The 53524-nt window shown below is 67.1% G+C and carries 58 protein-coding genes, 2 pseudogenes and 1 riboswitch; of the genes and pseudogenes, 30 read left to right on the forward strand and 30 right to left on the reverse strand.

The features are described from left to right. Nucleotides 1-191 precede the first annotated feature (191 nt). The 5 genes from HWX22_RS28080 (at nucleotide 192) to HWX22_RS28100 (ending at nucleotide 4446) form a co-directional block, all read left to right on the forward strand. Nucleotides 192-1079 carry a LysR family transcriptional regulator gene (locus tag HWX22_RS28080; RefSeq protein WP_175909831.1) on the forward strand — a complete coding sequence of 296 codons (888 nt, stop codon included), beginning with the start codon at nucleotides 192-194 and terminating at the stop codon, nucleotides 1077-1079. A gap of 195 nt (nucleotides 1080-1274) precedes the next feature. After that, nucleotides 1275-1574, forward strand: coding sequence for a helix-turn-helix domain-containing protein (locus HWX22_RS28085; RefSeq protein WP_059533672.1), 300 nt, complete (start codon nucleotides 1275-1277; stop codon nucleotides 1572-1574). A 20-nt stretch (nucleotides 1575-1594) separates the two neighbouring features. Next, complete coding sequence (locus HWX22_RS28090; protein ID WP_175909833.1) at nucleotides 1595-2947, forward strand: pyridoxal-dependent decarboxylase; 1353 nt, start codon at nucleotides 1595-1597, stop codon at nucleotides 2945-2947. Nucleotides 2948-3087: 140 nt separating this feature from the next. Then, nucleotides 3088-3555 carry a cupin domain-containing protein gene (locus HWX22_RS28095; RefSeq protein WP_175909835.1) on the forward strand — a complete coding sequence of 156 codons (468 nt, stop codon included), beginning with the start codon at nucleotides 3088-3090 and terminating at the stop codon, nucleotides 3553-3555. Nucleotides 3556-3624: 69 nt separating this feature from the next. After that, the gene (locus HWX22_RS28100) at nucleotides 3625-4446 is read left to right on the forward strand and encodes an SDR family oxidoreductase (RefSeq protein WP_175909837.1); all 822 of its coding nucleotides are present in this window, start codon (nucleotides 3625-3627) and stop codon (nucleotides 4444-4446) included. A 90-nt stretch (nucleotides 4447-4536) separates the two neighbouring features. On the opposite strand, the gene surE is transcribed toward HWX22_RS28100, so the two are convergent. From surE to HWX22_RS28115, 3 genes are all read right to left on the reverse strand, one after another. Beyond that, nucleotides 4537-5316, reverse strand: a complete 780-nt coding sequence (gene surE, locus HWX22_RS28105) for a 5'/3'-nucleotidase SurE (protein ID WP_059533679.1) — start codon at nucleotides 5314-5316, stop codon at nucleotides 4537-4539. A gap of 205 nt (nucleotides 5317-5521) precedes the next feature. Beyond that, nucleotides 5522-5821 carry an AzlD family protein gene (locus HWX22_RS28110; RefSeq protein WP_175909919.1) on the reverse strand — a complete coding sequence of 100 codons (300 nt, stop codon included), beginning with the start codon at nucleotides 5819-5821 and terminating at the stop codon, nucleotides 5522-5524. Further along, nucleotides 5814-6551 carry an AzlC family ABC transporter permease gene (locus tag HWX22_RS28115; protein WP_059698770.1) on the reverse strand — a complete coding sequence of 246 codons (738 nt, stop codon included), beginning with the start codon at nucleotides 6549-6551 and terminating at the stop codon, nucleotides 5814-5816. The genes HWX22_RS28110 and HWX22_RS28115 overlap by 8 nt, the downstream gene beginning before the upstream one ends. Before the next feature lie 125 nt (nucleotides 6552-6676). On the opposite strand from HWX22_RS28115, the gene HWX22_RS28120 reads away from it, so the two are divergent. After that, entirely contained in the window at nucleotides 6677-7135 is a 459-nt protein-coding gene (locus HWX22_RS28120) for an Lrp/AsnC family transcriptional regulator (protein WP_006486309.1), read from the forward strand. A 219-nt stretch (nucleotides 7136-7354) separates the two neighbouring features. After that, nucleotides 7355-7924 (forward strand): hypothetical protein, encoded by a 570-nt coding sequence (locus tag HWX22_RS28125; RefSeq protein ID WP_175909838.1) that lies wholly within the window; start codon nucleotides 7355-7357, stop codon nucleotides 7922-7924. A gap of 247 nt (nucleotides 7925-8171) precedes the next feature. On the opposite strand, the gene HWX22_RS28130 is transcribed toward HWX22_RS28125, so the two are convergent. The 4 genes from HWX22_RS28130 to HWX22_RS28145 form a co-directional block, all read right to left on the reverse strand. After that, nucleotides 8172-8804 carry a LysE family translocator gene (locus HWX22_RS28130; RefSeq protein WP_175909840.1) on the reverse strand — a complete coding sequence of 211 codons (633 nt, stop codon included), beginning with the start codon at nucleotides 8802-8804 and terminating at the stop codon, nucleotides 8172-8174. Between the two features lie 186 nt (nucleotides 8805-8990). Then, entirely contained in the window at nucleotides 8991-9851 is an 861-nt protein-coding gene (locus HWX22_RS28135; RefSeq protein WP_175909842.1) for a hypothetical protein, read from the reverse strand. A gap of 62 nt (nucleotides 9852-9913) precedes the next feature. Then, the gene (locus HWX22_RS28140) at nucleotides 9914-10246 is read right to left on the reverse strand and encodes a DUF2322 family protein (RefSeq protein WP_059533687.1); all 333 of its coding nucleotides are present in this window, start codon (nucleotides 10244-10246) and stop codon (nucleotides 9914-9916) included. Between the two features lie 44 nt (nucleotides 10247-10290). Then, nucleotides 10291-10983 carry a flavin reductase family protein gene (locus HWX22_RS28145; protein WP_175909844.1) on the reverse strand — a complete coding sequence of 231 codons (693 nt, stop codon included), beginning with the start codon at nucleotides 10981-10983 and terminating at the stop codon, nucleotides 10291-10293. 214 nt (nucleotides 10984-11197) lie between these two features. Between HWX22_RS28145 and HWX22_RS28150 the strand changes: the two genes are divergently transcribed. Together HWX22_RS28150 and HWX22_RS28155 are read left to right on the forward strand one after the other, a co-directional pair. Beyond that, the gene (locus HWX22_RS28150; RefSeq protein WP_059533691.1) at nucleotides 11198-11524 is read left to right on the forward strand and encodes a thioredoxin family protein; all 327 of its coding nucleotides are present in this window, start codon (nucleotides 11198-11200) and stop codon (nucleotides 11522-11524) included. Between the two features lie 10 nt (nucleotides 11525-11534). Continuing rightward, nucleotides 11535-11954, forward strand: coding sequence for a secondary thiamine-phosphate synthase enzyme YjbQ (locus tag HWX22_RS28155; protein WP_059464957.1), 420 nt, complete (start codon nucleotides 11535-11537; stop codon nucleotides 11952-11954). Nucleotides 11955-12011: 57 nt separating this feature from the next. Here HWX22_RS28155 and atsR read toward each other — a convergent pair whose 3' ends face one another. From atsR to HWX22_RS28170, 3 genes are read right to left on the reverse strand one after another with little or no spacing between them, the layout of a single operon-like run. Then, nucleotides 12012-13823 (reverse strand): hybrid sensor histidine kinase/response regulator AtsR, encoded by a 1812-nt coding sequence (atsR, locus tag HWX22_RS28160; protein ID WP_175909846.1) that lies wholly within the window; start codon nucleotides 13821-13823, stop codon nucleotides 12012-12014. A gap of 9 nt (nucleotides 13824-13832) precedes the next feature. After that, a complete protein-coding gene (locus tag HWX22_RS28165; RefSeq protein ID WP_175909848.1) occupies nucleotides 13833-14333 on the reverse strand; it encodes a molybdopterin-dependent oxidoreductase in 501 nt (166 codons plus the stop codon). A gap of 47 nt (nucleotides 14334-14380) precedes the next feature. Further along, the gene (locus HWX22_RS28170) at nucleotides 14381-15259 is read right to left on the reverse strand and encodes a helix-turn-helix domain-containing protein (protein WP_059818443.1); all 879 of its coding nucleotides are present in this window, start codon (nucleotides 15257-15259) and stop codon (nucleotides 14381-14383) included. Nucleotides 15260-15595: 336 nt separating this feature from the next. On the opposite strand from HWX22_RS28170, the pseudogene HWX22_RS32395 reads away from it, so the two are divergent. Beyond that, nucleotides 15596-15805, forward strand: a pseudogene (locus HWX22_RS32395) (hypothetical protein); the annotation flags it as partial. 82 nt (nucleotides 15806-15887) lie between these two features. On the opposite strand, the gene HWX22_RS28175 reads toward HWX22_RS32395, so the two are convergent. Beyond that, a complete protein-coding gene (locus HWX22_RS28175; protein ID WP_175909850.1) occupies nucleotides 15888-16904 on the reverse strand; it encodes a 1-aminocyclopropane-1-carboxylate deaminase in 1017 nt (338 codons plus the stop codon). 191 nt (nucleotides 16905-17095) lie between these two features. Here HWX22_RS28175 and HWX22_RS28180 point away from each other — a divergent pair, with 191 nt between their 5' ends. Both HWX22_RS28180 and poxB read left to right on the forward strand, forming a co-directional pair. Further along, the gene (locus HWX22_RS28180; protein WP_175909852.1) at nucleotides 17096-17596 is read left to right on the forward strand and encodes an Lrp/AsnC ligand binding domain-containing protein; all 501 of its coding nucleotides are present in this window, start codon (nucleotides 17096-17098) and stop codon (nucleotides 17594-17596) included. 204 nt (nucleotides 17597-17800) lie between these two features. Then, nucleotides 17801-19522, forward strand: coding sequence for a ubiquinone-dependent pyruvate dehydrogenase (gene poxB / locus HWX22_RS28185; protein ID WP_175909921.1), 1722 nt, complete (start codon nucleotides 17801-17803; stop codon nucleotides 19520-19522). Nucleotides 19523-19544: 22 nt separating this feature from the next. Here the strand turns inward: poxB and HWX22_RS28190 are convergent, their stop codons facing one another. Beyond that, a complete protein-coding gene (locus HWX22_RS28190; protein WP_059818439.1) occupies nucleotides 19545-20462 on the reverse strand; it encodes a LysR family transcriptional regulator in 918 nt (305 codons plus the stop codon). A 120-nt stretch (nucleotides 20463-20582) separates the two neighbouring features. On the opposite strand from HWX22_RS28190, the gene HWX22_RS28195 reads away from it, so the two are divergent. Both HWX22_RS28195 and HWX22_RS28200 read left to right on the forward strand, forming a co-directional pair. Then, nucleotides 20583-21566, forward strand: a complete 984-nt coding sequence (locus HWX22_RS28195; protein WP_175916834.1) for an aldo/keto reductase — start codon at nucleotides 20583-20585, stop codon at nucleotides 21564-21566. Nucleotides 21567-21788: 222 nt separating this feature from the next. Beyond that, nucleotides 21789-22379 carry a methyltransferase domain-containing protein gene (locus tag HWX22_RS28200; RefSeq protein WP_059692532.1) on the forward strand — a complete coding sequence of 197 codons (591 nt, stop codon included), beginning with the start codon at nucleotides 21789-21791 and terminating at the stop codon, nucleotides 22377-22379. Between the two features lie 57 nt (nucleotides 22380-22436). On the opposite strand, the gene HWX22_RS28205 is transcribed toward HWX22_RS28200, so the two are convergent. Then, a complete protein-coding gene (locus HWX22_RS28205) occupies nucleotides 22437-23576 on the reverse strand; it encodes an acyltransferase (RefSeq protein WP_175916835.1) in 1140 nt (379 codons plus the stop codon). A 431-nt stretch (nucleotides 23577-24007) separates the two neighbouring features. Here HWX22_RS28205 and HWX22_RS28210 point away from each other — a divergent pair, with 431 nt between their 5' ends. After that, nucleotides 24008-24388, forward strand: a complete 381-nt coding sequence (locus HWX22_RS28210) for a hypothetical protein (protein WP_175916836.1) — start codon at nucleotides 24008-24010, stop codon at nucleotides 24386-24388. A 104-nt stretch (nucleotides 24389-24492) separates the two neighbouring features. Beyond that, on the forward strand, nucleotides 24493-25059 hold the full coding sequence (locus HWX22_RS28215) for a hypothetical protein (protein ID WP_059818435.1): 567 nt from the start codon (nucleotides 24493-24495) through the stop codon (nucleotides 25057-25059). A gap of 30 nt (nucleotides 25060-25089) precedes the next feature. Here HWX22_RS28215 and HWX22_RS28220 read toward each other — a convergent pair whose 3' ends face one another. Next, nucleotides 25090-25965, reverse strand: coding sequence for a LysR family transcriptional regulator (locus HWX22_RS28220; RefSeq protein WP_044848057.1), 876 nt, complete (start codon nucleotides 25963-25965; stop codon nucleotides 25090-25092). 161 nt (nucleotides 25966-26126) lie between these two features. On the opposite strand from HWX22_RS28220, the gene HWX22_RS28225 reads away from it, so the two are divergent. From HWX22_RS28225 to HWX22_RS28235, 3 genes are all read left to right on the forward strand, one after another. Continuing rightward, complete coding sequence (locus tag HWX22_RS28225) at nucleotides 26127-27446, forward strand: DUF3422 domain-containing protein (RefSeq protein ID WP_059818434.1); 1320 nt, start codon at nucleotides 26127-26129, stop codon at nucleotides 27444-27446. Nucleotides 27447-27476: 30 nt separating this feature from the next. Beyond that, nucleotides 27477-27677: a hypothetical protein gene (locus tag HWX22_RS28230; protein ID WP_175909860.1), complete on the forward strand. Its 201-nt coding sequence runs from the start codon at nucleotides 27477-27479 to the stop codon at nucleotides 27675-27677. 215 nt (nucleotides 27678-27892) lie between these two features. Beyond that, nucleotides 27893-28327, forward strand: coding sequence for a GNAT family N-acetyltransferase (locus tag HWX22_RS28235; protein WP_059818429.1), 435 nt, complete (start codon nucleotides 27893-27895; stop codon nucleotides 28325-28327). A 16-nt stretch (nucleotides 28328-28343) separates the two neighbouring features. Here HWX22_RS28235 and HWX22_RS28240 read toward each other — a convergent pair whose 3' ends face one another. Beyond that, the gene (locus tag HWX22_RS28240; RefSeq protein ID WP_059682052.1) at nucleotides 28344-29240 is read right to left on the reverse strand and encodes a LysR family transcriptional regulator; all 897 of its coding nucleotides are present in this window, start codon (nucleotides 29238-29240) and stop codon (nucleotides 28344-28346) included. Between the two features lie 122 nt (nucleotides 29241-29362). Here HWX22_RS28240 and tam point away from each other — a divergent pair, with 122 nt between their 5' ends. Next, nucleotides 29363-30148 (forward strand): trans-aconitate 2-methyltransferase, encoded by a 786-nt coding sequence (tam, locus tag HWX22_RS28245; protein ID WP_175916837.1) that lies wholly within the window; start codon nucleotides 29363-29365, stop codon nucleotides 30146-30148. A 36-nt stretch (nucleotides 30149-30184) separates the two neighbouring features. On the opposite strand, the gene HWX22_RS28250 is transcribed toward tam, so the two are convergent. Then, nucleotides 30185-30775 (reverse strand): GNAT family N-acetyltransferase, encoded by a 591-nt coding sequence (locus HWX22_RS28250; RefSeq protein WP_059818426.1) that lies wholly within the window; start codon nucleotides 30773-30775, stop codon nucleotides 30185-30187. A gap of 294 nt (nucleotides 30776-31069) precedes the next feature. Here HWX22_RS28250 and HWX22_RS32095 point away from each other — a divergent pair, with 294 nt between their 5' ends. Further along, nucleotides 31070-31360, forward strand: a complete 291-nt coding sequence (locus HWX22_RS32095; RefSeq protein ID WP_244135306.1) for a hypothetical protein — start codon at nucleotides 31070-31072, stop codon at nucleotides 31358-31360. Here the strand turns inward: HWX22_RS32095 and HWX22_RS28260 are convergent. From HWX22_RS28260 to HWX22_RS28275, 4 genes are all read right to left on the reverse strand, one after another. Continuing rightward, nucleotides 31321-33771 carry a phospholipase C, phosphocholine-specific gene (locus tag HWX22_RS28260; protein WP_175916838.1) on the reverse strand — a complete coding sequence of 817 codons (2451 nt, stop codon included), beginning with the start codon at nucleotides 33769-33771 and terminating at the stop codon, nucleotides 31321-31323. The two genes, HWX22_RS32095 and HWX22_RS28260, sit on opposite strands and share 40 nt — an antisense overlap. 104 nt (nucleotides 33772-33875) lie before the next feature. Beyond that, nucleotides 33876-34205 carry a hypothetical protein gene (locus tag HWX22_RS28265; RefSeq protein WP_244135307.1) on the reverse strand — a complete coding sequence of 110 codons (330 nt, stop codon included), beginning with the start codon at nucleotides 34203-34205 and terminating at the stop codon, nucleotides 33876-33878. Then, nucleotides 34181-34861 carry an HAD family hydrolase gene (locus HWX22_RS28270; RefSeq protein WP_175909866.1) on the reverse strand — a complete coding sequence of 227 codons (681 nt, stop codon included), beginning with the start codon at nucleotides 34859-34861 and terminating at the stop codon, nucleotides 34181-34183. The genes HWX22_RS28265 and HWX22_RS28270 overlap by 25 nt, the downstream gene beginning before the upstream one ends. A gap of 35 nt (nucleotides 34862-34896) precedes the next feature. Further along, nucleotides 34897-35841 (reverse strand): choline ABC transporter substrate-binding protein, encoded by a 945-nt coding sequence (locus HWX22_RS28275; RefSeq protein ID WP_082750626.1) that lies wholly within the window; start codon nucleotides 35839-35841, stop codon nucleotides 34897-34899. A gap of 262 nt (nucleotides 35842-36103) precedes the next feature. On the opposite strand from HWX22_RS28275, the gene HWX22_RS28280 reads away from it, so the two are divergent. The 3 genes from HWX22_RS28280 to HWX22_RS28290 are packed head-to-tail and all read left to right on the forward strand — an operon-like array spanning nucleotide 36104 to nucleotide 38026. After that, nucleotides 36104-36784, forward strand: coding sequence for an MgtC/SapB family protein (locus HWX22_RS28280; RefSeq protein ID WP_059818421.1), 681 nt, complete (start codon nucleotides 36104-36106; stop codon nucleotides 36782-36784). A gap of 43 nt (nucleotides 36785-36827) precedes the next feature. Then, nucleotides 36828-37595: a DeoR/GlpR family DNA-binding transcription regulator gene (locus HWX22_RS28285; RefSeq protein ID WP_059818420.1), complete on the forward strand. Its 768-nt coding sequence runs from the start codon at nucleotides 36828-36830 to the stop codon at nucleotides 37593-37595. A gap of 32 nt (nucleotides 37596-37627) precedes the next feature. Continuing rightward, a complete protein-coding gene (locus HWX22_RS28290) occupies nucleotides 37628-38026 on the forward strand; it encodes a winged helix-turn-helix domain-containing protein (protein WP_244135308.1) in 399 nt (132 codons plus the stop codon). A gap of 37 nt (nucleotides 38027-38063) precedes the next feature. Here the strand turns inward: HWX22_RS28290 and HWX22_RS28295 are convergent, their stop codons facing one another. Both HWX22_RS28295 and HWX22_RS28300 read right to left on the reverse strand, forming a co-directional pair. Continuing rightward, nucleotides 38064-39407 carry a DUF2325 domain-containing protein gene (locus tag HWX22_RS28295; RefSeq protein ID WP_175916839.1) on the reverse strand — a complete coding sequence of 448 codons (1344 nt, stop codon included), beginning with the start codon at nucleotides 39405-39407 and terminating at the stop codon, nucleotides 38064-38066. A gap of 110 nt (nucleotides 39408-39517) precedes the next feature. After that, nucleotides 39518-40015, reverse strand: a complete 498-nt coding sequence (locus tag HWX22_RS28300) for a hypothetical protein (RefSeq protein ID WP_175909871.1) — start codon at nucleotides 40013-40015, stop codon at nucleotides 39518-39520. Nucleotides 40016-40292: 277 nt separating this feature from the next. On the opposite strand from HWX22_RS28300, the gene HWX22_RS28305 reads away from it, so the two are divergent. Both HWX22_RS28305 and HWX22_RS28310 read left to right on the forward strand, forming a co-directional pair. Next, entirely contained in the window at nucleotides 40293-41105 is an 813-nt protein-coding gene (locus tag HWX22_RS28305) for a methyltransferase domain-containing protein (RefSeq protein WP_175909873.1), read from the forward strand. Between the two features lie 149 nt (nucleotides 41106-41254). Next, nucleotides 41255-41659: a nuclear transport factor 2 family protein gene (locus HWX22_RS28310; RefSeq protein WP_059818416.1), complete on the forward strand. Its 405-nt coding sequence runs from the start codon at nucleotides 41255-41257 to the stop codon at nucleotides 41657-41659. Between the two features lie 81 nt (nucleotides 41660-41740). Here the strand turns inward: HWX22_RS28310 and HWX22_RS28315 are convergent, their stop codons facing one another. The 3 genes from HWX22_RS28315 to HWX22_RS28325 form a co-directional block, all read right to left on the reverse strand. After that, nucleotides 41741-43222, reverse strand: coding sequence for an aldehyde dehydrogenase family protein (locus HWX22_RS28315; protein WP_175909875.1), 1482 nt, complete (start codon nucleotides 43220-43222; stop codon nucleotides 41741-41743). A 22-nt stretch (nucleotides 43223-43244) separates the two neighbouring features. Next, on the reverse strand, nucleotides 43245-44195 hold the full coding sequence (speB, locus tag HWX22_RS28320; protein ID WP_175909877.1) for an agmatinase: 951 nt from the start codon (nucleotides 44193-44195) through the stop codon (nucleotides 43245-43247). A gap of 165 nt (nucleotides 44196-44360) precedes the next feature. Continuing rightward, nucleotides 44361-45230 (reverse strand): helix-turn-helix transcriptional regulator, encoded by an 870-nt coding sequence (locus HWX22_RS28325; protein ID WP_175909879.1) that lies wholly within the window; start codon nucleotides 45228-45230, stop codon nucleotides 44361-44363. A gap of 197 nt (nucleotides 45231-45427) precedes the next feature. Here HWX22_RS28325 and HWX22_RS28330 point away from each other — a divergent pair, with 197 nt between their 5' ends. The 3 genes from HWX22_RS28330 (at nucleotide 45428) to HWX22_RS28340 (ending at nucleotide 48525) form a co-directional block, all read left to right on the forward strand. Next, nucleotides 45428-45772, forward strand: a complete 345-nt coding sequence (locus tag HWX22_RS28330; RefSeq protein WP_175909881.1) for a cupin domain-containing protein — start codon at nucleotides 45428-45430, stop codon at nucleotides 45770-45772. A 234-nt stretch (nucleotides 45773-46006) separates the two neighbouring features. Beyond that, the gene (locus HWX22_RS28335; protein WP_175909883.1) at nucleotides 46007-47467 is read left to right on the forward strand and encodes an FAD-dependent oxidoreductase; all 1461 of its coding nucleotides are present in this window, start codon (nucleotides 46007-46009) and stop codon (nucleotides 47465-47467) included. 137 nt (nucleotides 47468-47604) lie between these two features. Continuing rightward, a complete protein-coding gene (locus HWX22_RS28340) occupies nucleotides 47605-48525 on the forward strand; it encodes a LysR family transcriptional regulator (RefSeq protein ID WP_175909885.1) in 921 nt (306 codons plus the stop codon). 159 nt (nucleotides 48526-48684) lie between these two features. Here HWX22_RS28340 and HWX22_RS28345 read toward each other — a convergent pair whose 3' ends face one another. From HWX22_RS28345 to HWX22_RS28365, 5 genes and pseudogenes are all read right to left on the reverse strand, one after another. Further along, entirely contained in the window at nucleotides 48685-49053 is a 369-nt protein-coding gene (locus tag HWX22_RS28345) for a hypothetical protein (protein ID WP_059818410.1), read from the reverse strand. A 21-nt stretch (nucleotides 49054-49074) separates the two neighbouring features. Beyond that, nucleotides 49075-49245, reverse strand: a pseudogene (locus HWX22_RS28350) (winged helix-turn-helix transcriptional regulator); the annotation flags it as partial. Between the two features lie 84 nt (nucleotides 49246-49329). Further along, nucleotides 49330-50340 carry a sodium:calcium antiporter gene (locus tag HWX22_RS28355; RefSeq protein WP_175909887.1) on the reverse strand — a complete coding sequence of 337 codons (1011 nt, stop codon included), beginning with the start codon at nucleotides 50338-50340 and terminating at the stop codon, nucleotides 49330-49332. Nucleotides 50341-50431: 91 nt separating this feature from the next. Then, a riboswitch (yybP-ykoY riboswitch) is annotated at nucleotides 50432-50607 on the reverse strand. Nucleotides 50608-50722: 115 nt separating this feature from the next. Continuing rightward, nucleotides 50723-52138, reverse strand: coding sequence for a heavy metal sensor histidine kinase (locus tag HWX22_RS28360; RefSeq protein ID WP_175909889.1), 1416 nt, complete (start codon nucleotides 52136-52138; stop codon nucleotides 50723-50725). Beyond that, entirely contained in the window at nucleotides 52135-52806 is a 672-nt protein-coding gene (locus HWX22_RS28365) for a heavy metal response regulator transcription factor (protein WP_059533764.1), read from the reverse strand. Before HWX22_RS28365 ends, HWX22_RS28360 begins: the two co-directional genes overlap by 4 nt. Nucleotides 52807-53072: 266 nt before the next feature. Here HWX22_RS28365 and HWX22_RS28370 point away from each other — a divergent pair, with 266 nt between their 5' ends. Continuing rightward, entirely contained in the window at nucleotides 53073-53447 is a 375-nt protein-coding gene (locus HWX22_RS28370; protein ID WP_175909891.1) for a hypothetical protein, read from the forward strand. The last annotated feature ends 77 nt before the right edge of the window (nucleotides 53448-53524 follow it).

Genomic DNA, 53524 nt, shown 5'->3' on the forward strand with positions numbered 1-53524 from the left:
GCGAGAAATAAGGTGCATCCTCGGGGCAAACTTCTCCGAATGGGCGGCGCTTCGCTTCGGTATCCGGCCATTCCCCGCCCACATCGCCGACCACCTCGCGCGATCGCCTATTAATCAGTGTTTCCCTAGCGCTTGCGGTTGATCCGGATAATTGGGCAGGCTTCGAAAATATCCTTCGGAGGAAGCGAAGAATGCTGCTCGACAATCTGGCGCTGTTTCTGCGCATCGTGGAGAAGGGCGGGCTGGCCGCGGCCGGCCGCGAGGTCGGGCTGTCGCCGGCCACGGTTTCCGAACGGCTGGCGGCGCTCGAGAGTTACTACGGCGCGGCGCTGCTCACACGCACGACCCGCGCGATCAGCCTGACCGACGAAGGCCGCACGCTGGTCGCGGGCGCGCGGCGCCTGCTCGCCGAGGCCGACGAACTCGAAAGCCGCGTGCGGCTCGGCGCGCAGACGCTGTCGGGGCCCGTGCGGCTGAGCGCGCCGGCCGATCTCGGGCAGGCGCGCGTCGTGCCGGTGGTCGACGCGTTCCTGACCGAGCATCCCGGCGTCACGGTCGACCTGCATCTCGGCGACGGCTACGTCGATCTCGTCGGGCAGGGGCTCGATTTCGCGATCCGGCGCGGCACGCTTGCGGACAGCGCGTTGCGTAGCCGTTCGCTCGGCCGTTCGCGCCGCGTGGTGTGCGCCGCGCCCGCGTATCTCGCCGCGCACGGCACGCCGCGGCATCCGGACGAACTCGCCGCGCACGACTGCATCGTGATGCGCTTCGGCCAGGAGCTGTATGCAGGGTGGCCGTTCCGCATCGACGACGAACTGAAACGCGTGATGGTGCGCGGCCGGCGCGTGGCCAACGACGGCGCCCTTGTGCGTGCGTGGTGCGTCGCGGGGCGCGGTATCGCGCTGAAATCGCGACTCGACGTCGAGCAGGATCTGGCGTCCGGCGCGCTCGTCGAGATCCTCCGCGACTTCTCGCCGGGCGAAGTCGACCTGCAGATCGTCTATCCGGGCGGTGCGGTGCAGCCGCGGCGCGTGCGGGCGCTGATCGAAAGGTTGGCGCAGGCGCTGACCGCCGAGTGATCGCAACCAACCGGATCACATCGGCTGGCGCTCCCGCATCGGCCTCCGACGTGATGACGTCGAATGCGGCGCAGCAGCGCAGACACCGCTTCCGGCACCTTCCCGCACGCCGGCAAACGCAACGATCCCGCGCGCAACCGGTTGCCCACGTTTCGTCATTTAGCTAATATTCGAAACGTCAAACGAGGCCGAACCATGGACGACGTCACCCGCATCAGCGCACTGGCCAACGAAAGCCGTCTGGCCGTGATGCGCTGGCTCAAGCAGCCGCGCAAGCATTTCCCGCCGCAGCCGCATGGCGACTTCGACGAACTCGGCGTGTGCTGCACGTACATCACCGAGAAGCTCGGCATCGCGCCGGCGACGACCACGCGCCACATGCGCATCCTCGCGGATGCCGGGCTCGTGCAGGCGACGCGCGTCGGCAAGTTCACGTACTACAAGCGGATCGACGATGCGCTGCATCGGTTGGGCCGCGATCTCCTGCAACTCTGATCTTCACAGAGGCAAACGACATGGATGAACTCGCCCTGCTGGCCGACGCCGACCGGCGCGCGCACGCGTATCTCGCAGCAGCCGGCGAACGGCGCGCGTATCCCGATGCGGCCGCGCTCGCCGGTCTTGCGGCCTTCGACGAACCGCTGCCCGATACGGGCCGCCCGGCCGACGACGTGCTGCGCCTGCTCGACGAGCGCGGCACGCCCGCGACCGTCGCATCGAACGGCCCGAACTACTTCGGCTTCGTGATCGGCGCGACGCTGCCGGCCGCGGCGGCGGCCGAGCGGCTGATGCTTGCGTGGGACCAGTGCGCGTCGTCGTTTGCGAATTCGCCGGTGGCCGCGACGATCGAGCGGCAGGCCGCGCGCTGGGTCGTCGACGTGCTCGGGCTGCCGGAGGGCAGCGCGGTCGGCTTCGGCACGAGCGCGACGGCCTGCACGCTGGTCGCGCTGGTCGCCGCGCGGCGTGCGCTGCTCGCGCGCAAGGGCTGGGACGTCGACGAAGCGGGCCTGATCGGCGCACCCGAGGTGAAGGTCGTGCTCTCCGAGCTCGCGCACATCACGGTGAAGAAGGCGCTGCGCGTGCTCGGCTTCGGGATGAAGCGCCTGATCGTCGCGCCGGTCGATCCGCACGGCCGCATCGATCCCGCGCAATTGCCGCCGCTCGACGACATGACGATCCTCTGCGTGCAGGCCGGCGAAGTGAACACCGGCGAATTCGATCCGTTCGCGGCGCTGGTTCCGCGCGCGAAGGCCGCCGGCGCGTGGGTGCACGTGGACGGCGCGTTCGGGCTGTGGGCGCGCGCGTCGTCGAAGCGCGCGCTGACCGACGGCATTGACGGCGCGGACAGCTGGACCAACGACGGCCACAAGTGGCTCAACACGCCGTACGACGGCGCGATGGTGATCTGCCGCGACGCGGCCGCGCTCGCGACCGCGATGAACAGCGATGCCGTCTACCTGAGCGGCGCGCAGGACGCGCAGAAGAATCTCAACCTCGAATTCTCGCGGCGGGCGCGCGGCATTCCGGTGTGGGCCGCGCTGCGCGCGCTCGGCCGCGCCGGCGTGGCGACGCTGGTCGAGCGGCATTGCGCGCAGGCCCAGCGTGTCGCCGACGGCCTGCGCGCGGCCGGCTACGACGTGCTGAACCGCGTCGTGCTGAACCAGGTGCTCGTGCGCGCCGGCACCGACGACGAGACGATCGCGATCCTTCAGGCCGCGCAGGATTCGGGCGACGTCTGGTTCGGGCAGACCGTGTGGCAGGGGCGGCCGGCGTTCCGGATCAGCGTGTCGTCGTGGCGCACGGAGGACGAACACATCGATCGCCTCGTCGCCCTGCTGACGAAGCTGCGCGGCGTGCACGTGGGCTGAGCGACGTCTCCACGGCGCGGTGGACGAGGATCGTGCCGGTGATCTCGTCCGCATGAAAATGTCGGACAATAGCGCGGCATGCACGCCGCGCCCGCCCGGGCGGCGCGTTCAACCGCTGCATTGACGCCGACGAGATCCCCATGTCCACGACACCTCCCCGGGAACTGCTGAAAGCCGCCGACATCGCGAAAATGGAACCGACCCGCGCGGTGCATTCGCTCAATCCCAACGCCGTTCGCCTCAAACGGCAGCTCAGCGACCTGACCGGCCTCACGCAGATCGGCGCACACCTGCTCACGCTGATGCCCGGCCACGAATCGGCCGAGTATCACCGCCACCTGTACGAGGAAGAATGCGTGTACGTGCTGTCCGGCACCGGCACGGTCACGATCGGCGAACGCACGTACGAAATCGGGCCGGGCGACTTTCTCGGCTTCCCGCGCGGCGGCGATGCACACACGTTGCAGAACACCGGCGACGGGCCGCTGGAACTGTTCGTCCTCGGCCAGCGCCTCGAACACGACGTCTGCGAATACCCCAGAGTCGGCAAGCGGCTTCACATCGCCGGCGAGCTCGAGGATTTCGTCGATCTGCCGAAACGGCCGTAGACGGCACGCATCCGCATCGGCCGTCGTCATGCTTATGATGCGGGAACGCCACTGACAGGATTCCACGCCATGGACGCGCCGCATCCGCCGATGAATGCCCCGGTCTCCGAAACGGAACCTGAAACCGAAACCGTCACCGAGCCGCGCGCGTCGCGCGTGCAGCGGCCCGTCGCGCTCGTCACCGGATCGACGTCGGGAATCGGCGCGGCCATCGCGCGACGGCTGGCGGCGGACGGTTACGCGGTGATCCTGCATTCGCGCAGTTCCGTCGAAACGGGTCGCGCGATGGCGCGCGAACTCGGCGCGGCCTACGTGCAGGCCGATCTCGCCGACGATGCGCAGCGCGTGCGGCTGATCCGCGACGCGGTGGCGGTGCACGGCCGCCTCGACGTGCTGGTCAACAACGCGGGCGTCAGCCGTGTGATTCCGCACGACGATCTCGCCGCCGCGACGCCCGACGTGTGGCGCGAGATGCACGAGATCAACGTGATCGCGCCGTTCCGGCTCGTCGCCGAAGCGCAGCCCGCGCTGCTCGAAGCGGCGTCGAGCGGGCGCGCCGGTTGCGTGATCAACGTCAGCTCGCATGCGGGCGTGCGGCCGAAGGGCGCGTCGATTCCGTATGCGGCGGCGAAGGCCGCGCTCAATCACACGACGCGCTTGCTGGCGCGCACGCTCGCGCCGGCGATTCGCGTCAATGCGGTGGCGCCGGGGCTCGTCGATACGCCGCTGACCGCCGACTGGACCGACGCGCAGCAGCTCTGGCGCGAGCGCGCGCCGATGCGCCGCGCGGCGACGCCGGACGACGTCGCGCAGACGGTCGCGATGCTCGTCGCGTCCGATTACGTGACGGGCGAGATCGTGATGCTCGACGGGGGATTGAACCTGACGTGACCGCGGACGGGTGATGCGGGCGGCGGGGCGGCGTTGTGCTGGGGCGATGCGCGCCGACGGCGAAGCCGCCGGCCGGTATCACCCCCGAGGTCAGCCGAGGTTCGACCGCAGCCGCGCGAGCGCGTGGTCGTGCGTGCGTTCGAACTTCAGCGGCGTGACGGCGATGTAGCCTTCGCCGAGCGCGACCGTCTCCGAATCCGCATCGTCGTCGCGCGGTGCGCGCGCCAGTTTCAGCCAGTGGTATTCGATGTCGCGCGGATCGCGCCCCGACACGATTTCGACGCCCTGCAACGTGCCGGCACCCTGGTTCGTCACCTTCAAGCCGCGCACGTCGTCGGCCGGCCGCGCCGGGAAATTCACGTTGAGGCACGCGTCGCTGTCCCAGCCGGCCGCGACCAGCCGGCGAATCACGTCCGGCGCATGCGTGAGCGCCGTGGTCCACGGCACCGCGTTGCGGTCGCTGAACGCCTGGCTCAGCGCGATCGCCGGCACGCCGACCAGCATGCTCGTCATCGCGGCGCCGACGGTGCCCGAGAACACCGTTTCGGTGCCGAGGTTCGCGCCGCGATTCACGCCGGACAGCACGACATCGGGCCGTGCGTCCTTCATCAGGTGGCTGACCGCGATCGCGACGCAATCGCCCGGCGTGCCGCGCACGGCGAAGCGGCGCTCGCCCTTGCGATGCACGCGCAGCGGTTCGTGCAGGCTCAGCGAATGCGACGTGCCGCTCTGGTCTTCCGCCGGGGCGACGATCCAGACTTCGCGCGCCAGTTGCGTGGCGACCTGTTCGAGCACTTCAAGGCCGGGGGCGTCGAATCCGTCGTCGTTGGTGAGCAGGACGCGGTCGAACAGCGGGCGGGTTTCTTGCATCGGGACGATCCTCGCAGGCAGGCAATCAGGGGAAGGCATCGCGGGTATAGCCGCAAGGCTAACACCCCGTCGTGACGCGTGCCGGGTGTCGCGTCACGCAGAGCCGAAGCCGCTCCCGGCGCGCGGATGCGAAAACGGGCGCATGGCGCGCCCGTCTTCCGCTTCGATGTGTCGCCCGCGCGGCGCTCGGAACCGCGTTACCCGATTACCCGAGCAAATACCGCAGCAGGCCGGCCGACACGACGCCGACGATGACGGTCGGCAGGATCGACAGGCGGGTCGCCGCGATCAGCGTGACGGCGAGCGCGAGCAGATCGGCCGGGCGCGTCGACACGAAGGCCGGCGCGATCACCGAGATCAGCACGCAACCGGGCACGTTCTCCATCACCGACGCCATCCGCGGGCTCAGCGTGCGGTTGCGCAGCAGCACGTAGCCGAGCACGCGCGACAGGTAGGTCGTCGACGCCATCAGCATGATGGTCGCGACCGTCGCGAAATCAGGCAGCATCGCGCGGCTCCCACAGCAGCGCGGCGATCAGCCCCGCGCACGCGCCGGCCGGGACGTACCACGCGCCGGGCACGGCCAGATGCGTGCCGGCCGCGACGACGAGGCTCACGAACCACGGACGGCTCGCGCGCATGCCTTTCCACATCCCACGCAGCAGCACCAGAAACACGGCCGTGAACGCCATGTCGAAGCCGTACTGCTCGACGTTGCCGATCGTCGGGCCGACCGCCGCGCCGAGCGTCGTCATCGAGATCCACGTCAGGTACAGCCCGGCGCACACGCCCGCGTAATACGGGACGCTGATGTGCGTGGCCGAGCGCGAGCGTGCGTCGGCAAGCGACATCGCCCAGCTTTCGTCGCACATGAAGAACAGCGCGGCGAATGCGCGGCGGCGCGGCAGGCGCCGGATGTACGGCGCGAACGCCGCGCCCATCAGGATGTGACGCGAATTCACGAGGAATGACATCGCGACGATCAGCGCGATGTGCGGCGGCGACGTCCACAGATGGATCGCCGCGAATTCGGAGCCGCCGCCGAAATTCAGGCCCGTCATCATCGGGACCTCGAACAGGCTCAGCCCTTTTTGCGCGGCCTGCGCGCCGAGCACCAGCGCGAACGGCACGAAACCCAGCATGACGGGCAGCGCCGCGCGCAATCCGCGGCCCATCTCGGCGACATAGGCGGGCCTGTCGCGAAGCCCGGACGACGTTGAAACGCTACTGCTCATTACTCCTCCTTCGGGGAGGAGGATTGTCTGCTTTTTTGACTCGAATCGGGTTGCGTTGCGGATCGATATTCACGAGAATTTGGCATCGAGTGAGTAATTCGCGATTTTTTTGGAATTTGATGCCAATGAAGCTTGACGCTATCGACCGGCGGATCCTGAGCGCGCTGCAACGCGACGGCCGCATGCAGAACGTGGAACTCGCGCACGAGGTCGGGCTGTCGCCGTCGCCGTGCCTGCGGCGCGTGCGGCTGCTCGAGGAAGCGGGCGTGATCGAGAAATACGTGGCCGTGCTGAACCCGGCGAAGGTCGGCAAGGGGCTGACGATCTTCACGCGCGTGTGGCTGAAGGGGCAGGACGCCGAATCCGTGAACCGCTTCGCCGAGGCCGTCCAGCAGATGCCGGAAGTGGTCGAATGCCACCTGATGGCCGGCGACTGCGATTTCCTGCTGCGCGTGGTGGCCGCCGACATCGACGACTACCGGCGCTTCCAGATGGAATACCTGACGCGCATCCCGGGCGTGCTGAGCGTGAAGACCGACATTCCGATGCAGAAGGTCAAGCTCACGTCGGCGCTGCCGACGTAACGCGGCACGGGCGCGTGACGACGATTCGGCGAATCGTCACCGGCCGGTGACATTTGGCCGATACACTGGGAGGACGAGCCGCTTCGCCACGCACCGGGCGCATCACGGTGCGACTTCGATGCGCAAGCAACTAACGGTCAGCCGCAAAGGGATCGGCGAACGCGCGCGCTGCGCGCGATGCGATCCGCCGGGCGGTGCGTCCATCTTGTCGAGCCATTCATGCAGCCATTCAACAATCCGTGGAATTCGCTGGAAATCGTCAAGCTCGTGCTCGGTGTGCTGACACCGTTGTCGGTCGCGTGTCTCGGCTGGCTCGTCGCGCGCCGATTGAAGCGGCTCGAGCTCGTGCAATGGACCAACCAGCGGCTGATCGAGAAGCGCCTCACGCTGTATGACACGGTCGCGCCGCAGCTCAATGCGCTGCTGTGCTTCTACACGTGGATCGGCTACTGGAAGGACATCTCGCCGGACGACGTGATCCGCGCGAAGCGCGAACTCGACCGCACGTTTCACATCTACCGTTACCTGTTCGACGACGACGTGTACGACGCGTATCACACGTTCATCCACGCGTTGTTCGAGATGCATACGGGACCGGGGCGCGACGCGCGGATCCGTGCGCTGATCCAGTCGCCGGACGGCGACCGCAGCGTGCACGGCACGTATGAGTGGAAGGCCGCGTGGTCCGAGCGGTTCTCGACCGCGAACGTGACGGACAAGGCCGATGTGGTGCGGCACTACACGCGGCTGATGGAGCGGCTGCGCGTGGCGCTCGGCGCGAATCGCTGACGATTGCGCGCGCCGCGCGCCGGTACCGGAATTCGCTACCGGGCGGCGCGGATTGGTCCCCTCATGCACGCGGCCATGTCCACTCGCGTGAGGTTCGCATGTTGATCGACACGGTTTTCAGCCGCTTATGGTGCGCCGGCCGGGGATACGGCGGCGCCGTCTTCCAGGCATCGCATCGAGTGACACGAATTTCTCGCGCGTCAGTCGATCGTATTCGGTACGGACTTCGGAGTCGGCCGGTTCGCGATCAATTCCGTCCCGCCACCGCCAGCCGGGCGGCCAATCCCACGAACACCGTTCCGAGCAGATACCGCGGCAGCTTCGACGGCTGGCGTCGCGCGCCGATGCGCTGACCCAACCGGCTCGCGGACAGAATCACCGCGCCGTTGACGACGAGTCCGATTGCATTGAGCACCGTCGCGAGAACGAGGATCTGCACGGCGATCGAGCCATGCTCGGGACGCACGAATTGCGGGAACAGCGCGAGGACGAACAGCGCCATCTTCGGATTCAGCAGGTTCGTCATCACGCCCTGGCGGAAGATCGCGGCGGTCGAATGGCGGCGAGGCGACGCGGCCGGCGACAGCGCGGTCGCATCCGAACGGAATGTCTTCCATGCGAGGTAAAGCAGATACGCGGCGCCGGCGAATCGCACGGCGTCGTACGCCAGCGGCACCGCGACGAAGAGCTGAGACAGCCCGAGCGCGGCTGCGAGCGCATGACAGTAGGTGCCGACCTGAATGCCCGCGAGCGTGGCGAACCCCGCGCGGCGGCCCTGGCTCACGCTGCGCGATGCAATCAGCAGCATGTCGGGGCCGGGTGTGGCGGTCAGCGCGAGACACGCGCCGGAGAACAGCGCGAGCGTGGAGAGGTCGATCATGGAAGTCCCCTTGTGCTGGAGATGCCCGAAAGGGAGGTCAGTTTAGGAGCGCACGTGGAGCGGGTCAATCGACCGGACGGCCGATCGTCAACGTATTTGTTCCATCTTCCGCGCGACGACAAACGCATGCCATGCGAGCAAGCGCGAGGAATCACGCGCACTCGTCGACGCGCCGCACCGCGCCGATCACTGTTTCCGGCAAGCCACCTGATAATCGATCACGGTATTCGCCGACGGCGTGTCCGGCTCGCCGCCGGCCGTCGTCACACCGAGCACGCCGGCCGCGCTCCGATACCGCAGCGCGCAATACCCCATGCCGGTGCCGGAGCACGCTTCGGCTTCGATGATCCCGTGCTTCGCGAGCGTGGCCGCGCCGTCCGCCGAGTCCGGCTTCTCGCGCGGACGCAGCGGCTGCCAGCCACGCGAGATCAGGATCTTGCGCGCCGTATCGAGCGGCTTGCCGTACACGTTGGGCACGACTGCACGGCCGTGGCAGTACGTGCGCTCGGCGGCGACCGCCGCCAGCCGCAAGCCGCCATGCTCTTCGCGCAGCTCGCCGACGGGCGCCGACGGGCCGTCGCCGCCCCAGACCAGCAGCGCGCCGCTTTCCAGCGACTCGGCCGAGCCGAGCTGCCAGCCGGCCGCGCGTGCCGTATAGCCGAGCGCGACGAGCGTCGTGCCGTCGAAGACGCCGATGTTTGCGTTGCGCGCGTAACAGATCGCGCTCGTCCCCGGCTTGAAACCGCTCGCAAACGTGACGACCGTATAGCGGCCGAGCGGCGCTTCCGACGTCACGATCCAGCCGAGCTTCGCGACATCGCGGCCGGCCGCGGTTGCGGTCTTCGCACGATATCGCGCACAGAATGCGTCGAGCGTGCCGTTCTCCGGCGAGCGCGGCAGCGCGCCGAGCGGAACCAGGGACGCGCCGGCGATATCGGAAGCCGTGTGCAGCGTCTCGGCGGACGCCGTGCCGCCGAGCGCGACGCACGCGAGGGCGACGCTCGATGCGACGCGGCGGGTGAACGGCCGGACAGTCATGCGACGCATGTGGATGGTCTCCGGGAAAGGACGGGCATCGCCCGTTTGCGTGCGTGCCCGTCGCCGGGCATTCAGGCCTTCGCGACCACGTCGATCCGCAGCGCGTCGCCGCCGTCGACGATCGCCAGCAGACGATCGACGTTCGGGTGTGCGCCCGGGCGGTTACGCGCGTCCGCGGTGTGCTCCGCGAACACGGCGAGGCCGTGCTCGGCGGCCTTCGCGTCGAGCGTGCCGAATGCCTGCTTCAGATAGTTGTACACCGCGAGCGAACCCTGCTTGCCCGGCTGGTTCTCGATGCTGGCGACCACGTCGCCGTTCGCGCCGACGAGATCGATGCGCGCGACACCGTCGATGGCCGGCAGTTGCGCGAGGTTGTCCTTGAATACTTGGGTCGGTTGAATCACTGAAACACTCCGTCGGTTCGGTCATGGGTCGATCGGCCCGTATCTTATCCGATCGACATGCCCGCTTCGCGCGCGCGGTCGATGTCGGGGCTGCGATAGGCGCGCTCCGGAATCTCGGCGAGCCTTGACGCATGCACCTGATGCGGCGCGAGGCCATAGAACTTCTGAAAACTCATGATCAGCGGCGACCATTTGTCCGGATCGATGCGGTCCGGATGACCGTCCATCAGCAGGTCGGGATGTACGTGAACGCGCTGGATGCGCACCTCGAACACGCGGATGTGGCCGCGCAGGTCGGGCGCTTCGTCGCCGATGCCGTGCGTGGCGGCGACCACCGCTTCCAGATGCACCGGGCATTCGAGCGCGCGCGGCGGGGCGATGGTCTGCGAGGGCGTCTCGGTGAGCCCGGCGGTGCCGAACTTGTCCGGTTCGTACACGTAGCCGCGCGCCTGCTTCGACTCGGGTACCGGATGCGTGCCCGTCGTGCGCGCGATGCGGTCGACCGCCTGCGCCTGCGCCGCCGACGGCAGGTTCAGCACGCATTCGCCGGTGCGCATCAGGTTGTGCGTGGTCTGCGAGCTGGCGGCGAGCCCGAGCATGCCGCGCCAGCCGAGCCAGAACGCGGACGACATCGGCGCAAGATTGGCCGTGCCGTCCGGATTCAGCGTGCTGATCAGCACGACGGGCGTGCCGAAATAGAGGATGTTGGGTTCGGTGACGCGATGCGGGGCATTCATGGTCTTTCCTTCGTTGACGGGATCAGTTCGCATGCTGATCGCGTCGCCGCCGCGCGGCGCTCCGATTCTTGTCGTGTCATTCGCGGGGCGGGGCGTGGCGCGGCCGCCGTCGGCATCGCGCGTGCTTTTCCGCTACAGTGGGAAATCGAAGGTCGCATGTGCCGCCCACGCCGGCGCGCGGCGGCCACGTTCCGCAATTGCACACGAGGGACCGATGGACATCGAGCAACGCTACACCGCCAACGCGCCGACGCGCGCGGAAGTCGACGCACTGGCCGGTGCGACCGTCATCGAATTCGGCACGAACTGGTGCGGAATCTGCGCGGGTGCGCAGCCCGCGATCGTCGCGTCGTTTTCCGCGCATCCGGCCGTGAGGCACCTGAAGATCGAGGATGGCCCGGGTCGGCCGCTCGGCCGTTCGTTCGGCGTGAAGCTGTGGCCGACGCTGGTATTCCTGCGCGACGGGGTCGAAGTCGCGCGCGTCGTGCGCCCCGCCGACGCCGGGCAGATCGAGGCCGACGGCTTTGCCGCGCTCGCCTGAGGCCGTCGTCATGCAACAGGCCATCACGCATATCGGCGTCGACGCGCGCGGCAGCGGCCTCGTCGAGTTCACGCCGCAAGTGCGCGCATTCGTCGACCAGCAGGCAATCCGCACCGGGCTGCTGACCGTGTTCTGCCGCCATACGTCCGCGTCGCTGCTGATCCAGGAGAACGCGGATCCGTCCGTGCAGCGCGACCTCGAACGCTACTTCGCGACGCTCGCGCCCGAGGACGACACGCGCTACGAGCACGACACCGAAGGCCCCGACGACATGCCTGCGCATCTGCGCACGGCGCTCACGCAAGTGCAGCTGTCGATCCCGATCGAGCACGGACGCATGGTGCTCGGCACGTGGCAGGGCATCTATCTGTTCGAGCATCGTCGCGCCGCGCATCGGCGCGACATCGTGCTGCATTTGATCGGCGAGTAAGCGGGAAACGCGCTGCGGGCGGCCGGAACGCCCGCCCGTCACGCATCGCGACCGTGCTCAGCCGAGCAGCTTCTCGACGAGCGCGCCGAGTTCGCGCAGGTGAACGGGTTTCGGCAGGAATTCGTCGAACACCCGCTGGTTCTCGCGCAGCGCGGCCGATTCGTACGCGCTGACACCGAGGATCGACGGAAACTTTCCGTCGTCGTCCGGCTGCGCGACCATCCGGATGCGGTGCGCGACTTCGAAGCCACTCAGGTCCGGCAGTTCGAGATCGACCACGACGAGGTCGTAATGCGTGTCGCCGAAACGGGCGACGCCTTCCTGCCCGGTGCCGCACAGGTCGACGTCGAGGCCGAGCGCCGACAGCATCGCGCCGAGCGTTTCGCGCGCGTTGTCGTTGTCGTCGACGACGAGCGCGCGGCGGTTGCGATGCGCGGCGACGGCCGGCCACGCGGGCGCGTCGCCGGTCGTTTCGCCGGCATCCGGCATCTCGGCCGGCAGCGTCACGACGAACTCGCTGCCTTCGCCGACGACGCTGCGCACGTCGACGTGGCCGCGCAGCGTCGTCACGATCTCGCGCACGACCGCGAGCCCCATGCCGATTCCGTCCACATGCAGGCCGACCGCGTCGTTCGCGCGGTAGAACGGCTCGAAGATCTTCGGCAGATGCTGCTTCGCGATACCGGCGCCCGTGTCCCGCACCGCGAGTTTCAGTTGCCGGCCGGCCGGCGCGTCGACGAGCATGATCGATACGTCGATCGATCCGTCGACGGTGTATTTCACCGAATTCTCGATCAGGTTCGACAGCACCTGACGCAACAGCTTGCGATCGGAGCGGATCGCGAGGTCGTGAGGCTCGACGCGCTGTGCGACGGCGATCCGCTTTGTCGCGATCTTCTCGCGCAGCGGATCGAGCACCTCGGCGAGCAGCGACGCCATGCCGACCGTTTCGGTTTCGGCGAGGCGCTTGGTCGAGCGCAGCTTGATGTAATCGGTCAGGTCCTTGACCAGCGCTTCGAGCGACGACGCGGAATTCTGCAGCCGCCGGATCGTCTTCAGGTTGGCGTCGGACTGCGGCCGCGCGAGCAGGATCTCGATCGAGCCGCAGATCGCCTGCAGCGGCGTGCGCAGTTCATGGCTGACCATCCCGAGGAACGCGTTCTTCGCCTCGATCATCTCGAACGCGCGATCGGATGCCTTGCGCTCCGCATCGAGCGCCGCGTCCTGTCGTTCGAGCAGGTCGTCGCGCGTGCGCATCGTGTAGAACAGCAGCAGGAACAGCGCGCACAGGATCACGCCGAGGATGATGCCGAGCGACAGGATCGCCCGCTGCTTTTCCTTCAGCTGATGGAATGTGAAGTCGCGCTGCGCCATCTCGATCGCGCGGAAGTAGTTCGCGAGGCCGTTGACCTTCGGCCAGTATGCGTTGACGTCGTCGATCACGCGCGGCGCATTCTTTGGCGCGTTGCGCAGCAGCGGCACGTCGTGCTTCAGGCGCGCCATGAATGCGCCGAGCACCGCGATTTCGGCGCGCGCGCGCGGGATGCGCAGCCAGTATTCGGACACTTCGGACGGCCGCTGCAGGAATCCGAACGATACCGACAGGCTGTCGAGCTGCATCTGCACGTGGTCGAAGTCGTCGTCCACGTGCGTCGAGTAGAGGATCAGCTGGCGGTCGAAGCGCGTGTAGGCGTTCCGGTATTGCGCGGCTGTCCAGAACACGCCTTCGCGCGGCCCTTCGAGCACGCCCTCGTTGACCGAGGTCGCGAGCAGGTCCCACAGCAGGAATGCCCACGCGGCGAATCCCAGGATCCACAACGATCCCAGGATGAGGATGATCTTTCTGTTCTTCCACCGCCCGCGCATCATGTCCCGCGCTTACTTCACGGTCAGGCCGATGATCTGCCATGCGAACTTGGCTTCGCCGAGCGGCGTCTTCAGCTCGTCGGGATACTGGTCGCGCGGATACATGATCCACAGCGGGCCGTAGTTGTCGTTGCCGAGCACCTTGCCGTTCATCGTGCGCGCGAGGATCACGCCGTACTTGTCGGCATCCGACACGGGGATCGTGAACGTATATTCGTCGATGCAGCGGAACTCGATCTGCGTGCCGTGCGCGTCGACGGTTTTCAGCACGTCGGACAGTCGCGGGCCGGTGAAGGTCGCTTTCGGCGTCCAGCTCGTCGACGTGACGATCGTGTGCTGCGGCAGCGCCATCAGCGCCTGCTCGGTAAAGACGAACGTCGTCTTGCCGGGCTGGTTGCTGCGGCCGATCTTGCCGTCGACGGTGAACGTGAACGACGCGGCCCAGCTCGCGGCGGCCATGCCGAGCAGGCAGGCCGTGACCAGGCTCTTGATCCAGATGGTCGAAATTCGCATGTGTTTCCCCTTGATCGTGTTCGTGTGGTGGAGTTCTTGTCGTGGTCTCAGCTCGCGGCGGCGGCCGTGGCGGCCGGCAGCGCGATCTTCAGTTCGCGCGCGACTTCGGCGAACAGGATCGGCAGGCGCACCGGCTTTTCCTCGCAGCGCGCGTTGTAGTGCGACACGATGTGCGCGATTTCGTCCTCGCTCGCTTCGCCGGTGGAGATCTTGCCGGTCAGCAGGAAGATCGGCGCGCCGCCGTTCTCGCTCGAACGGATACCGCGCACGAGCTCGGCGGCCGTCTGGTCGCCGAGCATCCAGTCGAGGATGTAGCCGTCGAAATCCTCGACTTCCAGCGCCTTGCGGAACGACGCGCCGTCATGGTACGGAATCGCGTTCACGCCTTTTTCGATGAAGTATTCGCAGACGGTTTCGGCGACGTCCCGCGAATCGTCGACGACCGCGATCCGCGCCGCGTACACGGTCGGCTGGCTCGAGCGCAGTTCGATGACGTCGACCGGATAGAGGCGGCCTTCGCGCGCGTGCTGGCGCTCGGTGACGATCCATTCGCCCTGCCACTGCAACGCGACGAAGTCCGTTTCGGTCTGGCTGCTGGCCTTCGCCGAGATCGCCGCGCGGCAGCGGAAACGGCGCGACTCGATCACGAGCGTCGCGTCGATCATCTCCGCGGCGGCCGGCTGCGTGCCCTTGTCGTCGAGCAGGATCGCGGGCGGCACGCCGAAGTGCGTCGCGATGTCCTGCAACTGCGACAGGTTCCACGGGATCAGGCCTTTCATCTTGCGGGTGACGACCGAGAAACTGAGGCCCAGCACGTTCGCGATCGTCGTGTTGTGACTGCGCGGCGGGACGCCGTTGCGCGTCAGCAGATCGCGCACCTTGGTGGCGGTGATGAGGTCGGCGTTGGCCTGCTCGCTATTGGGCATCTCGAAGGGGTCTCCTAGTTTGAGCGACGAAGAGCATATTCAAAAGTGACGCGATGCGCAAACTTTGAAATCGCGAATCACCTTGACATGCCATTTTTCTCCATTATTATTGCTCACCACGTCACTATTGTTTGTTGCGTCATGTTTGGAAGCCGGTGTCGACAACGGTCGGCCCAGCGAAAAGCGGCAACCAGTGCGTGACTGAACGATTCGAAGAGAGCCTGAGAGAGCCTTGGACTGCGTGTCGGCGTGGGTGAATTGTATTCGCCCCGCCGCGCGCAAGCCGGGTACGTGCTCGCGACAAGATGGCGCGAAGCAGTGCGGTGCAAATGGAACGTGGGAGAAGAAACGACGGTTCGTCGTTTGCTGGCGCCGGGGCTGTTGCTGTTGGCCGCATGCGCGTGATGCGTCCGTCACCGGCAACATGGTGCGGATCTGCAATGACACCGGGTGTTCCGATCGCCCTGACGATCAGGTTTCCTATCAAAAAAGGCGATTCCGACGACCGCGAGGGATCCGCGCATCGTTTCGTTGAAGCGGCCGTCGAAGGTCGCCCGCGACCTCCGCCTTGCGTTGTTTCGGCGGCGCCGACGTCGCGCATGCGTCGCCGGTCTGCCGCAACACGAGATCAACCTTCCCGAAAAATCCCGCTATACGCGCTCAACGCCGGCACCCCGCCGAGGTGCGCGTACAGCACCTTCGACCCCGGCTCGAATTCCCCGCGCCGCACCTTGTCGATCATCCCGTGCATCGATTTGCCTTCATAGACGGGATCGGTCAGCACGCCTTCCAGTCGCGCACACAGACGAATCGCCTCCAGCGTGCCGTCGTTCGGCAGTCCGTATTCGGGCCCGGCATAGCGCGTGTCGAGCACCACGTCCTGCTCGTCGATATCGCGCCCCAGCCCGACCAGCTCGGCCGTGTGCCGGGCGATGCGCGTGATCTGTTCGTGTGTGCGCTCGGGCGTTGCCGACGCGTCGATGCCGATCACGCGGTCCGCACGTCCGTCGGCCGCGAAGCCGACGACCATCCCCGCCTGCGTGCTGCCCGTCACCGAGCAGACCACGACATAATCGAACTTGAAGCCGAGTTGCGCTTCCTGCTCGCGTACTTCTTCCGCGAAGCCGACGAACCCGAGCCCGCCGAGCGGATGCTCGGAACACCCGGCAGGAATCGGATATGGCTTGCCGCCCGCCTGCCGCACGCTTTCCATCGCTTCTTCCCAGCTGCGGCGAATGCCGATGTCGAAGCCGTCGGCGACGAGCCGCACGTCGGCGCCCATCATCCGTGACAGCTGGATGTTCCCGACGCGGTCGTACACCGGATCTTCGTAGTTGACCCAGTGCTCCTGCACGAGCACGCACTTCATCCCGAGATGCGCGGCGACAGCCGCGACCTGGCGGGTCTGGTTCGACTGCAAGCCGCCGATCGACACGAGCGTGTCGGCGCCTTGCGCGAGCGCGTCGGGGACGAGGTATTCGAGCTTGCGCGTCTTGTTGCCGCCGAAAGCGAGGCCGCTGTTGCAGTCCTCGCGCTTCGCATACAGCTCGACCTTGCCGCCGAGGTGCGCGCTCAGGCGCTTGAGCGGCTGGATCGGTGTCGGGCCGAACGTGAGCGGATAACGGGGGAAACGTTGCAGGTTCATCGGCAAGCTCCGAAAGGCGGTGGGCGGGAATTCGAATCGGTCGGGTGCGGCCGGCACGCCGTGTCCCGATGGAAAAATGATAGGCAGGACCCCGCGAAATGAGCTTGCGAAATAAATAATGGAAACCTACGTTATCGATGAGATGAGCATCAAATAGATAATTTTGGTTCGCAAAAGTGACAGGAGACGCAATGAAATTAGATCGCGGCAGCGCATTGCCGGCCGATACGCCGCCGGTGCTCGACCGCATCGACCGCGCGATCCTGCGGCAGTTGCAGCAGGACGCGTCGATCTCGAACGTGAGCCTCGCCGCGAAGGTGAAGCTGAGCGCGCCGGCGTGCCTGCGGCGCGTCGAGCGGTTGAAGGAGATGGGGTTGATTCGCGGCATCGTGGCGCTGCTCGACCCGAAGCCACTGGGTGCCGGGATGCTGGTGGTGATCGGCTTCGTGCTCGATCGTTCGACGCCGGAGGCGTTCGCCGAGTTCGAGAAGGCCGCGCAGAAGGTGTCGGGGTGTGTCGAATGTCACGTGGTGACCGGCGAATTCGACTACTTCATGCTGGTGCGCACGCGCGACAACGAGAGCTTCAACCGCTTGCACGCGGAACAGCTGCTGTACCTGCCCGGTGTGCGGCAGGTGCGCTCGTTCATGGTACTGAAGGAAATTCTGTCGACGCATGCGCTGCCGGTGTAGCGCATCGCGATGTGGTCGGCCGCGCACGCTGCGTTGAACGGCATGCGTCAACCGAAGAGGAGCGCACCTGGCCGCGTCGCCGCGCATGACGCCCGCGTCGTCACGACGCCGCGCGGCACGATCGCGTATGCTCGTCCCGTCAGCGGCGACGGCGGCTGCCGTGGCCGAATATCGTGTGACGACCGATCAACGAGCGAGGGCATGATGGCTAGACAGACGATGGCGGAATACCTGGCGAAGACGCTGGCGGCAGCGGGCATCGAGCGCATCTGGGGCGTGACGGGCGACAGCCTGAACGGGCTGTCGTTCAGCCTGAGCCAGATCGGTTCGATCCGCTGGATGCATACGCGGCACGAGGAAAGTGCGGCGTTCGCGGCCGGCGCGGATGCCGCGTCGACCGGACGGCTCGCGGTCTGCGCGGGCAGCTGCGGCCCCGGCAACCTGCACCTGATCAACGGCCTCTACGATTGCCACCGCAATCACCAGCCGGTGCTCGCGATCGCCGCACACATTCCATCGACCGAGATCGGCCTCGGCTATTTCCAGGAAACCCATCCGCAGGAACTGTTCCGCGAGTGCAGTCATTTCGCGGAACTCGTGACCAACGCATCGCAGTTCCCCCGCGTGCTCGCGCGCGCGATGCGCACCGCGATCGAGGAACGCGGCGTCGCGGTGATCGTACTGCCGGGCGACATCGCGCTCGGCGACGGCCCGGACGAGTTGCCGGCGTGGAGCGACTCGGCACCGCCGTCGATCCTGCCGGCCGACGCCGATCTCGACCGGCTCGCGGCGCTGCTCGATGCGTCGGACGCGGTCACGCTGCTGTGCGGCAGCGGCACGCAGGGCGCGCACGACGAGGTGGTCGCGCTGGCTGACACGCTCGGCGCGCCGGTCGTGCATGCGCTGCGCGGCAAGCAGTTCGTCGAATGGGGCAACCCGTTCGACGTCGGCATGACGGGGTTGATCGGCTTCAGCTCGGGCTATCACGCGATGGAGTCGTGCGACACGCTGCTGATGCTCGGCACGGACTTCCCGTACCGGCCGTTCTATCCGACGCATGCGAAGATCGTGCAGATCGACTGGAAGGGCTCGCAGTTGGGCCATCGCGCGCCGCTCGCGCTCGGGCTCGTCGGCACCGTGAAGGAAACGATCGCGGCGCTGCTGCCGCGCCTCACGCGCAAGACGCAGCGGCGCTTCCTCGAGAATGCGCTGAAGCATTATGCGGCCGCGCGCAAGGGGCTCGACGATCTCGCCGTGGCCGAGCCGCCGGGCCGCGCGATTCATCCGCAATACCTGACGAAAGTCGTCGACGACGTCGCGGCCGACGACGCGATCTTCACGGCCGACGTCGGCACGCCGACGCTGTGGGCCGCGCGCTACCTGACGATGAACGGCAAGCGCCAACTGCACGGCTCGTTCAACCACGGCTCGATGGCGAACGCGATGCCGCAGGCGCTCGGTGCGCAGGGCGCGCATCCGGGCCGGCAGGTCGTGTCGCTGTCGGGCGACGGCGGGCTGTCGATGCTGCTCGGCGATCTCTTGACCGCGCGCCAGCTCAACCTGCCGATCAAGATCGTCGTCTACAACAACAGCCTGCTCGGCTTCGTGTCGATGGAGCTGAAGGCGGCCGGCTATCTCGACACGAACGTCGACCTGAGCCCGACCGACTTCGCGGCGATCGCGAAGGGCGCGGGGATCTTCAGCGTGCGTGTCGAGCATTCGGAGAACGTCGAGCATGCGCTGCGCACGGCGTTCGCGCACGACGGGCCGGCGGTGGTCGACGTCGTCACGTCGAAGTACGAACTGGCGATGCCGCCGAAGATCGAGATCGCGCATGCGAAGGGCTTCAGCCTGTTCATGCTGCGCGCGATCCTGAGCGGGCGCGGCGACGAGATCGTCGAGCTCGCGCGGACCAACCTGCGGTGAGGCGGCTGGGCGGGGCGAACCATCAGTTGTCCGACGCGTTGCCCGCTGCATCCGTCCATTCACGCACCGCCTCTACGAACAACCGCAATGCCGCCGGCGGATGCCGGTTCGCGGGATAGTAGAGACACAGGCTGTCGAACGTCTGCTCCCATTCGGGCAACACGCGCACGAGCCGGCCGTCGGCCAGATGCTCGGCGACGCGCGCGTGCGTGACCCACGCGATGCCGATGCCGGCGAGCGCTGCGTCGACCATCAGGCTCAGGTTGCCGAGCGTCATCGGCCCGTCGACGTCGACGCTCACGCGCTTGCCGTCGCGCGTCAGGTCCCATCGATAGAGCGCGCCGCTTTCGAAGCGGAACCGGATGCACCGGTGGCGCGTGAGGTCCTGCGGCGTATCCGGCGCCGGGTGTCGCGCCAGGTAGTCGGGCGACGCCACCGCGACCAAGCGGACCGCATCGCCGAACCGCACGGCGATCATGTCGCGCGGCACGTCCTCGCGCACGCGGATGCCCGCGTCGAAGCCGTGTTCGACGATGTCGATCATCCGCGAATCGACGACGAACTCCACATGAATGTCCGGATAGCGCGCGACGAAGCCGGGCAGCACGTGCCGGATCAGCGGGCGGGACGCGGATTCCGACGCGCTGATCCGGATCTGGCCGGACGGCCGGTTGCGGGCGGTCGCGGCGTCGTTCATCGCGTCCTCGAGATCGGCGACCGCGGGCCGCACGCGCAGCAGCAACTGTTCGCCGGCCTCGGTCAGCGCGACCGAGCGGGTCGTGCGGTTGAACAGGCGCACGCCGAGCCGCGCCTCGAGATGGCGGATCGCGTGGCTCAGCGCCGACGGCGACACGCCGAGGATGCGGGCCGCGCCGCTGAAGCTGCGCTGTTCCGCGATCGTGATGAAGGTCGTGAGTTCGCCGAGGCCGGTGCGCAGCATTGATGAAATTTCCTCAATAACGCATGAAATGGTACGCCGATTGTTGAGGCGTATCCATCAACCTACACTCGCTTCCTCGGCATCCCGTCGATCGTCTTTACCTTTCAGCAGGAGAAATTCATGCAAAAGCGCATGCTTGGTAAGAGCGGCCTCGAAGTCTCGGCAATCGGGCTCGGCTGCATGGGATTGAGCTACGCCTACGGTCCAGCCATCGACAAGGCGAGCGGTATCGCGCTGATTCGCACGGCGTTCGAACGCGGCGTGACCTTCTTCGATACGGCCGAAGCGTACGGCCCGTTCGTCAACGAGGAACTGGTGGGCGAGGCGGTGGCACCGTTTCGCGACCAGGTCGTGATCGCCACCAAGTTCGGTTTCGAGAACGGCGAGCCGATGAAGGGCGTCGACAGCCGGCCGTCGACCATTCGCGCGGTGACCGACGCAGCGCTCAAGCGGCTGAAGGTCGACCGCATCGATCTGCTTTATCAGCATCGCGTCGATCCGAACGTGCCGATCGAGGATGTCGCGGGCACCGTCAAGGACCTGATCGGCGAAGGCAAGGTCGCGCACTTCGGGCTGTCGGAAGCCGGTGAGCAGACGATTCGCCGCGCGCACGCTGTGCAGCCCGTCGCGGCGCTGCAAAGCGAATATTCGCTGTGGTGGCGCGAGCCGGAGGAGCGCATCCTGCCGACGCTCGAGGAGCTCGGCATCGGCTTCGTGGCGTTCAGCCCGCTCGGCAAGGGTTTCCTGACGGGGGCGATCGACGCGAACACGACGTTCGATGCGACCGACTTCCGCAATCTCGTGCCGCGCTTCTCGGAAGAAAACCGCAGGGCCAACGCGGGCCTCGTCGACCTGCTCGGCCGGATCGCGGCCGACAAGGGCGTGACGCGCGCGCAGATCGCGCTCGCTTGGCTGCTGGCCCGCAAGCCGTGGATCGTGCCGATTCCGGGCACGACGAAGCTGCAACGGCTTGACGAAAACATCGGCGCGGCCGCGGTGGTGCTGACGACCGACGAATTGTCGGCGATCGAGACGGCGCTGCGGCAGATCACGATCGTCGGCGAGCGGTATCCCGCGCAGTTTCAGCAGCGCGTCGACCGCTGATCGGGCCGCCATCGATTGCACGGCCCGCATCGGTGACGCAATCAGGGACAATCTTCACGTCGCCTTAAGTTTGCATTTCCTAGAATCGATTGATCGCCGCGCGAGCGCGGCGAACCGATTCTTCAGGAGGATGCACGTGAAAGAACCCCGTGTCGTCGTAGCCCTGTTGCAGGCAGTCATTGGCACGTCGAAGCCGAACGCGCAACCGCGCAAGGTCGGCCGATGACCTGGCCGAACGCGTTGCGTGTCTCGGCACTGTTCGTGCGCGAGTGGGTCGGCCGCCCGGCCGCGGTGGGCGCGTTGTGCCCGAGTTCGCGGCATCTGGCGCGCGAGATGGCCGATGCGGTGCCGGACGGCGACGGACTCGTCGTCGAACTCGGCGGCGGCACCGGCGCAATCACCGCCGCGTTGCTCGAACGCGGCGTCGCGCCACGGCGCCTCGTCGTGGTCGAGCGGTCGCCGGCGTTCGTGCAGCACCTGCGACGCCGCTTTCCCGGCATCTCCATCGTGTCGGGCGACGCGCGGCAGCTCGAGCGGCTGCTGCCGCCCGACGCGGCGGTCGATGCGATCGTGTCCTGCCTGCCGCTGCGCACGCTGCCGCGCGAGGACGTGACGGCGATCGTCGGGCAGTGCGAGCGCGTGCTGTCGGTCGACGGCGTGATGATCCAGTTCACCTACGATTTGCGCGTGCCCGAGCGTCACCCGCTGCGCGATCCGGCATTTGTTGCCGACGCCAGCCGGATCGTGTGGGCAAATATTCCGCCTGCGCGCATCGTCACGATGCGCAGGGCCGCCATCGGACAGGTGGCGTGATGCCCGCATCGTGGCGCGCTTCCTTTCATCGACCCTGCGGATGCCGTCGGTCGCGGTTCAAGTCGCGGCGTCCGGCATGCGCGCCGCGGGCCGCGACGCGGCCCGCCGGATGACGCGCTCGAGCGGCGTCGCGTAGCCGCGCGCGACGGCCGCGCTCAATCCGGCCGACAACACCAGATACGCGACGAGCAGCAGGAGCTTGCCGTCGCCGTGCATGGTGGCGGGCGGCCACACCGTGCGCAGCGCGCCGAGCGCGATCAGATGGAACAGGTACAACTCGTAGCTGAGCCGGCCGCTCCAGCGCAGCGGCGCGAGCGCGCGGCCCAGTGGTGCTCGCTCGCCGCGGGCATGCGCGCCGATCAGCAGCACGGCGGTGCCGAGCGCCATCGCGGACACGCCGGTCACATGGCTCTGCGCGATCGGCCACGCGAGATAGAGCACGGTCATCGCGATCGCGGTCAGCCATTGCACGGGCGCGTCCGCGAGCCGCTGCCAGCCGGCGCGTCCGGCCAGCAACGCGGTGCAGCAGCCGATCGCGATTCCGTCGAAGCACGCGAAATACGCATACAGAAACCCGCCTTCGTCGCCCGCATGCGTGACGCGGTACACGGGGCCGATCGCGACGACCGCCAGCCAGAACGCGAACAGCCGCGCGTCGCGGCGCAGGGCGATGCACAGCAGCGGAAACGACAGGTAGAACACCTCTTCGACCGACAGCGACCAGAGCACGCCGAGCGCGTAATTGACCCATCCGTACGTGCCGATCAGCACGTTCATCCAGAATGTCAGCGATGCGAGATTGACGAGCCAGAACGACACGGCGACACCCTGCGGCGCGTGGTTCGCGAAGATCGGCACGCCGGCCGCCGCCAGCCCGTTGACGAGGGCGAGCAGCAGGAGCAGGCACGGGACGATGCGCGCGATGCGCGACACGTAGAACGCGCGCACGTCCATCGCGCCGAGGCTGCCCCAGCGGCGGCGCGCATTCGACGTGATCAGGTAGCCGGAAATCACGAAGAACATCGTCACGCCGTAGTTGCCGTTGCGGACCACTGCATGCACCGCGTCCCAGCCGACCATGCGCGCGACGGACGTGTCGCGCAGCGAATACGGGATGTTGAAGTGATGCAGCAGGACGAGCAGGATCGACACGCCGCGCAGCACGTCGATCCGGGCATTGCGCGGCCCGGCGCTCATTGCGGCTGGCCCAGTCGCGCGCGAGACGGCCGCGCAGCCGGGAACGTGTCGCGTGAATGCGGGACGGCCTCGGGTTGGGCGTCGTGCAGCGTGGGGCGCCAGATGTTCAAGCGGGACTCCATCGGATCGGGAACGGGGCGAAATGCGTGCGATGCAGGCGGGCCAACCGGAAGCGGCCGAGCGTGCGTGCCATGAAAGCGCCGTCCGGCATCGAGGACGCCGGACGTCACGGTGGCACCAGTGTATCGGCGGATCGTCGGCGATTGTCCTGTCAGCGTTGACGGGGCGCACGCAGCGCAACCCGGCCGGTATGCGCCGCTGTTCCGGCATGCCATTTTTTGCATTGCAAAGCCGTTTTTTTGCACGGTATTTATGCTGCGCCTTCTAAGCTCGGGATGTGTCCAACAGCCAGGACGCTCTCCGTCCGCGCCATGACCTTCATCCATCCCGTACCCGAATACGACATCGCCGGCCTTCAACTGCGCGCCGGCGCGCGCACGACCGTCATCCCATTTCCGCCGCCGCGCCCGCGCCTGCGGTTGCCCGTCACGCTGACGGCCGACACCGGCGCGCTCGCGCACGCCCGGCTCGCGGCGTTGCTGCATTCCCCGCTCGGCGTGTATGTGGTCAGCGCGCGTACCGTGCGCGACGTGATCCATGTGGAATTCGACATCGCGTCGGAGGATCTCGACTTCACGCTGCATATGCTGATCGCGCAGCAGGTCGATGCCGTGATCGGTCCCGTTGTCCGCCGTCTGCGCGTGGCGACGCAGGATCGTCCGGCCGGGGAACGCCGATTGCTCGTACCGTAGGGTTCGCCGCCGATTCGCCGGCCATCGTGCCGTGGGCGGTCGGTCGCGGCGAGCGTTTGTGCGCCGCGTCGCACGCGGCGCCGGCCCTTGACAGGGAGGAATCCATGCACCTCATGGAAGAAGTGCAGACCACGCGTCCGGCAAGCGGCCGCGTGCGCGTGGCGACGTTGCCGTCGGGCACGCAGCTGGCCCTGCAGTTGCGGGTGACCGTGCGCGCGGCGGACGTGCTGCTGCGTCAGGCGATCCGGCTGCCGGACCGCCATCAGTGGTCGGTCGACCTCGAACGTGTCGACGCGGCCGGCGGGCCGCTGGCCGCCTGGGATTCGCACGTGACGCTGCGCATCGCGAAGACGTTCGCGCCGTCGGCCGATGCGATTGCGCGCGCTGGCGATCCGGACCAGGTTGCGGTCGACATTCGGCTGTTTCTTCCGGAGCAGGCGTATCTGGGCGAGCAGCGCGTCGGCATCTTCGGCCGGCGGCACGGCAACCGGTTCGGTGCGACGCTGTCGGTAACGGCCGGGTCGCAGTGGGGCGGCCGGCGTACCGAATGCATTCCGCCGGCCGGGAGGCATGTGCATGGCGACACGCTGGAGGCGCTCGTCGACACGATAGCGGGCATCGTCAACGCGGCGCTGCTCGCGGCCGGCCATCCACGGCCCGGCGGTTCGTGACGGCGCAGGCGGCGCGCGTCCGGCCGCGGCTCAGGCGTCGCCGGTCTGGCCGGTTTGCCGCTGCAGGTCTTCCATCAGTTGTTCCGCGAGAAAGTCGCACGGCGGGCGCTTCGATTTCGTGCTGCGCGCGAGGATCAGCTCGAGCGGCGGCAGATCGGGCAGCCCGTGCGAGCGGCCGAGCATCGACAATTGCGCGGGAATCGCGCAGCGCGCGAGCGGCGCGACCGCAAGCCCGGCCTCGACCATGCTGAGCAGCCCGAGCAGGCTCGGGCTTTCATAGGACGTGCGAAACGGCAGCTTCGCGCGTTCGAGGCTGCGGATCGCGTTCTCGCGCGCGACGCTGCCCGGCATGAACACCGCGATCGGCAGCGGCCGTTCTTCCCATACGCGCGGCCCGTTCGTCATCGCGGCCCACGCCATCGGCTCGTGGCGGATGAAGTCGCCGGACAGCCCCTTGATGCGCGTGCCGCACACGAGATCGACGGTGCCGTCCTTCAGGAGCGGCGCGAGCGCGCTGCTCGGCAGCCCGATCACCTGGATCTCGACCTTCGGATAAGTCGCGGAGAACTTCTTCAGCACCGACGGCAGCAGCGACGACGCATAGTCGTCCGGCACGCCGATCACGACCTTGCCGGTCACTTCCGGCCGCACCACGGCCGCCCACGCCTCGTCGCGCAGCGCCAGCATTCGTCTGGCGAATCCCAGCAGCACCTCGCCTTCGCGCGTCAGCACAATGCTGCGCGGCTTGCGCACGAACAGCGGCCGGCCGATCGCGTCCTCGAGGCTCTTGATCTGCATGCTCACGGCCGATTGCGAGCGGTTCACCGCTTCGGCGGCGCGGGTCATGTTGCCGGTTTCCGCGACGGCGACGACGGTGGCCAGCACGTCGTGATCGAGCATCTTCATCGGTATCAGGAAAACTGAATGTAACGATCAGCATTATGCGTTTTTATTGTCGCTGTGTGTCTGCCATAGTGGCATCGAGCCTGCCGTGTCGTTCGATGCGGTGCGGCTATCACGCCGGCGTGCCCGGCACGCAGCGTTGAACAGGGAAGAGTGGTGTACCGATGATCGATCATCCGTTGCGCGCCGCACTGGCCGCGGAATTGCATGCGCGGCCGTTCCTGCGGCTCGCCGAGGCCGTGTCGCTCACGCACTACGCGATCTACGCGGACGGCCAGCCCGACATCCACGAAACGCTGCTGCACGCGCTGTGTCGCGACACCGGCATTGCCGTGCCGCAGGACGGCGCGACCCATCATGCGGTGCAGTCGCCGTGCGGCTGGCATCTGAAGTGGGAGCGACACACCGAATTCTCGACGTTCACGTTCGTCGCGCCGCGTCGCGACACCGGCTATTTCGACGATCTCGCGATCGAAGGGATTCCTGCCGCGTGGTTCGCGCGGCTGGCGGGCATCCGCTTCGTCGCGGTGCGCATGGAGTTGCTGTCGGGCGATGCCGCGCGGCTCGTGTGCGGTGACATGCGCCGCTGGATCGACGGGCCCGCGCTCGTCGGCAGCAACGTGCTGGGCGGCGGCAAGGTGTTTTGCGACTGGCACGTGCGTGACGACGGCTTCATGCGCTTTCTCGTCGTCGACGAGGATTTTCGCGAGGAGCAGGGCGGCCGACTGCTGCAGCGCCTGTATGAAATCGAGACGTACCGGATGATGGCGCTGCTCGCGTTGCCGGTCGCGCGGCGGATGAGCCGCGAGCTCGACGAGATCCATGCGGCGCTGCATGCGCTGATGCAGCGGATGGACGCGAGCGGCGCCGACGGCGACGACGCGGCCTTGCTCGTGAAGCTCACGCATCTCGCGGTGCGGGTCGAGGCGCTGTCGGGGTCCGGCGGCCGCTTCAGCGCGTCGCGTGCCTACGAAAAGCTCGTGCTGGCGCGCATCCACGAATTGCGCGAGGAGCGCATCGAAGGGATGCCGACGATCGCCGAGTTCATGGAGCGACGCTTCGCGCCGGCAATGGAAACCTGCCGCAGCGTGTGGGCGCGTCACGAGCAGATCGCCGCGCGGATCGCGCGCGCGGTCGACCTGTTGCGCACGCGCGTGAATCTCGCGCAGGAAAAGGACGTGACGCGCTTGCTGGCCGGCATGGAGCGCACCGCGCGCAATCAGCTGCATCTGCAGCACGCGGTTGAAGGATTGTCGGTGGCAGCCATTTCGTACTACGTGCTGTCGCTCGCGACAGCGGCGTTCAAGGCGCTGCACGTGATGAACCTGCCGGTCGATCCCGAACTGGCGGAAGGCCTGCTGATCGCGCCGGTCGTGTTCGCGGTGATTCACATCACGCGGCGCACGCGCGCGCAACTTGCACGGTCGGAGGGCGCGCATGACGGCGCACCCGTGCAGGCAGCGGCGTTGAAACAGGCAAATTAGAACATCGACGACATATCAAAAGGAGTGGAGATGACTTTTACGCAAACGCAACCCGGGTTCTTCAGTGGCCTCGACGCATTCGACGAGCCGGTATGGGACGAAGCCGGCGCGCCGGAGGAGGCGCGTGTGACGTCGTATCAGGCCGTGCTGCAGGAGCCGATGACGTCGCTCGTCGGGAATGCGATCGATCGGCCGGATGTCGCGGCGGTGGCGATTCTCGGGTACAACTGACGCGGATTTGCATCGAGTCGATTCAAGCATTTGCCGCGGCTTGAGCAGGCTCCAGGCGCGACGAAACGGCGGGTGCGGGATGTGCCCGTCGTTTGTACGTTCGTCATGATCGGCACAGACTCCCGCTGCCGCCGAACGCGCTACGCGCTAGAGTCGCCCGACGCCCGTCACGAACACTGCACGTTCTGCGGCTCATTCACGCACGTCTCCATTCCATGACCGCGCATCCCGCCGTTTCCCTTCAGCTCACCGACACCGAACAACCGGCTGCCCGCGATTTCATCAGCCGCAAGCTCGGCGAATTCAACCACGCGATGACGGGCCGCAGCGACACGGCAGCGCTCGACGTCTACGTGACCGATCCCGCGACCGGCGAGGTCCTGGGCGGGCTCACCGGCCGAACGTCGCTCGGCCTCTTCTTCATCGACCTCTTTTACCTGCCGGAATCGCTGCGCGGCGGCGGCTTCGGCAGCAGACTGCTGCGCGAGGCCGAAGCGGAAGCGAAGCGGCGCGGATGCGCCCGCGCGGTGCTGTACACGATTACGTTCCAGGCGCCGGATTTCTACCGGAAGCACGGGTACGAGGCATTCGGCGAAGTGCCGTGCGAGCCGGAAGGGACGGCGCGCGTGTTCATGGTCAAGGCGCTTTGAACGACGTTGCCTGACTTCACCGCCCCGGCGTGGCGCGCTCGACGATCATGTCGTACAGCGCCTGTGCCGCGGGCGACAACTGCGCGGCCCGGCGCTTGACCAGCACCAGCGTGCGCGACACCGACGGCTCGACGAGTTCGATCGTGCGAATCATCGGATACGCGTTTTTCTGGATCGCGAGCTTCGGCACCACGGCCGCGCCGAGGCCTTCGGCGACGAGACCGAGCGCGGTCGAACTGCGCTGCACTTCGTAGAACGAATGCAGCGTCACACCGCTCGTCTTCAGCGCACCTTCGAGCAGCCCGCGATTGCCGCTCACTTCGCCCGCGAAGATCAGCGGATGCGGCTGCAGCGCGGCCCAACGGATCCGCCGACGCTTCGCGAGCGGGTGATCGTCGCGGCAGACGAGCACGTACGGATCATGCGTGAGCGGCACGCTGACGAGTTCGGGGTGCTGGTCGCCCGCGATGCTGATCCCGAATTCCGCTTCGCGGCGCAGCACGGCCTGCAATACCGACGCCGACGCGTGATCGAGGATCTTCACGCGATCGTGCGGCCGGTGCCCGGAAAACGCCCGCAGAATACGGGGGAGATACTGAACGCCGACCGTCGGCACGCACGCGATCGTCACGTCGCCGCGCTGGCTCAGGCCCGTTTCGCGGATTTCGGTCAGCGCGTCCGACAGCTCGTTCAGCAGCCGGCGCGCCTGCGGCAGGAAACGCCGGCCGATTTCGGTGAGGGTGGTGCGGCGTGTCGTGCGCTCGATCAGCGCGACGCCGAGAAACGACTCGAGCTTGCGCAACCGTTGCGTGATCGCCGTTTGCGTGACGTGCAGCGTGTCGGCCGCCTGCCTGAAGCTGCCGCCGTCGGCGATCGCGACGAAAGCCTGGACACCGAGCGTATCGATTTTCATCAGAAACATGAATCAATAACGATATTAAATTCATTTTACTGAAGAACAGCGAGATCGCAGAATGCGCTGCATCGACGGCTGTCGATATCCCGACGCCGTCCACGCCGACCAGGAGGCATACCGTGACGACATCACTCGATCAATACGCCAACCAGTACGTGCGATTCGAAGACGAACGCACGCGGCCCGTGCGCGATCTGCTGGCCGCCGTGCCGGATACGCCGATCCATACCGCGATCGACATCGGCTGCGGGCCCGGCAATTCGACCGAAGCGCTGATCGCGCGCGCCCCCGACGCGACGGTTCGCGGGATCGATGCGTCGCCGGACATGATCGCGGCCGCGCGCAAGCGCCTGCCCGCGCTGCGTTTCGATCTCGCGGATGTTTCCACCTGGGACGATCCGGGCGGCTACGATCTGATTCTGTCGAATGCGGTGCTGCAATGGGTGCCCGCGCACGACACGCTGTTTCCGTCGCTCGTCGGCCGGCTCGCGCCGGGCGGCCGTCTCGCCGTGCAGATGCCGGACAACCTCGACGAACCCGCGCACCGGCTGATGCGCGAGGTCGCCGCGGCCGGACCGTGGGCGCACAAGCTGAAGGACGCGGCGCGCACCGAGCGGTTCGACGCGCGGTATTACTACGCGTTGCTGTCGCCGTCGTGTTCGCGGGTGGATGTCTGGCGCACGACTTACTACCATCCGTTGCGCGGCGGGATCGATGCGGTCGTCGAATGGTTCAAGGGCAGCGCGCTGCGGCCGTTCCTCGCGGCGCTGGACGAAAGCGAACGCGACGCATTCGTCGCGCGCTATCGCGACGCGCTCGCCGGTCCGGACGGCTATCCGCTGCTCGACGACGGCACTGTGTTGCTGCCGTTTCCGCGCCTGTTCATCGTCGCGACGCGGAAGTAACGCGAAAGCAGGACCGGGGCGGCGGCTGGTCGTCGGTCAGGACGCCGGCCGCATCGATTCCGGATCGACCGTCCGGCTCTTCGCGGACTGCCCGTCACGCAGGTCCTTGTACCAGAAGAGGGCGACTTCCCCGTCGTTCGCGCCGTCGGCGTAAAGGAAGCGGTCGTGGCCGCCGATGACGAAGCCCGCACGCGCGTACGTGCAGCAGGCCGCGACGTTGTTCGCCTGCGTTTCCAGCCGCATGAAGCCGAACCCGCGGTTGCGCGCCCACGCTTCCGCGGCCGCCAGCAGGAACTGGCCGATCCCTTGGCGCCGGCAACCGCGGTCGACCGCGAGTTCCGCTATTTCGGCCATCCCGTTCCAGCTTTCGGTGATCGCGACGAATCCCGCGAGGCGCCCGCCCGCGCTCGCGCGAAACAGCGCGGTACCGCTGGACGCCTCGCGCGCCCAGCCGGCCGGGTCGAAGCCGTAGTCCTTGCGCCGCACGGGCAGCGCGCGCAAATCGAGCAGATCCTGGTACGGCGCATTCAGCTCCCACGCGATCTCGAACGAAAAGTCGCATCCGTTCAGTTCGTCGGCGGGCAGATCGACCGCCTGTTCGATGCTGATGTGCTCGGCTCGGTCCATGTGTGTCGGTGTCCTGTCTTCAGCGGGATTGCCAAGTATTTCCGCCGGGGCGAGCGCCGCCTTGCGGCGAGCCGGATCGCGCCCGTTCCTGTTTCGAATTGCTGCGCTCGCACAATGCTTCCCCCGCGGCGCGATTCAACGCCCGATTATGCGGGATATCGGCGGCGACGCTGCATCGACCTGGAACGGGTATGCAGCCATGCCACGCATCGGCGCGAAACGCAATATGTTCAGCGGTGCATATCGAAACGGCGATCGACCGCACCGACCCATATTCGCCGGCACAGGAGCACGATGTTGAATTCGACGCAGCGGGAAGCCGTCGGCGAAGCGTTTTCGCTCGGCGATATGCGGCGCGCAAGAATGCACGCGATCTACAAGGTCGGCAATCTGGGCGATTCCGACGGCGCACCGGCCGCCGGGCTGTGGATCCTCGAAATCCGGAGCGCGCATCCGACGCGGCCGTTCGGCGCGTTCCACGAGGACTTGCTGATGAGAGCCGAGCCGGGCGACGCGCGCCGTGAACGCGCGTCGCCGGCCGTTCGTCAGATGCTGATCGCGACCGGGCCTGCCAGCGGCGTGTAGCCGTCGTCGAAGAGGAACCACGCATCGTACTGGCCGGACGCCAGCGCGCTGTTCGCCGTCGTCGAGAACAGCAGCGAGCCCGTGCTCTTCGGCAGATACGCCCACGACTTGTAGCCGCCCTTGGTCGGTTGCGCGCCGCGCGGATAGATGCCGACCCAGTTCTTCGGGCTGTGACGCCAAGGCGGCACGACGTAGTCGAACCGCAGCGTGCCGTACGACGAGCCCTGCGACGACAGCGCGGGCACGAACTTCCCGTTCGTATTGCCGATCGCCGAATCGGTCAGCAGCGCGCCTGCTTGCGCCTGCACGCAGCCGGCCACGCGGCGCAGGAAGTTCGGGTCGTTCGCGTCGCGGATGCTCGCGTCGTACCAGCCTGCGTCGCCGTACCACGTCACGGCCTGCGTCGCGCCGGCCGGCACGCTGACCGACTGCGGCGTGTTCATTCCGTACGCGTTGTCGACGAGCTGGAACGTTGTCGCGCTCGATCCGGCGGTGTTGTCGAGCGTGATCTGCACGTTGCCGTTCTGCACGTCGTAACAGAGGCTGACTTCGGCCGACGAACCGGTATTTCCCGACGCGCCGACGTTGCCGCGGAACGTCTGCAGGAATCCGTTCGGCCCGTAGACCGAATAGTCGTAGCCGCCGGCCGAGTTCAGCGCGAGCGAATCGGACAGGGTCGTGCACGCGTTCGCGCCGGCGCCGATCGTGTATTGCCGCGGGATCGTGCTGGTGCCGTCGACCCACGCCTGCAGATGCACGCCCGCCGTGCCGGTATTGGTCATCGTCAGCGCGAGCGTCTTGCCGGAGCGGTTGACCTTGCCCTGCACGAAGAACTCGTACGGCAGCCGGCATGCCGCATTGCGGCCGGTCGTTTGTGCCGGCACAGCGGTGGTGGTCGCCGGCGGGATGATGACCGTCCAGCCGTTCGGGTCCATGTTGCTGGCCGGGCTCGGGATCGCGGGCACCGTCTGGTCGGGATTGGTGAAGTCGAATGCCGACGTGAGATCGCCACACACGGTGCGCCGCCACGGCGTGATGTTGGTTTCCTGCAGCCCGAAGCGCGTTTCCAGAAAGCGGATCACCGACGTGTGATCGAACACTTGCGAGTTGACCTTGCCGCCTTTCGACCACGGCGAGATCACGAACATCGGCACACGCGGGCCGAGGCCGATCGGCACGTCGCCGCTGGCCGATCCGTCGGACGCCGCGCCGCTACTGCCGACGAATTCGGCCGCGGTCGAGACCGTCGACCGGCCGGTGCCCGCGGATGCGCTGGATGGCACGGCGGGCGGCACGTGGTCGAACAGGCCGTCGTTCTCGTCGTACATCACGAGCAGCACCGTGCTGGCCCAGACTTTCGGATTCGACGTCAGCACGTTGAGGACGTTGCTCACATACCATTCGCCGCCGCTCGCGGCCCACGACGGATGTTCGCAGTACGCGTAGGGCGCGGCGATCCACGATACCTGCGGCAGCGTGTCGTTCGCGACGTCGGCCTGCAACTGGCTGAACAGGCGCGTGTCGTATTCGGTGCCGCCACCCGTCGGGTCGATTTGCGTGCCGTTGAGCGCCGGCGCGAGCGGATCGGTCGCGCCGAGGTTCTGGTACTGCCTGAAGTTGAGGATGACGTTGTCGCCGTAGTTGCCGTTCCACCAGAGATCCTTGCTGGAGCCGTTGTACTCGCCGTAACCGTGCGCGGCATCGAGCCCGTTGCCCTTGTCCTGGTAGAACTTCCACGTGACGCCGGCCGCATTCAGCCGTTCCGGCATCGTGGTCCAGCCGGTGCCGGTCATCGTGTTGGTCGTGTACGGCGTGTAGCCGGGCACGTTGCCGCAGCAACCGGTCCACAGATACAGGCGGTTCGGGTCGGTCGGCCCGAGCATCGAGCAGTGGTAGCCGTCGCACACGGTGAAGGCGCTCGCCAGCGCGTAATAGAACGGGATGTCGTTCTGCGTGAAGTAGTACATCGTGCCGCTGGTCTTCGCGCCGGCCCAGTTGTCGTAACGGCCGTTGTTCCATGCGCTGTGCGTGCCGTTCCAGCTGTGGTCGAGGTCGCCGTAATAGGTGTCGCCGTTCGCGCTGCCGGCCGGCGGCGACGGGTTGAACGGGAACACGTACGACAGCAGCCACGGCTGGCGCCAGACCGGATACCCGCTCGAGATCACGACCGGGCGCGGATCGCCGAAGCCGCGCGCGCTGCGCAGCGTGCCGAGGTAGTGGTCGAACGACCGGTTTTCCTGCATCAGGATCACGACGTGCTTCACGTCCTGGATCGTGCCGGTGACGGTCGCCGCCGGAATCGACTGCGCGCGTAGGATGCTTTCAGGCAGCATGCCGGTGACCGCCGTGGCGCCCGCGAGCTTCAGCGCATCGGCCAGGAACTGACGTCGTGTCGTGGATTTGTTTTGCATGTTCGCTCTCTGTCATGAATGGCCGGACGGACTGGCCGGACGCCCCCGCGCTTCAAACGCCGCGCGTTGCGATCGCAGTCACGCCGGACAAGGGCAGGTGCCCGTCAGTGGCAAGCCGTGGCGCAATGCAGGACCGGCGCGGCGGCCGGGCCCGATGCCGATGCGCGGTTCGCGGCGAGATTGCCGGCCGCGCCGGAATCGCCATCACCGCAACCGGCCAGCGTGCAAAGGAGCGCGATCATGAAAGCGCCGCGCCAGTGCGGAAAGCGGCTTTCCTTGCCGGCGGGCGGAGCGGAGTGGTCGCGACTCGATTCGAGTCGGATTCCTGAGTGATTGACGTGCGTCGATCCTGTTCCTGCTTTCATTGCCCCTCCAGAAATGAAATGAACAGCGGAGAATATCGCCCGAATCAGAACAACTTCATGACAGGCCATCCGCGCGTGCCGGCGACGTGCGACAGCCTTGCATCGGGATTGGTCGCGACCGGATGCGTGACGTAGTCCAGCAACGGCACGTCGTTGATCGAATCGCTGTAGAAGTAGGTTCGTTCGAAATCCGACGGCGCGTAGCCGAGCGATTCGAGCCATGCGTTCGTGCGCACGACCTTCCCTTCGCGAAAACTCGGCACGCCGGTGCTGCGTCCGGTGAACCGTCCGCCCGGCGTGCCGTCGTCGGTATCGAGCTCGATGCCGAGTAGATGCTCGATTCCAAACTCGGCGGCGATCGGCCGCGTCACGAACACGTTGGTCGCGGTGACGATGCAGCAGAGATCGCCGTTCTCGCGATGGCGATCGACGAGCGCGCGCGCCTGCGGCGTGATGGCCGGCCGGATCACCTCGTCCATGAATTGCGCGTGCCAGCGTTCGAGCTCGGCCCGCGGATAGCGGGTGAGCGGCGCGAGCGTCACCGCGAGATACGCGTCCATGTCGAGCGTGCCGGCTGCGTAGTGGCCGTAGTGCTCGTCGATCAGCGCCGCGTGCGTGTCGTCCTCCAGCGAGCCGACCCGGGCGATGAAGCGGCCCCAGGCCTGGTCGCTGTCGAGCGGAAGCAGCGTATGGTCGAGATCGAACAGCGCGAGATTCCTGTGCATGTGAAAGTCCTTGTATTGCCTGCCTGCTGGCGTGCTCATGCGCCGATGAGTTTCTCGATCGCGTCCTTCGCGTTCTTCCCGTCGATGGTCGTGACGCCGTCGAGCCACTTCGACAGCACGCCCGGGTTCTTCCTCGCCCATTCCTTCGCGACCGCGACAGGGTCCGCGTGATTCATGATCGGCACCATCAGCTGGTTCTCTTCGTCGGTCGTGAATTTCAGGTTGGTCAGCAGGCGGCCGACGTTCGGGCAGCGTTCGAGGTAGCCGGGCGTGACGAGCGTGTAGACCTTCGCGGAGCCGTAGTTCGGGCCGAACACGCCGTCGCCGCCTTCCAGGTACGCGATCTTGTAGTTGATGTTCATCGGATGCGGCTCCCACGCGAGGAACACGATCATCCGGTGTTCCTGCACCGCGCGCGTCACCTGCACCAGCATCCCGGCCTCGCTCGACTCGACGAGCTTGAAGCCGCCGAGCCCGAATTCGTTCCGGTCGATCATCCGCTGGATCAGCGCGTTGCCGTTGTTGCCGGCGCCGATTCCGTAGATCTTGCCGTCGAGCTGGTCGCGAAACTTCGCGATGTCGGCGAAGCTCTTCAGGCCCTTGTCCGATGCGTATTGCGGCACGGCCAGCGTGTAACGCGCGCCGACCAGATTCGGCTGCGGTAGCAGGTGCACGGCGCCGGCGTCGACGAACGGCTTCACCGTCGGCGTCATGCTCGGATCCCAGTAGCCGAGGAACGCATCGATCTGCGCCTTCTTCACGCCGGCCAGCACGATCGGCGGCGACGCGATCGTCTTGCTGGCTTCGTAGCCGAGCCCGTCGAGCAGCATCATCGCGACGCCGGTCGTGGCCGCGATGTCGCTCCAGCCGACGTCGCCGAGCGTCACCTTCCTGCAGACGTCGCTTTCGGATGCGTGAACGGGCGCCGTCGCGATCGACGCGAGCAGCATTGCGGCCAGCATCCATGCCTTCTTCATCATGTTGGTATCCTAAGCAAGTGTTCCGGATCGGGTTGCGTGAGTGGTCCGACGATCGATCGTATTGATCGGATGAAACAAGCGAACTTGGGTCTAGCCGCGCGGTTTTTCGTAACGTATATTAGAACGCACAAAATCGCAAGTTCGCACAAAAATACAACCCGCGGCGCGCGCGAACCGTCAGCCGGACGAAAGCAGGACACGTCGGGCGGCGGTCCGGGCGGGCCGCGTTTCATCAAGTCGGTTCAAGAAAAGGAGGCATCGCATGATCAGTCAGATGGAAATCATCTCCCGCCTGTTGCTGGCCGCGCTGCTGGGCAGCATCATCGGCATCGAGCGCGAACGGCTGTCGTGGGCGGCCGGCTTGCGCACGCACATGCTGGTGGCGGTCGGCGCGGCGCTCGTGATGGTCGTGTCGGCGTTCGGCTTCGCGGACATCCAGAACGCGAAGAACGTGTCGCTCGACCCGTCGCGGGTCGCCGCGCAGGTCGTGTCGGGCATCGGCTTTCTGGGTGCCGGGTCGATCATGCTGCGCGGGGAGATCATCCGCGGGCTGACGACGGCGGCGAGCCTGTGGGTCGTCGCGGCGGTCGGGCTGGCGGTGGGCGGCGGCATGTACGTCGCCGCGATCGCCGCGACGGCGATCGTGCTGACGATCCTCGCCGGCCTGAAGCCGATCGAGAAGCGCTTCTTCGCCGCGCGGCAGCGCTGGGGCGTGCGCATCCTCGCGAGCCGCGGCGCGGTGAAGCTGACGTCGCTGCAGGCGATGCCCGGCATCGACCAGGCGCGCATCGTCCAGTTCGTCATCGAACAGGACGACGCGACACCGGACGACGACCGGATCCACGTGGTGTTCTCGAAGATGACGAGCCGCGAATTCCAGGTGGTCCGTCAATCACTGCAGACCCTCGGCGGGGTCAAAAAGATGGAGGAGAGCGCCGCGTAGCCTCGGTTCGAATACCATTGACGTTCATTTCCAAGGACATTTCATGTGGCAAGAAGAGCGATATCAGAGGATCCGGCTTCTGTTATCGAAGATGCAGCGCGTCTCCACCGACCGGATCATGGCCGACCTGAACGTGTCGCGGGAAACCGTGCGCCGCGATCTCGTCGATCTCGAGGCGATGGGGGAACTGAAACGCGTGCACGGCGGCGCGGTGCAGGTGGGAGACGAAGCGCCGATCGCCGAACGCGCGCAGACGCACGTGAAGGCGAAGCAGGCGATCGCGCGCGCCGCGGCACGGCTCGTCACGGGTTCGCAGACGCTGTTCATCGATGCCGGCACGACCACCACGTTGCTGGCCGAGGAACTGGCGAAACTGTCCGGCCTCACGATCGTCACGAACTCGATCGACGTCGCGCTGAAGATGCGCTCGAGCGACCCCGGCCAGGCGAAGAACGAAACGATCCTGCTCGGCGGGATGATCGGCAGCCGCGCGGCCGCGACGGTCGGCGACGGGACGATCGCCGAGATCTTCCGCTATCGCGCCGATCTCGCGTTGCTGTCGCCGGTCGGCGTCGACCACGTGCGCGGCGCGACGAACTACGACCGGATGGAAACGGAAGTCGCGCGCGCGATGGTCGCCAACGCGGCGGACGTCGCGATCCTGGCCGACTTCAGCAAGCTCGGCACGAACAGCCGGATCGGCTTTTGCGAACCCGCGCGGATCGGCACGCTCGTGACGGACCAGAAGGCGGAATCGGTCGACAGCTACCCGAGCATCAAGAAGGCCATCCGGAACATCGTGCTGTCGTGATGGGGGCCGGCGTGCCGCGTCATCCATCGTGTATGCTTGCCCGCATCGTTCCACCGGCAGACAACATGAAGACTTCGGCACACTCCAAGCCAGAGGTGCGGTTCAGAATGCGCATCCAGCAGGCCGGCACGATCGCGCTCGGGCCGGGCAAGGTCGCGCTGCTCGAGGCCGTGCGCGAGCACGGCTCGATTTCGGCGGCGGCGCGCAGCCTCGAGATGTCGTACCGGCGCGCATGGCTGCTGATGGACGAGTTGAACCGGTCGCTGAAGTCGCCCGCGACGGTGTCCGAACACGGTGGCCAGAGTGGTGGCGGCAGTGTGCTCACGCCGGTCGGCGAAGAGATCATCCGGCTTTATCGCGAGATTGAGGAACGGGCGTACGCGGCCTGTGCGGGCGAAATCGCCGCACTGACCAAGATGGTGCGCCGCTGAAGCTTGCGCGGTTGTACGGTCGTGCGATGCCGGTGGCCTACCCGTGCCGCAGGCAGAAGCGCGACGCTTCGCCCGCCGGCACATCCGGCGGCACGACCTCGCGCGCATGCGCATCGAGCCGCCCGATGAGTTCGACGAAACTGGCGACGCTCGCGGTCCGCAGCGGGTAGTACGCGATCTGGTGGCGTTCGCACATCCGCTTGAGCAGGTTCACCGAATCGTGGTCGACGCAGTCGACCGGGAATACCACCAGATTCGCGCCCGGCAGCGCGGCGGCCAGCAAGCCCTTGCGATCCTCGATGCCGCCGTCGTGCAACGTCAGTTCGCCGCCCGCCGTCTCGACGATCCGCTGGATCGCGCGGTTCGACCCGGGCCGGCCGCCGACATAGACGACGCGCTTGCGCCGCAGCATCGACAGCGACTCCGCCGCGGGCGCGGCCGGATCGTCGGTCGATGCCTGCACAGTCTGTTCGATCGCGCTCGCCTCGGCGCGCAGGGTCTTCACCATCGCCGTCAGGTCGTCGAGCCGCGCGCGCATCGCCCGCGCGCTCGCCTGTTCCGCGGCGATCCGCTGTTCCGCCGCCTCGCGGCGGCTCGTGTGCAGCGCCACGCGTTCGTCGCGCGCGGCCAGCGCCTCGCGCAGTTCTCGCACTTCGTCACGCAACGCGCTTTCGGCGCGCGTCGTCGGTGCGTTTCGGCGTGCATCGCGTTCATCCAGTTCCTTCAATGCGGCATCGCGCGCCATGCTCATCTCGTGCAGGCGTGCCTGTTGCCGCTCGATCTTCGCGTGCAGCGCGGCATTTTCTTCCTCGAGCGCGACCAGCCGGCGAATGTCGGCACGATTGGCTGCGCCGACGAGGTGCGACAGCATGTGCAAATCGCCGAACGCGGTCTGGCGCACGGCCATCGTCGTGCGCGGATGCGTCATCAGCGCCCAGTACGCGGGCGGGATGTCGCCGCTTTTCAGCGCGTCCTGCCACAGCGCGAGAAGCGCATCGGCATCCTTTGCCTTGTCGAACGCGTGTATCGCGCCCGCATAGCGTTCGTCGAGCACTTTGTGCAGTGCCTTGCCGCCGGCCGCGCCCTCGATCGCGAGCTGGACGGCCGCGTGGTGGATGTCCAGATCGGTCGCGCGCTGGCGGTCGAGATCGGTGAATTTCGGTACGAGCTTGCGCAGTTCGTGCGTGGTCAGGCACGTGCCGACGATCGAGCAATGCAGGTTCGAATCGAGCTCGGACAGACGCGCGCGGCGCTTCAGCTCGACTTGCTGCACACGGGACGGCGTGCAGCAGGCGTCGGTCCGCCCGGAGCCGGCGGACGCAGGGCCACCGGACGGCGGCAGGCCCGCCGTGCGGGCCAGGCGAAAGGGCGGAGCGTGCATGTGGACCTCGATCCGGGCCCGACGGGCCGGAGACGGATGCGCGAAAGATGGAGCGCAATATACCACGGAATATAACGGTCGAAATGCCGGCGAAATGCGCGATTCACGACTCAGCAGAGGGCAGCCGATTCCGGGCGCGGTGCGGATGCGTGACGTTCGATCACGTGCTCGACGCACAGCCCGACCAGCAGCACGTCGACGCGCTCCAGCGCGGCCACCGCGTCGCGCATCGCGGCCGGGTCGTTGCTGAATGCGTCGGAGAACACGTCGTCGCGCGTGCGCTCGAGGCCGCGTGCCAGCCCGATCGCGCGTTCGAGGTCGGACACGCGCGTGAAGCGGGCGGCGTGCGCGTCGCGCTCGAGCGTCGACAGCAGGTCGCGCAGGCTCAGCGCGGACAGCGTGTCGTCCGTCACGGCGGAAAAAACGCGGATGAAGCGCATGACGCTGCCGCGCAGGCGCCGGAACGCATCGACGACGTCTGTGACCTGCTGCGCGCGTTCGTCGCTCGACAACGGCCGGAGCGCGCTGATCTTGCGTATCGGTGTCGGTGCCGACGTCTGGGCGCGTGCGGTGCGTCGCGAGGCGCGATCCGTCGGCGTGCGGGGCATGGTGAATCTCCGTTGGTGCAGATGTCGATATATTCTATGGGATATATCGGTTACGCAACGAACACGCTTCGCGGATCTCGATCGACGTCGCCGATCGGCTCTTTGCGTCGGCGTGTTTCCGCCCCGGAAACCGTGGTCTTCGGCATGCATTCGCCGCCGGCGCCGCGCGCCGCTTTCAACGCCTATCATGTATCAAGCCTGTCCCGCGTTCGACATGGCTTGGTGTGTGCCGAAACGGACGCGCAACCGCGTCACTCGACGTTTGCCAGGGGGCGTGATGACCGATCTCGACAAGGTGTTTTCAGGCTCGATTCCCGCGTTCTACGACACGCTGATGGTGCCGCTGATCTTCGCCGAATACGCTGCCGACCTGGCGGAGCGCGTCGCCGCCTTCGCGCCTTGCTCGGTGCTCGAAACCGCCGCCGGCAGCGGCGCGGTCACGCGGGCGCTTGCGTCACGGCTCGGCCCCGGCGTGCGCTACGTCGTGACGGACCTCAACCAGCCGATGCTCGACTACGCCGTCACCAGACAGGGGGCCGACACCCGTATCGAATGGCGGCAGGCGGACGCGCTCGCGCTGCCGTTCGAGGATGCGTCGTTCGACGTCGTCTGCTGTCAGTTCGGTGCGATGTTCTTTCCCGACCGGGTCGCCGGCTACGTTGAGGCGCGGCGCGTGCTGGGGCCGGGCGGGCGTTTCGTCTTCAGTGTCTGGGATCGCATCGAGGCAAATGCCTTTGCCGACGAAATCACCCAGGCCGTCGCGGCGCTGTTTCCGCATGACCCGCCGCGATTCCTCGCCCGCACGCCGCACGGCTATCACGATGTCGCGCTGATCCGGGACGATCTGCGCCGCGCGGGTTTCGCCAACGTCGATATCGCGACGCACGAGAAGGCAAGTCGCGCGGCGTCTGCACGCGATGTCGCCACCGCGTATTGCCTGGGAACGCCGCTGCACGACGAAATCGTCGCGCGCGACGCCGGCTTGCTTCAGCTCGCCACGGATCGAGCAACCGCGGCCATTGCCGACCGTCATGGCGTCGGGCCGGTGGTCGGCAAGATTCAGGCGCACGTCATCGTGGCGTCGGGTTAGCGCCACCGTCGATTGCTCATACGGAATTCACACCGCTCGACTGCTGGAGAACACGCATAAGTGCCGCCTCGCGGTTCGACTATGCTGAATTGTCCGCGGCCCGAATTCCGCGCCGCGACGCAACGAACCGGTGAAGGCGGGAGGGTGCGATGAGCGAACAAGACAACGTGCAACTCGTGCAGCAGGCATACGCGGCGTTCGGCAGGGCCGATATCGACGGCATTCTGCAGACGCTTTCCGACAGTATCGACTGGTTCATCCCGGGGCCTGCCGACGTCGTTCCGTTCGTCGGCAGGCGACATGGGCCGCAGGCGGTCGCGGCGTTCTTCGCGGCGCTTGCGTCGACGCAGACCGCGGAACGGTTCGAGCCGCTCGAGTTCATCGCCAGCGGCAACCGGGTCGTCGTGCTCGGCACGCAACGCTGGCATGTTCATGCCACTGGTCGCACGTACGAAGACGACTGGGTGCATCTGCTCACGATCGAAAACGGGAAGATCGCGACGTTCGTCGAGTATCACGACACCGAGGCCGAAGCGGCGGCACATCGACCGTGACGACGCCGCGATCGTGCGCGAACATCGTCACGATTGTCGCCATCGGCAGCGTGCATCGCATGCTTCGGCCGGCCGCCCCGGTCAATCAATCGCGCGCATCACGTGGCGCAGTTCCTGGTAGCTGCGCAGGCCCGTCACGCCGAGTTCGCGGCCGATCCCGCTGAGCCCGAAGCCGCCCCAGCACACGTGCGGGTAGATGAGTTGCGGCGCGTTGATCCACACGAGCCCGGCGCGCACGCGCGCCTGGAACTGCTTCGCGATTTCCGCGTCGCGCGTCACGACGGTCGCGACGAGCCCGTAGCGCGTGTCATTCGCGAGCGCGATCGCCTCGTCGTCGGTGCGGAACGACTTGACGCACGCGACCGGGCCGAACACTTCATCGGTCCACAGCAGGTTGTCGACGGCCGGTTCGGCGACCACGACCGGCGCCATGAAGAAGCCATTGCCGCCACCCTCGGCGACGCGCCCGCTGAACGCGACGCGCGCGCCGGCCGCGATGCCTTGCTCGAGCATTGCCTCGACGCGCGTGCGCTGCGCGGCCGAGATCAGCGGCCCCATCGCGACGTGTTCGGCACAAGGCGGCGCGACGACGAGCGCGCGCACGGCCGTCTCGAACGCGGCCATGAAGCTGCGGTACACGCTGTCGTGCACGAGGATGCGCGCGGTGGCCGAGCACATCTGGCCCGCGTTCGTGAACGCACCGGCCACCGCCAGCGACACCGCGACGTCGAGATCGGCGTCGTCGCGCACGATCAGCGACGACTTGCCGCCGAGTTCGAGCGTCACGCGCTTCATGTCCTCGGCCGCGGCCTGCATGACCTTGCGGCCGGCGGCCGTGCTGCCGGTGAACGAGATCTTGTCGACCAACGGATGCGCGGACAGCGCCGCGCCGACTTCCGCGCCGCCGTTCACGACGTTGACGACGCCGTCCGGCACGCCGGCTTCGGCGATCAGGTCGAGCAGCGCGTGCTCGGTCGGCGACGTCAGTTCGGACGGCTTCATCACGACCGTGCAGCCGGCCGCCAGCGCGGGCGCGAGCTTCCACGCGGTCGTGACCATCGGGAAGTTCCACGGCACGATCAGCGCGGCCACGCCGACCGCATCGTGAAAGCGCTCGGCGGCGACGGCGTCGCTTGGCAGCGCGACCGGCTCGGCCGCGAACAGCGCAGGGTTCTCGCACAGCTGCGCGTAGTACGCGAACGTCGCGGCGACGTCGCCGACGTCGGCGTCGGCCTCGAACGGCGGCTTGCCGCTCACCTGCATCTGCAGCGCCGCAAGGCGTTCGCGGTTGGCTTCGACGCGCGCGGCGATCGTCGCGAGCAGGCGGCCGCGCTCGGCGGGCGGCGTGTCGCGCCAGCCGCCGAACGCGTCGCGCGCGGCGCGGACCGCGGCGTCGACGTGCGCGGCCGTCGCGAATTCCTGCCAGCCGATCGTCTCGCCGGTCGACGCATTGAAGATCGGCGCGCCGGCTTCATCGGAATGCGTGCGCACGGGCTGGCCGGCGATGCGCGCGGCGGGCAGCACGATGGCCGTGGCGGAAGGGGAAAGCTGAGCGGTTGACATCAACGTTTTCCTGTCGATCGGGTTAGCGGTAGGCGACGCCCGGCATCACGCAGAGCATCTCGTATGCGAGGTTCGCGCCGACGAGCGCGGTGGTGCCGGTCGGATCGTACGGCGGCGACACTTCGACGAGATCCGCGCCGACGATGTTCAGCCCCTTCATCCCGCGAATGATCTCGAGACCCTGCTGCACCGTCAGCCCGCCGATTTCCGGCGTGCCGGTGCCGGGTGCGAACGACGGATCGAGACCATCGATGTCGAAGCTCAGATAGACCGGCGTGTCGCCGATGCGTTCGCGCACCTGCGCCATCAGCGGCGCGAGCGACTTGTTCCAGCATTCCTCCGCCTGCACGACCGTGAAGCCCTGCTGGCGGCACCAGTCGAAATCGTCCGCGTGGTAGCCGGTGCCGCGCAGGCCGATCTGCGTGACCTTGTCGCATTGCAGCAGGCCGTCCTCCACCGCGCGGCGGAACGGCGTGCCGTGCGCGATCTTCTCGCCGAACATCGTGTCGTTCACGTCCGCGTGCGCGTCGACGTGCACCACGGCAACCTTGCCGTACTTCCTGTGCAGCGCGCGCAGGATCGGCCATGCGATCGTGTGATCGCCGCCGAGCGTGATCGGCCGGCAGCCGTTCGCGACGATCTCGTCATACGCTTGCTCGATGCGGCGCACCGAATCCTTCAGGTCGTACGGGTTGGTCGCGACGTCGCCGATGTCGGCGACCTGCAGCGAATCGAACGGGGCCGCGCGCGTGGCCATGTTGTACGGGCGCAGCAGCACGGATTCGGTGCGGATCTGGCGCGGGCCGAAGCGCGAACCCGAGCGGTTCGACGTGCCGAGATCGAGCGGCACGCCGACGAAGCACACGTCGAGGCCGTCGGTCGTGGTGGCCTGCGGCAGGCGCATCATCGTGGCAATGCCGCCAAAGCGCGGCATCTCGTTGCCGCCCATCGGTTGGTTCAGTTCGCGGTGCATGGGGCCGTCTCCTCTTTCTGGTGAAAAACGATCGGCCGATGGTAGAGGAGAACGCGCACGCGAAGATTTTGAAGTCGCAACGTTTACATCGATGCGGCTCGATGCGAGTGGCATTGCCGCATCGACGCGGCGTGACCGTCGGCGGGCAGTTGACGTCGGACCGGATCAGCGCGCGATCGCGGGCGGCGGCGCGCCGTCGCCGTCGTGCGGCGCGGCCGAACCCCATGCGGCAAGCTCGCGCTTCGTGCGCACACCGAGCTTCGCGAACGCACGCTTCACGTACGACTCGGCCGACGCGACCCGCACGCCGAGGATGTCGGCGGTTTCCGGCACGGTCTTGCCGGAGATCAGATGCTTGCAGGTTTCGTATTCGCGCTTCGACAGCTTCACGCCGTCGGCCGCGATCCGCGCATCGAACTGCGCGAGCGGATGCACTTCGGGCATCGGATGCGCGACGCGTCGCGCGGCGGTGGTCGATGCATGCAGCTCGAGCAGCGGGAACAGCATGTCGCTGATGCTGCGAAAGCGGTTCATCTCGGCGAGCGTGAACGGCGGGCGATCGCGGCCGCGTTCCAGCGCGATCGAATGCTGCGCGTAGCGGGTGCCGCGCGCGAGCACGCATTCGTGGCCGATATGCACGTCGTCAAACAGCCGCTGACGGAATTCGCCGGGCGGAATCGCCGCGATATCGCGCACGACCAGCATCGTGCCCGTCTTGCCGCGCAGCCCCGCGAACAGCGGGTCGCTGTCGAGAAAGCGCTCGTAGTAGAGCGTCATCACGTCGGAGATCTCGGCGGTCGCGGTGCCGATGCCGCTGCTGCCGATCCATTCGCAGCGGTAGCCGGTGGGCATCGTGCCGTCGACGCGCGAGCGTTCGACGTGCGCGACGTCGAGCGGCACCACGTCGTTCAGCAATTGCGTGAGACGCGGCACGAAGTGCGGCGTGCCGACCGTTTCGATCAGCTCGCCCAGCGCCTTGAACGACACGTTGAAGCGGTCGGTGTCGCGGTGGAAGGGGTTCACGTTGAGCAGCATGCGGTTCCCCGGTGAAAAGCGGCGGCGATTTTAGCGTTGGAAGCCGAAAACGTCATTAGGGGGAAATACGGTACGGAGTCCTGCGACCCCGCGCGTCGCGGAAAACGCGGCTTGTCCCCCCCGAAGGGGGGCATACCGGGGCAGTGTAAATGAGTAACTTTGTCTCTGCTTTTTCAATCAAGAGACGAAAGATTCAGATGACCAAACTGATCAAGGACATCCTGCCGCTGGGCGCAGGCATTGGCGAATTCACGAAGCTCGACTTCGGGATGGACGAAAGCGACTGGCGCGCGACCGAAGGCAAGAGCGGCGGCTACCTCATCGGCTGGTGGGAAGGCAAGGTCGGCTCCGTGGAGTTCCCGGAAACGGCGGCGGACGAGGCGGTGTGGCTCGTCGAGGGCCGCATCGCGCTGACCGACGTGGAAGGCAACCGCAAGGAATTCACGCCGGGCCAGGGTTATCTGCTGCCGGCCGGTTTCGCGGGCCGCTGGGAGACGATCGAGGACGCGAAGAAGTTCTACGTGCTGCTCGAGAAGTCGTGATGCGAGCGACCGCCGCCGTGGTGTCGTCGTCGGATCGACGCGCACCTGGCGGCGGTTGCGTTTTCGATCGACCGCAAGCGAAGCCCGTCGCGCGCTTGGCGACGGCACGCATCGCGACTTGCGGTGCATGCGCCGCAAATCGCCATCGGCGGAACAACCGATGACATCGGCGAATTCGGCACGCCGCGCATGCTCGGCACGCGCGGGCCGCGATCAAGTGGGATGGCTGGAATCATGGAAATGGAAGTCAACGAAGCAACGCAGGCCGCACCGGCGCACGCGCACGACGCACGTCGCGCGCCGGTTGCACTGAGCGCCGCCGAGGCGCTCGCGAATACGAAGCTGTTCCCGTACTGGCTCGACAACCCGGCCGCACCGGCCGCCGAGCCGGAACTCGTCGGCGACGCGACGGCCGATCTGCTGATCGTCGGCGGCGGCTTCACGGGGCTGTGGGCGGCCGTGCAGGCGAAGGAGCAGATGCCGCACCTGAACGTGGTGCTGATCGAGGCCGGCAAGGTCGCGCACGGTGCATCGGGCCGCGCGGGCGGGATCATCTCGACGTCGGTGATGCACGGGCTGCCGAACGCGGTGCGCGTGTTCCCGAACGACATCGCGCAACTCGAGGCATTCGGCCATCACAACCTCGACGGCTTCGAGGAAACGCTGAAGCGCTACGGCATCGACGCCGACATCGAGTGGAACGGCGAGATGACGGTGGCGGTCGACCCCGAGCACGTCGCGCACCTGAAGGGCGACTACGACCTGCATCGCGAATACGGCCACGACGTCGTGCTGCTCGATCGCGACGAAACGCTCGGGCAACTGAATTCGCCGCTGTTCGCCGGCGCGTTGTGGTCGCGCAATCGCAGCGGCATCGTGCATCCGGCGAAGCTCGCGTGGGGGCTCAAGCGCGCGGCGCTGTCGCTCGGCGTGAAACTGTACGAACACACGCCGCTCACGACGGTGACCGACGAAGGCGACACGGTATACGTGAAGACGCCGAGGGGAAGCGTGCGCGCGCCGCGCGTCGTGTTCGGCAGCGGCACGGCGAAGGTCGGCATTCCCGACATCAACCGCCGCGTGATGCAGGTGCGCGATCACGTGCTCGCGACCGAGCCGCTCACCGACGAACAGCTCGCGCGGATCGGCTGGAAGAATCGCCAGGGCGTGTACGACACGCGCACGCAGCTGAACTATTTCCGACTGACGAAGAACAACAACATCATCTTCGGCGGGCTGGTCAGCTATCACTTCGACGGCGATCCCGAGCCGCACCAGGACGGCGAGCGGCAAACTTACTACCGGCTCGCGGAGGCGTTCCATCGCACGTTCCCGCAACTCGCCGACGTGCGCTTCTCGCACGCATGGGGCGGCCCGATCGACTACTGCTCGCGCGGTTCGGTGTTCGCGAAGCGCTATCTCGGCGACAAGGCGGTGTTCGTCGCCGGCTACACGGGTTTCGGCGTCGCGGCGAGCCGGTTCGGCGCGTTCATGGGGCTGAACATCCTGTTCGATCGAGACAGCCCGGAACGCAAGCTCGACATCGCGAACCAGAGCCCGAGCTACATCCCGCCCGAGCCGATGCGATGGGTCGCCGCGAAGATCACGTTCCATGCGTTCGACGGCGCGGATGCCGAAGGCGGCTGGAAGCGCGCGTGGATCAACGGGATCAAGGCGATGGGCTTTCCGATGTAAGCGGCGCGCGGTGTCCGCGAGCGACGCGTATGGCGCGTGCCGTTGCCGATGGCGGCGCGCGTCCGGCAAGGTTCATCGGCGAAGACGGCCGGTGTCGCGCCGGCCCGACAACGCGCTCAGGCGCAGCGGCTCGAAGCATGTTTTCGAATACCACCGATCTCGATCTCCGGCTCATCCGGGTCTTTCTCGCCGTCGTCGACGCACGCGGCATCACGGCCGCAGAGGCCTCGCTCGGCGTGCGGCAGTCGACGATCAGCACGCAGTTGTCCGCGCTGGAAGCGCGCGTCGGTTTCAAGCTGTGCGATCGCGGCCGCGGCGGGTTTCGGCTGACGTCGAAGGGGGAACGCTTCGCGGCCACGGCGCGCACGCTCGTCGCGGCGACGTCCGAGTTCGTCGCGCGCGTGCGCGACATCGATCGCAAGCTGGTCGGTACGCTGTCGATCGGCCTGATCGGGCAGGCGCCGCTCGTCGAGAACGCGCGCCTGGCCGATGCCATCGGCGCGTTCCGCAAGCGCGACCAGGCCGTCACGTTCTCGATGAAGGTCGCGTCGCCGCAGGAACTCGAGGAAAGCCTCGTCAACAACCAGCTCGATCTCGCGATCGGGTATTTCTGGCATCGCGTGCCGGGACTCGACTACACGCCGTTGTTTACCGAGGAGCAGGTGATCTACTGCGGGCGCGGCCATCCGCTGTTTCATGCGTCACGGCCGGTGTCGGCCGACGACCTGCAGGCGCACGACTGGGTATGGCGCACCTATCCGGTGCCGGAGGAGCAGTACCCGCTGCCGGAGCGACGCGTGACCGCGAGCGCGGACAGCATCGAGGCCGCGACGATCTTGATCCTGTCGGGCGGCCATCTCGGCTATCTGCCCGCGCATTACGCGGAGCCGTTCGAGCAGCGCGGGCTCGTGAAGGCCATCGGCCGCACGACCTTCAGTTTCGACGTGCCGCTGCATCTCGCGATGAAGCGCAGCGCGAGCGACAAGCCGATCGTCGACGCGTTCTGCGAGGATTTGCTGCGCGCGTTCAACATCAAGGCGATCGAGCTGGCTGCGTAGCGCGGGGCCTGCTCAGGCGTCGATGCGTTCGACGCGCGCCGTGACGGTGTCGTCGACGTTGAACGCGAGCAGCGGCGACGAAGCAGCTGGAATCGCGAAGCGCGTGTCATGAGCGAAGGGCGAACGCGTGGCGTATGAACGCGTGTCGGGCCGGCCGGCTTACGCGTTTGCGCTGTCGTCGCGATACCCGCTCTTGCCGTCGAAGATTTCCTTCAGCGCGGCGCGCAGCACGACCGGATCGTGCTCGCCGGGCGCGAGATGAATCACGTAATGCGTGTTGCCGTCGAGCCGCGCGGCGGTGCGCTCGTCGAGTTCGACTTCGATCGTGTCGCCCGTGAGGCGCACCGTCAGATCCTTCACGTGCGCGGTGAGCTGGTCGAGCACCATCACCTCGATCGACGTTTCCTCCGGAAAGCGCAGCAGCGAGAAGCAATAGTTCTGCTCCGCGTCGTGGCAATAGATGTTCGCGCAGCTTTCGTCGTCGTCGATGTCGGACGTCGCCGCGCCGACGGTGGCATGTAGTTCCATGATGTTTCTCTCGATGTGGTGTTATCGGGGCAGCGCGGTTTCCGCTTCGACCTCGCAATGCGCGTCGCGCGCCTTCAGCCGCAGCCCGAATTCGCGCATGACCTCGACGACGGGCCGCAGCCGGTCGCCGTCCGTGGTCAGATCGTACTCGATGCGCACCGACACTTCCGGGTACACGGTGCGCCGCACGAGCGGGTGCGGGCGCGGCCGGCCGTGCAGCAGATGATGCAGGCCGACGGTCGGCCCAACGTGTCCTGATTGAAGCGATCCGCGCCTTCAACGCGTCAGCGTCACGAACAGATAGCCGACGTACCCGGCGCCGTTCGCCAGCAACGCCCAGATCGCGAGCCCGCGCGCACGCGCATTGACGCGCAGCCACACCGCCGCCGCGAGCGTGATGACCACGCCGGTCAGCACTTCGGGGCGCGGTTCCCACGGCGTCAGCATAATGCCGATCGCCGGCAGCAGCGTGCCCTGGAACACCATCGCGCCGGTGATGTTGCCGAACGCGAGCGTGTCCTTCTTGCGGCGAATCCACAGCACGCTGTTGACCTTTTCCGGCAATTCCGTCGCGATCGGCACGATGATCAGCGACAGCAGCAGCGCGGAAATTCCGAGCAGGTGCGAGACGCCCTCGACGCCGTGAATGAAGCCCTTCGCGCCGCCGACCAGCAACGCGACGCCGAGCGCGAGTTGCAGCGCGATGGTCGCCAGGTTGGTCGGGAGCCCGACGCGCGACAGGAACATCGTATGCGGCGCCTCGGTGCCGTGCCCGGCATCGACGAGTTGCGTCGACGCGCGGAACGTCATCAAGACGTACATCACGTAGATGCCGACCAGCATCGCGGCGAGCAGCGCGCGGACCGCCCACACGTGATGCGGGACGAACATCGCGATGGTGGCGAGCGTGAAGGCGGCGATGAAGTAGTTCAGGTCGCGTACGAAGCCGGTGCGCTCGGGCGCAATCGTGCCGGTCAGTCCGCGTGAGCGGATCACGGCGAGCGTCATCAGGAAGGTCGTCAGCGTCGCGAGCATCAGCGGCGCGCCGAGAATCGCGCCGACGCCGATTTCCTCGTTAACGGCCGCGTTCGACGTGCCGCCCGCGAGCGCGAGCAGCGGCACCATCGTTTCGGGCAGCGCGGTGCCGACGGCGGCGAACAGCGAACCGGTCACGCCTTCCGAAATCTTCAGCCGCTCGCCGAGATGTTCGAGCGCATTCGTGAAGAGTTCGGCGGCGACCAGGATGACGATCAGCATGAGCGCCAGTTCGACGAGCATCAACGTCATGCGGCACCTCCGCAGGCAGGCACGCGGGCAGGGGCGGAACGGACGCAGCGAACGAAACGCAGGGGGAAGGCTGGAAGGAACATGGGGACTCCGTGGTCGGACGTGGACGAACCATGACGCATCTGCCGACGTCCGACCAGGAACGACGCGATGCGTCGATGGTCTCGCCAGACCGATTCGGCCGAATGCGCCACGGCCGCAGGCCGAGTGTGTTGACGCGTTCGCTTTCCGGGGATGGAAAGCAGGCTACTCCCCAAAGACGAGGGCCAGTCTAGCCGAGCCGGCCGCTTTCGGCAAGCGCGCGGTCAAGCCGCGTCGTGACGGATGCCCACGCAGTATCGGGAAGCAATCGGCATGCGCGCGCGGCGGCATCGTCCGCATGTCATGAAACGCGGGCCGGGAAGTGCAGCGCGAAGGTCGTCCGTCCGTCGCGGCTCGCGACCTCGACCTTGCCGCGATGCAGCTCGACGATCGACTTGACGATCGCGAGCCCGAGCCCGGTGTTGCGCGCCGCGCCGTGCCGCGACGAATCGATCCGGTAAAAGCGCTCGAAGATCCGCTCGATCTGTTCGGGCGGAATCGCGATGCCGCGATTCGTGACTTCGACGACCGCGTAGCCGGGCCGGGTCGATACGGCCAGCTCGATCGTCGATCCGGCTTCCGCGTGTTCGAGCGCGTTCGAGACGAGGTTGCTGACGGCGCGCCGGAACAGCGTCGCGTCCGCGACCACCGGCGCGGCGCCGTGCACGTCGAGACGCACGCCGGTCTCGTCGGCCAGCGCCTGGAAATACGACGCGAGCCGGCGCAGCTCGTTGCCCGCGTCGAGTTCGACCGTCTTCAGATGCTGTTGCGCATTGTCCGTGCGCGCGAGAAACAGCATGTTCTCGATCATCCGCTGAAGCCGTTCGCATTCCTCGATATTCGAATCGATCAGCGCTTCGTATTCCTCGGTGGTGCGGGCACGCGACAGCGTGACCTGCGACGAGCTGATCACGTTCGCGAGCGGCGTGCGCATGTCGTGCGCGAGATCGGACGAAAACTGCGACAGCCGCACGAACGCGCGCTCGAGCCGGTCGAGCATCCGATTGACCGACGTGGCGAGCTCGCGCAGCTCGATCGGGCCGCCGCGCGCATCGAGGCGCGCGGTCAGGTTGTGCGCCTCTATGCGCGACGTCTGCCGGCCGAGGCTCTCGACCGGACGCAGGCCGCGGGACGCGACCGCGTAGCCGAGCGCGCCGACCAGCAGCGCGCCGAGCGCGGCCGCGAGCCAGATGTCGACGCGATAGCTTTCCAGCAGCGACTGGCGATCCGCCGCCGTGCGCGCCAACGCGACCTGAACGGTTTCGCCCGACGGCAGCGTGGCGCGCGCACGGACGCAGCGCGACGTGCCGATGCCGGGCGGCGAGCACGTGAACGGGCTGGCCGCCGCGCCCGCGGCACCGGCCGGCTGTGGCAGCGCGATCACCGACGCGAGCGTGTGGCCGGCTTCGTCGGTGTGTTCGACGAGCGGATGGTTCGCGCCGTCGTAGATGCCGAGATAGACGCCCGGATGCGACAGCAGCACTTCATGGAAGACGGCCGGATCGGCGCGCAACGCGGCGATCGAGCCGCTTGCCCGCGCGAGCTGCAGGAACTGGTTGAGCTTGCCGGCGATCTCGATGTCGTCGCGCCGGGTCAACTCGGCGGACAGTGAGCGATACAGATATGCGCCGGTCAGCGCGAACACGAGCGCGGCCACGACCGCGAACGCGAGCGTCAGGCGCTGGAGCAGCGAATAGGGCGCGGGGCCGCTTGTCACGCGCGATCCTCGAGCACGTAGCCCATCCCACGGATCGTGTGGATCAGTTTCTTCTCGTATGCGTTGTCGATCTTCGCGCGCAGGCGCTTGATCGCCGCATCGACGACGTTCGTGTCGCTGTCGAAATTCATGTCCCAGATCTGCGACGTGATGAAGGTGCGCGTCAGCACCTCGCCCTCGCGTTCCGCGAGCAGCTGCAGCAGCGCGAACTCCTGCGCGGTCAGGTCGATGCGGGCGTCGGCGCGCCGCACGCGGCGTTTGATCAGGTCGACTTCGAGATCGGCGATTTGCAGGATTTCGCGGGAATTGCGCGGCACGCGCCGCAGCAGCGAACGGATGCGGGCGAGGAACTCCGCGTACGCGAACGGTTTCAGCAGGTAATCGTCGGCGCCCAGTTCGAGCCCCGTGACCTTGTCCTCGACCGCCTCCCGGGCAGTCAGCAGCAGCACCGGCGTCTGCTTCTGCGCGCGCAACCGCCGCAGCACCTCGAAGCCGTCCAGTTCCGGCAGCATCACGTCGAGCACGACGAGATCGAAATCCTCGTGCAGCGCGAGGAACAGCCCGTCCTGGCCGTTCTCGGCCACGTCGACCGTGTAGCTCGCCTCCGTCAGCCCCTTGCGGAGGTACGACGCCATCTTGGGTTCGTCTTCGACTATCAGTATCCGCATGGTGGAGCAGGCCGTTCGTGATTCCAGCCGGTCAGTGTAACGCGTGAGCTTACGGCGCAGCGCGTGCGCGAAAGATGACCGCCGGATGACGGAATTGTCATGAAGCGTGCGCGCGATGCGTCGCCGTACTTCATGAAAATTCGGTCATGTTTCGGCCATGTCGTCGTCACGCCGGCGGCGATAAGCTGCGGCCGTCTTGTATCCGGAGCGCGTCGTCGCGGCGCCGCTCCCGTTCATCCGCTCACGGTCTGCCTGATTCCGCATCCATGTCGTACTGGCGCAAATTCATCCTCGTCGTGCTGCTGGCGCTGTGCGTGCCGATCCAGTCGTTCGCGACCGCGTCGACGCCATGCGCGGGTGCTGCCGTGCCGCATGCGGGGCCCGGCGTCGATGCCCAGGCCGCGTCGCATGCGATGCCGGGCGCGCACGGCGAGCGGCATCAGCACGACGACCACGCACGCCATGCGACGCCTTGTTCCGCCTGCGGGTCCTGCTGTTTCGGCTCGGGTATGGCGGAGGTGCCTGCCGTGTCCGCTACGTCGGACGTCGGCCTCGCGATCGTCTCGTCCGCACCGTCGACGGTCGTCGTGTCGTTTTTGACCGGCGGCATCGACCGGCCGCCACGCCGGATTCCCGTCTAATCCGTGCCCGCGGCCGACCGGCCGCGATCCGCAAACCGTGCTGGCGAACGCGCGACGTCCGCCGCACGACTCACGAC

This window comes from Burkholderia sp. BCC1638, from assembly GCF_902833195.1.
Lineage (GTDB): Bacteria > Pseudomonadota > Gammaproteobacteria > Burkholderiales > Burkholderiaceae > Burkholderia > Burkholderia diffusa.

Coding starts and splice junctions, on each gene's coding strand:
- HWX22_RS28125 (WP_175909838.1), top strand. CDS start 7,355: ATGCAGCCATTCAACAATCCGTGGAATTCGCTGGAAATCGTCAAGCTC.
- HWX22_RS28180 (WP_175909852.1), top strand. CDS start 17,096: ATGAAATTAGATCGCGGCAGCGCATTGCCGGCCGATACGCCGCCGGTG.
- HWX22_RS28315 (WP_175909875.1), bottom strand. CDS start 43,222: ATGTCAACCGCTCAGCTTTCCCCTTCCGCCACGGCCATCGTGCTGCCC.
- HWX22_RS28300 (WP_175909871.1), bottom strand. CDS start 40,015: ATGCCCCGCACGCCGACGGATCGCGCCTCGCGACGCACCGCACGCGCC.
- HWX22_RS28325 (WP_175909879.1), bottom strand. CDS start 45,230: ATGCTGCTCAACGTGAACCCCTTCCACCGCGACACCGACCGCTTCAAC.
- HWX22_RS28215 (WP_059818435.1), top strand. CDS start 24,493: ATGCACCTCATGGAAGAAGTGCAGACCACGCGTCCGGCAAGCGGCCGC.
- HWX22_RS28275 (WP_082750626.1), bottom strand. CDS start 35,841: ATGATGAAGAAGGCATGGATGCTGGCCGCAATGCTGCTCGCGTCGATC.
- HWX22_RS28090 (WP_175909833.1), top strand. CDS start 1,595: ATGGATGAACTCGCCCTGCTGGCCGACGCCGACCGGCGCGCGCACGCG.
- HWX22_RS28085 (WP_059533672.1), top strand. CDS start 1,275: ATGGACGACGTCACCCGCATCAGCGCACTGGCCAACGAAAGCCGTCTG.
- speB (WP_175909877.1), bottom strand. CDS start 44,195: ATGCACCGCGAACTGAACCAACCGATGGGCGGCAACGAGATGCCGCGC.
- HWX22_RS28330 (WP_175909881.1), top strand. CDS start 45,428: ATGACCAAACTGATCAAGGACATCCTGCCGCTGGGCGCAGGCATTGGC.
- HWX22_RS28235 (WP_059818429.1), top strand. CDS start 27,893: ATGACCGCGCATCCCGCCGTTTCCCTTCAGCTCACCGACACCGAACAA.
- HWX22_RS28295 (WP_175916839.1), bottom strand. CDS start 39,407: ATGCACGCTCCGCCCTTTCGCCTGGCCCGCACGGCGGGCCTGCCGCCG.
- HWX22_RS28220 (WP_044848057.1), bottom strand. CDS start 25,965: ATGAAGATGCTCGATCACGACGTGCTGGCCACCGTCGTCGCCGTCGCG.
- HWX22_RS28305 (WP_175909873.1), top strand. CDS start 40,293: ATGACCGATCTCGACAAGGTGTTTTCAGGCTCGATTCCCGCGTTCTAC.
- HWX22_RS28290 (WP_244135308.1), top strand. CDS start 37,628: ATGCTTGCCCGCATCGTTCCACCGGCAGACAACATGAAGACTTCGGCA.
- HWX22_RS28250 (WP_059818426.1), bottom strand. CDS start 30,775: ATGGACCGAGCCGAGCACATCAGCATCGAACAGGCGGTCGATCTGCCC.
- HWX22_RS28355 (WP_175909887.1), bottom strand. CDS start 50,340: ATGACGTTGATGCTCGTCGAACTGGCGCTCATGCTGATCGTCATCCTG.
- HWX22_RS28120 (WP_006486309.1), top strand. CDS start 6,677: ATGAAGCTTGACGCTATCGACCGGCGGATCCTGAGCGCGCTGCAACGC.
- HWX22_RS28200 (WP_059692532.1), top strand. CDS start 21,789: ATGACCTGGCCGAACGCGTTGCGTGTCTCGGCACTGTTCGTGCGCGAG.
- HWX22_RS28345 (WP_059818410.1), bottom strand. CDS start 49,053: ATGGAACTACATGCCACCGTCGGCGCGGCGACGTCCGACATCGACGAC.
- HWX22_RS28100 (WP_175909837.1), top strand. CDS start 3,625: ATGGACGCGCCGCATCCGCCGATGAATGCCCCGGTCTCCGAAACGGAA.
- poxB (WP_175909921.1), top strand. CDS start 17,801: ATGGCTAGACAGACGATGGCGGAATACCTGGCGAAGACGCTGGCGGCA.
- HWX22_RS28240 (WP_059682052.1), bottom strand. CDS start 29,240: ATGAAAATCGATACGCTCGGTGTCCAGGCTTTCGTCGCGATCGCCGAC.
- HWX22_RS28280 (WP_059818421.1), top strand. CDS start 36,104: ATGATCAGTCAGATGGAAATCATCTCCCGCCTGTTGCTGGCCGCGCTG.
- HWX22_RS28225 (WP_059818434.1), top strand. CDS start 26,127: ATGATCGATCATCCGTTGCGCGCCGCACTGGCCGCGGAATTGCATGCG.
- HWX22_RS28190 (WP_059818439.1), bottom strand. CDS start 20,462: ATGCTGCGCACCGGCCTCGGCGAACTCACGACCTTCATCACGATCGCG.
- HWX22_RS28205 (WP_175916835.1), bottom strand. CDS start 23,576: ATGAGCGCCGGGCCGCGCAATGCCCGGATCGACGTGCTGCGCGGCGTG.
- HWX22_RS28335 (WP_175909883.1), top strand. CDS start 46,007: ATGGAAATGGAAGTCAACGAAGCAACGCAGGCCGCACCGGCGCACGCG.
- HWX22_RS28155 (WP_059464957.1), top strand. CDS start 11,535: ATGCAACAGGCCATCACGCATATCGGCGTCGACGCGCGCGGCAGCGGC.
- HWX22_RS28270 (WP_175909866.1), bottom strand. CDS start 34,861: ATGCACAGGAATCTCGCGCTGTTCGATCTCGACCATACGCTGCTTCCG.
- HWX22_RS28285 (WP_059818420.1), top strand. CDS start 36,828: ATGTGGCAAGAAGAGCGATATCAGAGGATCCGGCTTCTGTTATCGAAG.
- HWX22_RS28260 (WP_175916838.1), bottom strand. CDS start 33,771: ATGCAAAACAAATCCACGACACGACGTCAGTTCCTGGCCGATGCGCTG.
- surE (WP_059533679.1), bottom strand. CDS start 5,316: ATGCAAGAAACCCGCCCGCTGTTCGACCGCGTCCTGCTCACCAACGAC.
- HWX22_RS28370 (WP_175909891.1), top strand. CDS start 53,073: ATGTCGTACTGGCGCAAATTCATCCTCGTCGTGCTGCTGGCGCTGTGC.
- HWX22_RS28230 (WP_175909860.1), top strand. CDS start 27,477: ATGACTTTTACGCAAACGCAACCCGGGTTCTTCAGTGGCCTCGACGCA.
- HWX22_RS28365 (WP_059533764.1), bottom strand. CDS start 52,806: ATGCGGATACTGATAGTCGAAGACGAACCCAAGATGGCGTCGTACCTC.
- HWX22_RS28265 (WP_244135307.1), bottom strand. CDS start 34,205: ATGGCCTGTCATGAAGTTGTTCTGATTCGGGCGATATTCTCCGCTGTT.
- HWX22_RS28310 (WP_059818416.1), top strand. CDS start 41,255: ATGAGCGAACAAGACAACGTGCAACTCGTGCAGCAGGCATACGCGGCG.
- HWX22_RS32095 (WP_244135306.1), top strand. CDS start 31,070: ATGTTGAATTCGACGCAGCGGGAAGCCGTCGGCGAAGCGTTTTCGCTC.
- HWX22_RS28165 (WP_175909848.1), bottom strand. CDS start 14,333: ATGCGAATTTCGACCATCTGGATCAAGAGCCTGGTCACGGCCTGCCTG.
- HWX22_RS28135 (WP_175909842.1), bottom strand. CDS start 9,851: ATGCGTCGCATGACTGTCCGGCCGTTCACCCGCCGCGTCGCATCGAGC.
- HWX22_RS28115 (WP_059698770.1), bottom strand. CDS start 6,551: ATGAGCAGTAGCGTTTCAACGTCGTCCGGGCTTCGCGACAGGCCCGCC.
- HWX22_RS28150 (WP_059533691.1), top strand. CDS start 11,198: ATGGACATCGAGCAACGCTACACCGCCAACGCGCCGACGCGCGCGGAA.
- atsR (WP_175909846.1), bottom strand. CDS start 13,823: ATGATGCGCGGGCGGTGGAAGAACAGAAAGATCATCCTCATCCTGGGA.
- HWX22_RS28175 (WP_175909850.1), bottom strand. CDS start 16,904: ATGAACCTGCAACGTTTCCCCCGTTATCCGCTCACGTTCGGCCCGACA.
- HWX22_RS28195 (WP_175916834.1), top strand. CDS start 20,583: ATGCAAAAGCGCATGCTTGGTAAGAGCGGCCTCGAAGTCTCGGCAATC.
- HWX22_RS28340 (WP_175909885.1), top strand. CDS start 47,605: ATGTTTTCGAATACCACCGATCTCGATCTCCGGCTCATCCGGGTCTTT.
- HWX22_RS28170 (WP_059818443.1), bottom strand. CDS start 15,259: ATGCCCAATAGCGAGCAGGCCAACGCCGACCTCATCACCGCCACCAAG.
- HWX22_RS28210 (WP_175916836.1), top strand. CDS start 24,008: ATGACCTTCATCCATCCCGTACCCGAATACGACATCGCCGGCCTTCAA.
- HWX22_RS28145 (WP_175909844.1), bottom strand. CDS start 10,983: ATGAATGCCCCGCATCGCGTCACCGAACCCAACATCCTCTATTTCGGC.
- HWX22_RS28080 (WP_175909831.1), top strand. CDS start 192: ATGCTGCTCGACAATCTGGCGCTGTTTCTGCGCATCGTGGAGAAGGGC.
- HWX22_RS28095 (WP_175909835.1), top strand. CDS start 3,088: ATGTCCACGACACCTCCCCGGGAACTGCTGAAAGCCGCCGACATCGCG.
- HWX22_RS28130 (WP_175909840.1), bottom strand. CDS start 8,804: ATGATCGACCTCTCCACGCTCGCGCTGTTCTCCGGCGCGTGTCTCGCG.